Source organism: Brevundimonas sp. GN22 (assembly GCF_054824005.1).
Map to the genome: position 1 here is coordinate 1 of NZ_JSYD01000003.1, position 57,671 is coordinate 57,671.

At 62.6% G+C, this 57,671-nt stretch carries 51 protein-coding genes and 1 pseudogene (1 of these 52 running past the window's edge); 25 read left to right on the forward strand and 27 right to left on the reverse strand.

What is annotated here, in order from left to right; all coding sequences use genetic code 11:
• Window positions 1–276: pseudogene (locus tag OB03_RS00365) on the reverse strand (transcription elongation factor); the annotation flags it as partial.
• Window positions 277–322: 46 nt separating this feature from the next.
• Between OB03_RS00365 and OB03_RS00370 the strand changes: the two are divergent.
• The 3 genes from OB03_RS00370 to OB03_RS00380 all read left to right on the forward strand — a co-directional run bounded on the left by OB03_RS00370 (window position 323) and on the right by OB03_RS00380 (window position 4,427).
• Window positions 323–1,549 carry a TIGR03862 family flavoprotein gene (locus tag OB03_RS00370; protein ID WP_242912598.1) on the forward strand — a complete coding sequence of 409 codons (1,227 nt, stop codon included), beginning with the start codon at window positions 323–325 and terminating at the stop codon, window positions 1,547–1,549.
• A 66-nt stretch (window positions 1,550–1,615) separates the two neighbouring features.
• Entirely contained in the window at window positions 1,616–3,142 is a 1,527-nt protein-coding gene (locus OB03_RS00375) for a M20/M25/M40 family metallo-hydrolase (RefSeq protein ID WP_461342840.1), read from the forward strand.
• 142 nt (window positions 3,143–3,284) lie between these two features.
• Complete coding sequence (locus tag OB03_RS00380) at window positions 3,285–4,427, forward strand: serine hydrolase domain-containing protein (protein ID WP_461342841.1); 1,143 nt, start codon at window positions 3,285–3,287, stop codon at window positions 4,425–4,427.
• A 6-nt stretch (window positions 4,428–4,433) separates the two neighbouring features.
• Here the strand turns inward: OB03_RS00380 and OB03_RS00385 are convergent, their stop codons facing one another.
• The 3 genes from OB03_RS00385 to OB03_RS00395 all read right to left on the reverse strand — a co-directional run bounded on the left by OB03_RS00385 (window position 4,434) and on the right by OB03_RS00395 (window position 7,119).
• Complete coding sequence (locus OB03_RS00385) at window positions 4,434–4,979, reverse strand: YybH family protein (protein ID WP_242912601.1); 546 nt, start codon at window positions 4,977–4,979, stop codon at window positions 4,434–4,436.
• Window positions 4,980–5,027: 48 nt separating this feature from the next.
• Window positions 5,028–5,993, reverse strand: coding sequence for an EamA family transporter RarD (gene rarD / locus OB03_RS00390; protein WP_461342842.1), 966 nt, complete (start codon window positions 5,991–5,993; stop codon window positions 5,028–5,030).
• A gap of 79 nt (window positions 5,994–6,072) precedes the next feature.
• Window positions 6,073–7,119: an aspartate-semialdehyde dehydrogenase gene (locus tag OB03_RS00395; RefSeq protein ID WP_242912603.1), complete on the reverse strand. Its 1,047-nt coding sequence runs from the start codon at window positions 7,117–7,119 to the stop codon at window positions 6,073–6,075.
• 150 nt (window positions 7,120–7,269) lie between these two features.
• On the opposite strand from OB03_RS00395, the gene zapE reads away from it, so the two are divergent.
• On the forward strand, window positions 7,270–8,385 hold the full coding sequence (zapE, locus tag OB03_RS00400; RefSeq protein WP_461342843.1) for a cell division protein ZapE: 1,116 nt from the start codon (window positions 7,270–7,272) through the stop codon (window positions 8,383–8,385).
• 133 nt (window positions 8,386–8,518) lie between these two features.
• Here the strand turns inward: zapE and mdh are convergent, their stop codons facing one another.
• Entirely contained in the window at window positions 8,519–9,481 is a 963-nt protein-coding gene (gene mdh / locus OB03_RS00405) for a malate dehydrogenase (protein ID WP_242912605.1), read from the reverse strand.
• Between the two features lie 142 nt (window positions 9,482–9,623).
• On the opposite strand from mdh, the gene OB03_RS00410 reads away from it, so the two are divergent.
• From OB03_RS00410 to OB03_RS00450, 9 genes are all read left to right on the forward strand, one after another.
• Window positions 9,624–10,355 carry an EcsC family protein gene (locus tag OB03_RS00410; RefSeq protein ID WP_242912606.1) on the forward strand — a complete coding sequence of 244 codons (732 nt, stop codon included), beginning with the start codon at window positions 9,624–9,626 and terminating at the stop codon, window positions 10,353–10,355.
• Between the two features lie 3 nt (window positions 10,356–10,358).
• Complete coding sequence (locus tag OB03_RS00415; RefSeq protein ID WP_461342844.1) at window positions 10,359–10,796, forward strand: HIT domain-containing protein; 438 nt, start codon at window positions 10,359–10,361, stop codon at window positions 10,794–10,796.
• Window positions 10,797–10,996: 200 nt separating this feature from the next.
• Window positions 10,997–11,374, forward strand: coding sequence for a succinate dehydrogenase, cytochrome b556 subunit (gene sdhC / locus OB03_RS00420; protein ID WP_427846564.1), 378 nt, complete (start codon window positions 10,997–10,999; stop codon window positions 11,372–11,374).
• Window positions 11,371–11,760 (forward strand): succinate dehydrogenase/fumarate reductase transmembrane subunit, encoded by a 390-nt coding sequence (locus tag OB03_RS00425; RefSeq protein WP_242912609.1) that lies wholly within the window; start codon window positions 11,371–11,373, stop codon window positions 11,758–11,760. Before sdhC ends, OB03_RS00425 begins: the two co-directional genes overlap by 4 nt.
• Before the next feature lie 6 nt (window positions 11,761–11,766).
• Complete coding sequence (gene sdhA, locus OB03_RS00430; RefSeq protein ID WP_242912610.1) at window positions 11,767–13,551, forward strand: succinate dehydrogenase flavoprotein subunit; 1,785 nt, start codon at window positions 11,767–11,769, stop codon at window positions 13,549–13,551.
• A gap of 14 nt (window positions 13,552–13,565) precedes the next feature.
• Window positions 13,566–14,369: a succinate dehydrogenase iron-sulfur subunit gene (locus OB03_RS00435; RefSeq protein ID WP_242912611.1), complete on the forward strand. Its 804-nt coding sequence runs from the start codon at window positions 13,566–13,568 to the stop codon at window positions 14,367–14,369.
• Window positions 14,370–14,389: 20 nt separating this feature from the next.
• Window positions 14,390–14,710 carry a 2Fe-2S iron-sulfur cluster-binding protein gene (locus OB03_RS00440; RefSeq protein WP_242912612.1) on the forward strand — a complete coding sequence of 107 codons (321 nt, stop codon included), beginning with the start codon at window positions 14,390–14,392 and terminating at the stop codon, window positions 14,708–14,710.
• Window positions 14,682–15,515: a kinase gene (locus OB03_RS00445; protein WP_461342845.1), complete on the forward strand. Its 834-nt coding sequence runs from the start codon at window positions 14,682–14,684 to the stop codon at window positions 15,513–15,515. The genes OB03_RS00440 and OB03_RS00445 overlap by 29 nt, the downstream gene beginning before the upstream one ends.
• 123 nt (window positions 15,516–15,638) lie before the next feature.
• Window positions 15,639–15,893 carry a hypothetical protein gene (locus OB03_RS00450; RefSeq protein WP_242912614.1) on the forward strand — a complete coding sequence of 85 codons (255 nt, stop codon included), beginning with the start codon at window positions 15,639–15,641 and terminating at the stop codon, window positions 15,891–15,893.
• Window positions 15,894–15,899: 6 nt separating this feature from the next.
• Here the strand turns inward: OB03_RS00450 and OB03_RS00455 are convergent, their stop codons facing one another.
• The gene (locus OB03_RS00455) at window positions 15,900–16,748 is read right to left on the reverse strand and encodes a haloacid dehalogenase-like hydrolase (protein ID WP_242912615.1); all 849 of its coding nucleotides are present in this window, start codon (window positions 16,746–16,748) and stop codon (window positions 15,900–15,902) included.
• A gap of 46 nt (window positions 16,749–16,794) precedes the next feature.
• On the reverse strand, window positions 16,795–19,146 hold the full coding sequence (locus OB03_RS00460; protein WP_461342846.1) for a sensor histidine kinase: 2,352 nt from the start codon (window positions 19,144–19,146) through the stop codon (window positions 16,795–16,797).
• Window positions 19,147–19,260: 114 nt separating this feature from the next.
• On the opposite strand from OB03_RS00460, the gene OB03_RS00465 reads away from it, so the two are divergent.
• A complete protein-coding gene (locus OB03_RS00465; protein ID WP_242912617.1) occupies window positions 19,261–19,671 on the forward strand; it encodes a metallopeptidase family protein in 411 nt (136 codons plus the stop codon).
• A gap of 51 nt (window positions 19,672–19,722) precedes the next feature.
• Here OB03_RS00465 and OB03_RS00470 read toward each other — a convergent pair whose 3' ends face one another.
• From OB03_RS00470 to OB03_RS00495, 6 genes are all read right to left on the reverse strand, one after another.
• Entirely contained in the window at window positions 19,723–21,141 is a 1,419-nt protein-coding gene (locus OB03_RS00470; protein WP_461342847.1) for an RsmB/NOP family class I SAM-dependent RNA methyltransferase, read from the reverse strand.
• The gene (locus OB03_RS00475; RefSeq protein WP_242912618.1) at window positions 21,138–23,096 is read right to left on the reverse strand and encodes a potassium transporter Kup; all 1,959 of its coding nucleotides are present in this window, start codon (window positions 23,094–23,096) and stop codon (window positions 21,138–21,140) included. The genes OB03_RS00470 and OB03_RS00475 overlap by 4 nt, the downstream gene beginning before the upstream one ends.
• A 73-nt stretch (window positions 23,097–23,169) precedes the next feature.
• Complete coding sequence (locus OB03_RS00480) at window positions 23,170–23,904, reverse strand: DUF1223 domain-containing protein (protein WP_461342848.1); 735 nt, start codon at window positions 23,902–23,904, stop codon at window positions 23,170–23,172.
• A gap of 133 nt (window positions 23,905–24,037) precedes the next feature.
• The gene (locus tag OB03_RS00485) at window positions 24,038–26,254 is read right to left on the reverse strand and encodes a prolyl oligopeptidase family serine peptidase (RefSeq protein ID WP_461342849.1); all 2,217 of its coding nucleotides are present in this window, start codon (window positions 26,252–26,254) and stop codon (window positions 24,038–24,040) included.
• Window positions 26,255–26,265: 11 nt separating this feature from the next.
• Complete coding sequence (locus OB03_RS00490) at window positions 26,266–28,461, reverse strand: prolyl oligopeptidase family serine peptidase (protein WP_461342850.1); 2,196 nt, start codon at window positions 28,459–28,461, stop codon at window positions 26,266–26,268.
• A 104-nt stretch (window positions 28,462–28,565) separates the two neighbouring features.
• Window positions 28,566–29,378 carry a potassium channel family protein gene (locus OB03_RS00495; protein WP_242912622.1) on the reverse strand — a complete coding sequence of 271 codons (813 nt, stop codon included), beginning with the start codon at window positions 29,376–29,378 and terminating at the stop codon, window positions 28,566–28,568.
• 41 nt (window positions 29,379–29,419) lie between these two features.
• On the opposite strand from OB03_RS00495, the gene dapF reads away from it, so the two are divergent.
• Both dapF and OB03_RS00505 read left to right on the forward strand, forming a co-directional pair.
• Window positions 29,420–30,283, forward strand: a complete 864-nt coding sequence (gene dapF, locus OB03_RS00500) for a diaminopimelate epimerase (protein ID WP_242913095.1) — start codon at window positions 29,420–29,422, stop codon at window positions 30,281–30,283.
• 87 nt (window positions 30,284–30,370) lie between these two features.
• Window positions 30,371–32,647, forward strand: coding sequence for an NADP-dependent malic enzyme (locus tag OB03_RS00505; protein ID WP_242912623.1), 2,277 nt, complete (start codon window positions 30,371–30,373; stop codon window positions 32,645–32,647).
• A 60-nt stretch (window positions 32,648–32,707) separates the two neighbouring features.
• Here OB03_RS00505 and OB03_RS00510 read toward each other — a convergent pair whose 3' ends face one another.
• From OB03_RS00510 to OB03_RS00555, 10 genes are all read right to left on the reverse strand, one after another.
• Window positions 32,708–34,450 carry an AmpG family muropeptide MFS transporter gene (locus OB03_RS00510; protein ID WP_242912624.1) on the reverse strand — a complete coding sequence of 581 codons (1,743 nt, stop codon included), beginning with the start codon at window positions 34,448–34,450 and terminating at the stop codon, window positions 32,708–32,710.
• Window positions 34,451–34,484: 34 nt separating this feature from the next.
• Window positions 34,485–36,032 (reverse strand): response regulator, encoded by a 1,548-nt coding sequence (locus tag OB03_RS00515; RefSeq protein ID WP_461342851.1) that lies wholly within the window; start codon window positions 36,030–36,032, stop codon window positions 34,485–34,487.
• Window positions 36,033–36,087: 55 nt separating this feature from the next.
• A complete protein-coding gene (locus OB03_RS00520) occupies window positions 36,088–37,638 on the reverse strand; it encodes a YifB family Mg chelatase-like AAA ATPase (protein WP_461342852.1) in 1,551 nt (516 codons plus the stop codon).
• 85 nt (window positions 37,639–37,723) lie between these two features.
• The gene (gene gshB / locus OB03_RS00525) at window positions 37,724–38,668 is read right to left on the reverse strand and encodes a glutathione synthase (protein WP_461342853.1); all 945 of its coding nucleotides are present in this window, start codon (window positions 38,666–38,668) and stop codon (window positions 37,724–37,726) included.
• Between the two features lie 85 nt (window positions 38,669–38,753).
• Window positions 38,754–39,569 (reverse strand): transglutaminase family protein, encoded by an 816-nt coding sequence (locus OB03_RS00530; protein ID WP_242912628.1) that lies wholly within the window; start codon window positions 39,567–39,569, stop codon window positions 38,754–38,756.
• The gene (locus OB03_RS00535) at window positions 39,566–39,961 is read right to left on the reverse strand and encodes a YraN family protein (protein WP_242912629.1); all 396 of its coding nucleotides are present in this window, start codon (window positions 39,959–39,961) and stop codon (window positions 39,566–39,568) included. Before OB03_RS00535 ends, OB03_RS00530 begins: the two co-directional genes overlap by 4 nt.
• A gap of 9 nt (window positions 39,962–39,970) precedes the next feature.
• Window positions 39,971–40,843, reverse strand: coding sequence for a 16S rRNA (cytidine(1402)-2'-O)-methyltransferase (gene rsmI / locus OB03_RS00540; protein ID WP_461342854.1), 873 nt, complete (start codon window positions 40,841–40,843; stop codon window positions 39,971–39,973).
• Between the two features lie 115 nt (window positions 40,844–40,958).
• Entirely contained in the window at window positions 40,959–41,135 is a 177-nt protein-coding gene (locus OB03_RS00545; protein ID WP_242912631.1) for a DUF1328 domain-containing protein, read from the reverse strand.
• A 181-nt stretch (window positions 41,136–41,316) separates the two neighbouring features.
• On the reverse strand, window positions 41,317–41,754 hold the full coding sequence (locus tag OB03_RS00550) for a hypothetical protein (protein WP_242912632.1): 438 nt from the start codon (window positions 41,752–41,754) through the stop codon (window positions 41,317–41,319).
• Window positions 41,754–42,119, reverse strand: a complete 366-nt coding sequence (locus tag OB03_RS00555; protein ID WP_242912633.1) for an ElaB/YgaM/YqjD family protein — start codon at window positions 42,117–42,119, stop codon at window positions 41,754–41,756. The genes OB03_RS00550 and OB03_RS00555 overlap by 1 nt, the downstream gene beginning before the upstream one ends.
• A gap of 182 nt (window positions 42,120–42,301) precedes the next feature.
• Between OB03_RS00555 and OB03_RS00560 the strand changes: the two genes are divergently transcribed.
• The 6 genes from OB03_RS00560 (at window position 42,302) to murJ (ending at window position 51,719) form a co-directional block, all read left to right on the forward strand.
• On the forward strand, window positions 42,302–42,955 hold the full coding sequence (locus OB03_RS00560; RefSeq protein WP_461342855.1) for a fumarylacetoacetate hydrolase family protein: 654 nt from the start codon (window positions 42,302–42,304) through the stop codon (window positions 42,953–42,955).
• Window positions 42,952–43,584: a maleylacetoacetate isomerase gene (maiA, locus tag OB03_RS00565; protein ID WP_461342856.1), complete on the forward strand. Its 633-nt coding sequence runs from the start codon at window positions 42,952–42,954 to the stop codon at window positions 43,582–43,584. Before OB03_RS00560 ends, maiA begins: the two co-directional genes overlap by 4 nt.
• Window positions 43,585–43,668: 84 nt before the next feature.
• On the forward strand, window positions 43,669–44,562 hold the full coding sequence (locus OB03_RS00570; RefSeq protein ID WP_242912636.1) for an aldo/keto reductase: 894 nt from the start codon (window positions 43,669–43,671) through the stop codon (window positions 44,560–44,562).
• Between the two features lie 84 nt (window positions 44,563–44,646).
• Window positions 44,647–47,346 (forward strand): DNA mismatch repair protein MutS, encoded by a 2,700-nt coding sequence (gene mutS, locus OB03_RS00575; RefSeq protein WP_461342857.1) that lies wholly within the window; start codon window positions 44,647–44,649, stop codon window positions 47,344–47,346.
• On the forward strand, window positions 47,343–50,009 hold the full coding sequence (gene glnD, locus OB03_RS00580) for a [protein-PII] uridylyltransferase (protein ID WP_461342858.1): 2,667 nt from the start codon (window positions 47,343–47,345) through the stop codon (window positions 50,007–50,009). Before mutS ends, glnD begins: the two co-directional genes overlap by 4 nt.
• Before the next feature lie 48 nt (window positions 50,010–50,057).
• Complete coding sequence (gene murJ / locus OB03_RS00585) at window positions 50,058–51,719, forward strand: murein biosynthesis integral membrane protein MurJ (RefSeq protein WP_461342866.1); 1,662 nt, start codon at window positions 50,058–50,060, stop codon at window positions 51,717–51,719.
• Here murJ and OB03_RS00590 read toward each other — a convergent pair.
• Window positions 51,702–52,223, reverse strand: coding sequence for a hypothetical protein (locus OB03_RS00590; RefSeq protein ID WP_461342859.1), 522 nt, complete (start codon window positions 52,221–52,223; stop codon window positions 51,702–51,704). The genes murJ and OB03_RS00590 overlap by 18 nt on opposite strands.
• A gap of 283 nt (window positions 52,224–52,506) precedes the next feature.
• Between OB03_RS00590 and trpS the strand changes: the two genes are divergently transcribed.
• Both trpS and OB03_RS00600 read left to right on the forward strand, forming a co-directional pair.
• Window positions 52,507–53,544 carry a tryptophan--tRNA ligase gene (trpS, locus tag OB03_RS00595; RefSeq protein ID WP_461342860.1) on the forward strand — a complete coding sequence of 346 codons (1,038 nt, stop codon included), beginning with the start codon at window positions 52,507–52,509 and terminating at the stop codon, window positions 53,542–53,544.
• 18 nt (window positions 53,545–53,562) lie between these two features.
• The gene (locus tag OB03_RS00600; protein ID WP_461342861.1) at window positions 53,563–54,243 is read left to right on the forward strand and encodes a GNAT family N-acetyltransferase; all 681 of its coding nucleotides are present in this window, start codon (window positions 53,563–53,565) and stop codon (window positions 54,241–54,243) included.
• Here the strand turns inward: OB03_RS00600 and OB03_RS00605 are convergent.
• The gene (locus OB03_RS00605; RefSeq protein WP_461342862.1) at window positions 54,240–54,980 is read right to left on the reverse strand and encodes a dienelactone hydrolase family protein; all 741 of its coding nucleotides are present in this window, start codon (window positions 54,978–54,980) and stop codon (window positions 54,240–54,242) included. The two genes, OB03_RS00600 and OB03_RS00605, sit on opposite strands and share 4 nt — an antisense overlap.
• Window positions 54,981–55,157: 177 nt before the next feature.
• On the opposite strand from OB03_RS00605, the gene OB03_RS00610 reads away from it, so the two are divergent.
• A complete protein-coding gene (locus OB03_RS00610; protein ID WP_461342863.1) occupies window positions 55,158–55,673 on the forward strand; it encodes a PadR family transcriptional regulator in 516 nt (171 codons plus the stop codon).
• 146 nt (window positions 55,674–55,819) lie between these two features.
• Here the strand turns inward: OB03_RS00610 and purH are convergent, their stop codons facing one another.
• Entirely contained in the window at window positions 55,820–57,424 is a 1,605-nt protein-coding gene (gene purH / locus OB03_RS00615) for a bifunctional phosphoribosylaminoimidazolecarboxamide formyltransferase/IMP cyclohydrolase (protein ID WP_461342864.1), read from the reverse strand.
• Between the two features lie 244 nt (window positions 57,425–57,668).
• Window positions 57,669–57,671, reverse strand: part of the annotated coding region (locus tag OB03_RS00620) for a heparinase II/III domain-containing protein (RefSeq protein WP_461342865.1) (this coding region is incomplete at its 5' end). 727 nt of the annotated region lie beyond the right edge of the window; 3 of its 730 annotated nt are in view.

Here is a 57,671-nt window from a genome sequence, read left to right on the forward strand (position 1 = left end):
CTTGCCTTCGGGCGCGATCTCTAGAAGCTGGGCGGTGCTGCGCCGTGCCGACCAGTAGCGAAGGTCACGCGTGGCGCGGGCCATGGCCGTGCGGTCAGCCTCGATAGAGCCGTTCACCTGCGCTGCGGCATAGGCTGCGCGCGCCTCTGCCAAGGCGGCGTTGATTTGGGCCAAGCCTTCGGCGGTCACCCAGTTGGGGTGCGTCGAAACGGGGCGGTCGACCAGATCGGCGGCGGTCGCTTCCAGATCTTCTTCGCGGGTAAAGGCAACGCTCATGCACAGGACTATGCCGTTTCCATTCAATCCGGTCTAGGAAGAGCGCATGAACGCCACTCCTCCCCCATCATCTCGCGTGGTCATTATCGGTGCCGGACCGGCTGGTCTGATGGCGGCCGAGCAACTGGCCGATCAGGGCCATGACGTGACCGTGCACGACCAGATGCCGTCGGTGGCGCGCAAATTCCTGATGGCGGGGCGTGGGGGGCTGAACCTCACCCACAGCGAACCGCGCGAGCGGTTTGACCGGCGCTACGGCGAAGCGCAGCCCCAGGTCGCCGACTGGCTGGACGATTTCGATGCCCAGGCTCTGCGTACATGGGCGGACGGCTTGGGTGCCGAGACCTTTATCGGAACCTCGGGCCGGGTCTTTCCCAAGGCGATGAAGGCCTCGCCACTTCTGCGCGCTTGGCTGGCGCGTCTGGCCCGGAAGGGCGTCACCATCAAAACGCGTAGTCGCTGGACAGGTTGGCACGGCGATGCGCTGGCCTTCGACGAGCTGGACGGTTCCAGCGAGGTTGTGGCTGATGCGGTCATACTGGCGCTGGGCGGAGCCTCGTGGGTCAAGCTGGGCTCGGATGCGGCTTGGGTCCCGTGGCTGAACGCCAAAGGTGTGGATGTCCGCCCGTTCCAGCCCGCGAACGTGGGCTTCGAGGTCGATTGGTCGCCCTTGTTGGTTGAACGGTTTGCCGGACACCCCCTGAAGAATATCGGCATCACCTTCAGTGGCCATACGGCACGCGGCGAGGCCATACTATCGGGCTACGGTTTGGAGGGCGGCGCGGTCTATGCGTTATCCGCGGTGGTTCGCGAAGCCATCGCGAGGCAAGGCGAAGTCATGGTCCACATCGACCTGCGTCCCGATCAGACGCTCTCGCAATTGGCAAACAGACTGGACAAGCCGCGCGGCAAGAACAGCCTGTCCAATCACCTTCGCAAGTCGCTGCACCTCGATCCGGCCTTCATCGGGCTGATGCGCGAAGCAGGCCCCTTGCCCGAAGAGGCGATGGCGCTTGCACAGTTGATCAAGGCTGTGCCCGTGCGATTGAAAGCACCGCGAGGTCTTGAGCGGGCCATATCGTCGGCAGGCGGGATCGGGCGTGACCAGTACAACCGCGAACTGATGCTCAATGCCCTGCCCGGCGTATTTGTCTGCGGCGAGATGCTGGACTGGGAAGCGCCCACAGGGGGCTATCTGCTTCAGGCCTGTTTTGCGTCCGCTGTGCGCGCGTCACGAGGCGTGCAACGCTATCTTGTGAACGCGCAGTCCTGATCAAAGCTCGACATTTATGACCGGACTGGGGCAGCGTATGGCTCTCATACCCTCAGGAGATGGTTGATGTCGCTTCGTCCCGCTGCCTTGGCTCTGGCTACCGTCCTTATGACTTCGACCGCCGTGTCGGCGCAGGTGCAGGTTGATCCGGAGCGGCTCAATGCTTTGACGCGCGAACTGGCTTCGGATCGCTTCGAGGGACGGGCACCGGGCACCCCGGGCGAGACGCTGACGGTCGAATGGATTGCGGAGCAGTTCAAGGCACTGGGACTTGAGCCGGGCGGTCCGGATGGATCATGGTTCCAGACGGCCGAAGTCTCGCGCACGGGGCCCGATGGCCCTGCCGTTTTGACCGCCCGTGCCGGTGACCACACCGTCAGCTTCGCGCGCGCAGACGAGATCATTGTGGGTTCGGACCGTCCCGTCAGCCGCATCACCCTGACCGATACTCCGGTCGTGTTTGCCGGCTATGGCGTCAGTGCTCCCGAGCGGGGGTGGGACGATTTCAAAGACGTCGATGTGCGCGGCAAGCTCTTGCTGGTCATCGTCAATGATCCAGACTTCGGGGCACCCGAGGGCCATCCGGTCGCCAACACCTTTGATGGGCAGGCCATGACCTTCTATGGCCGCTGGCCCTACAAGTTCCAGGAAGCCGCCGCACAGGGTGCTGCCGGAGTTCTTGTGATCCACGACACGGCAGGGGCCGGCTATCCGTGGTCGACGCTGGCAGGGTCTTCCACAGCCCCGGACCTCGATATCGTCCGTGCCGATCCGGACAAGGAACGCGTCGCCGCTCAGGGCTGGATTTCTAGCGAAGCGACGCAGAAGCTGCTGCAGCTGGCAGGGCTCGATCTGGACACCTTGCGGGTGGCTGCCCGCAGTCGCGACTTCCGGCCCGTCGAACTGGACGGCGTGACGATGAATATCGACTTCGGCCAGAAGGCTGACCGGATCCAGACCCGCAACGTCATCGCCCGTATCACCGGAACCGAGCGTCCGGACGAAACCGTTATGTTTGGTGCCCACTGGGACGCCTATGGCCGAGGGACACCCAAGGACGGCGACGATATCTATAACGGTGCCGTGGACAATGCGACGGGCGTTGCGGGAGTGCTCGAGATCGCCCGCCTGTTTGCGCAGGGTGAAAAGCCGACACGCTCGGTCGTGTTTATTTCGTGGGCCGCCGAAGAAACCGGCCTTCTGGGCGCAGAGTACTACGCGGCCAATCCCGTCTATCCGCTGGAAAAGACTGTTGCGAACATCAACATGGACAGCCTACTACCGGGTGACGATATCGATCCGAACATCGTGGTAATCGGTGCGGGCAAGTCCGATCTGGACGCGCGCCTGTTGCCCTATGCGACGCGCGAGGGGCGCCGTCTGATCCCCGATCCGGCACCGCAGGCCGGTGCCTTCTACCGCTCGGACCACTTCCCTCTGGCGCGTGCAGGGGTCCCTGCGCTCTTCGCGGCTGCGGGCTTTACCGGTCACAACGAGGCCAGCCGACAGTATGTCTCGGGGGCTTACCATACCCCCAAGGACGAATGGATGCCGGACTGGACGATGAAGCCGCGGCAGCGGACGTGCAGCTGATCTACGAGGTTGGCCGCGAGTTGGCCGACAGTTCCGACTGGCCACAATGGAGCGCGGGCAGCGAGTTCGAAGGCGTGCGAAAGCAAAGCGAAGATCAGCGTCGCCCGTGACCTGGGTGACCAGCCGGAGTACACACACTTCCATGACGACACCTCAAATTCACGGCACCTGCCCAGACCGTTTTGTTGCGGTCAAAGACGCCTTTGCTGCCAACTTCACCGATGCCTCAGAAGGGCTGAACGAAGTGGGCGCTCGCTTCTCGGTTACGATTGAAGGCGAGACGGTCATCGACCTGTGGGGCGGTTCGGCCGACACCGCCGGCGAGAAACCGTTCACCCAGACGACGCTGGTCCCCATCTTCTCCAGCGGCAAGGCAGTGATGGCCTTGATGATCGCCCGCCTCGTCGAGCAGGGAAAACTGTCCTACGACGACAAGGTGATCGATCACTGGCCCGAGTTCGGCCAGAACGGCAAGGACCACCTGACCATCGGGCAGTTGATGAGCCACCAGTCGGGCCTGCCGGGCTTTGACGAGCCCGTCGATCCGGCCATCTGGTATGACCCGCCTGCGGTTGTGGCACGTCTGGCGGCGCAAAAGCCGATGTGGGAGCCGGGAACTGCCTCCGGCTATCACCCTATTTCGATTGGCCTGATGGCGGGTGAAATCTTCCGTCGTCTGGACGGTCGCACCATGGGTACGGCTTTGCGCGAAGACTTCTGCGAGCCGTTCGGGCTGGACCTCTGGATCGGCACGCCTGCCAGCGAGCATGATCGCGCCGCCGAGATGAAACGCCCCAGCAGCCTGCCCAATCTCGGCAAGCTGGACGAGCTGAAGATGGCTGCCTTCGTGAACAAGGGCGCGGCCCCCGGCGGTCGTGGCTCTGCCGAGTGGCGGGGGGCTGAAATCCCGTCGGCCAATATGCACGCCTCGGGTGCCGATCTGGCGCGCATCCTGTCCATCATTGCTAATGATGGCCGCCTGAAAGGCGAAACCTTCCTGTCGGCGGAAACCTTAGGTGCCCTGTCGCAGGAACGCATTCACGGACCGGATAAAATCCTGCCGTTCACACTGAGCTGGGCTGCGGGTCTGATGCGCAATGAAGGGATCGACATCTTCGGCCCCAACCCCGACGCGCTCGGCCACTGTGGCTGGGGCGGGTCACTGGTCTGGGCTGACGACAAGGCCAAGGTGTCGGGTGCCTATGTCATGAACCGCCAGTCGCCGCACCTTCTGGGTGATCCCCGCGCGGTGCGTCTGGTCAACGCCCTTTATCAGGCGTTCTGACGCGGCTCAGGCTTCGGGTGGCAGCGCGATTTGATCGTGCAGGATCTGCCACCCGTCGACCGAGCGTCGAAGCAGGCGGGTGAACAGTGCGCGGTGATGCTGGCCATTGATCGTCACGATCATCCGTCCCGAGGCGACGGCGGTGTAGTCGTCCAGTTGCAGCGTCTCGAACCACTCGTAGTTCATTGTGCCAAGGCCGCCAGCGCGGGCCTTGCGCGCCTCCAGCCATGCACGGACAGGCTCAGGGCCCTTCAGGGGCTCGTCGCCATAGAGGACCAGCAGCGGCTGATCGACCGTGTAGTGGCCCATGATCGCGTCGATATCGCCCGAAGACCACGACGCCGCTGCGGCATCCAGCGTATCGCTCACCTGATCGAACAACTGGGCCGAAGTGACCGAGGGCTTGAGGCTGTGCTGTTCGCGGGCCTCAAGCGACGGCTGCTCGGTCCGGGCCGTGCGGATAACCTCGTCCTGTGCGGTTGCGCAGGCAGGCGCGCCTACCAGCAGGATGGATGACAAGGCGAGGACGGGCAGGACGCGAGGGCTGATCATAGGTCTGTCTTAGTCCGGAATGCCGACGGAACTCAACGCAGGTTGCACTTAACGAGGAGCGACGTCGTCCGCCTCTTCGACCAGACCCGGTTCGAACTCGGTGGCCACCGGCGCATCGTTACGACGGCGGGCCGAAGTCACCGCCCCATAGATGAACACCAGCACTGCCGCCCAGATAAAGACGAAGGATGCAATCCGTAGTCCGCTCAGGGGTTCACCCTGGGACATACCGATGAAGAAGACGATGGTCGGTGCAAGGAACTGCAAAAAGCCCATGCTGGACAACGGGATACGGCGCGCGGCCCACGAGAACAGCATCAACGGTATGACCGTGACCGGTCCGGCCAAAAGCAGCCAGGTAGTCGACAGGGGCGAAGTGAAGAAATGGCCCTGCCCTGATGTCTCCAGCCAGAACATGTAAATAAGACCCGGCAGGGTAAGGATCAGACATTCGATGAACAATCCGGTCTGTGCGTCGGCCTGAACGCGTTTGCGGATGATCCCGTAGGCGGCGAACGTCACGGCCAGACCGATCGAAATCCACGGGGCGTGGCCCAGAGCGGCGGTCTGGATCGCAACGCCCACCGCAGCCAGTCCCATGGCGATCTTGCCTGCGCCGCTAATGCGCTCGCGGAAAATCAGGGCACCTGCGGCCATGTTCAGCAGCGGGTTGAGGTAATAGCCGAGCGAGGCGTCAAGAGTACGCCCGCTATTCACCGCCAGAATATAGGTGATCCAGTTCGCGGCGATGATCGTGGCGGACAACGTCAACCAACCCATGACCTTGGGCTGGCGCAGGACATTGAGGATCTGCCTGCCCTGCTTGGCCAGAAGCACCAGCAGCAAGGCCCAGACCACACCCCACACCGCACGGTGGGCCATGATTTCCCACGAGGTCGCACCGGCATGGGCCATCTGCTGGAAGGCCAGCGGAATGAAGCCCCAGAAGAGGTAGCAAAGCACACCGGCGGCAAAGGCGGTGCGGGTCTCATTAGAGGCTGGGGTGGGGGTCACAAATCACCTAGGGCGGGGAGACCGAAGACTATCAGGAAGAAGGAAAACGCCCCGTGGCGAACCACGGGGCGTTGTCGGATCAGACGATCATGGTCCGCACGCCGGACTTCGGCGTGATCGTTCCGGTTTCGTCCAGAAGCTGTGCAATCTGCACCGCATTGAGGGCCGCGCCCTTGCGCAGATTGTCCGAGACAACCCAGAAGGTCAGGCCATTCTCGACCGTGTGGTCCTTGCGGATACGCGAGACGAACACGGCGTGTTCGCCAGCAGCGTCCACGGGGGTGATGTAGCCGTCGTGTTCCAGCTTATCGACGACCAGAACACCCGGTGCCTCACGCAGGATGTCGCGGGCTTCGTCCGGCTCGATCGGGCGATCGAACTCGACGGTGACAGCTTCGGAGTGACCCACGAACACCGGAACGCGCACGCAGGTGACGGTCAGCTTGATGTTCGGATCGAGCATCTTGTGGGTCTCGTCCCACATCTTCGCTTCTTCGTCGGTGTAACCGTCGTCGCGGAACGAGCCGATGTAAGGCAGGACGTTAAAGGCGATCTGCTTGGGGAACTTCTTGGGGGTGGCGTCGCCGAGGCCGTAGATGGCCTTGGTCTGGTTCCACAGTTCGTCCATGCCTTCTTTGCCTGCGCCCGAAACCGACTGATAGGTCGAGACGACAGCGCGCTTGATCTTGGCGGCGTCGTGCAGCGGCTTCAAAGCCACCACCAGCTGTGCGGTGGAGCAGTTCGGGTTGGCGACGATGTTCTTCTTCTTGACCAGCTTGACCGCGTCCGGGTTCACTTCCGGCACGATCAGCGGCACGTCGGGGTCCTTGCGGAAGGCCGACGAGTTATCGATGACCACCGGACCCAGCTTGCCGATCTTTTCCGACCATGCGCGCGAGACGTCGCCGCCTGCCGACATCAGCACGATGTCGACGGTCGAGAAGTCGAATTGTTCGATGTCTTGACACAGGATGGTCTTGTCGCCCCAAGCGACTTCCATGCCTTTCGATTTTCGTGAGGCAATCGCGTGCATTTTCTCGACGGGGAAGTTCAGCTCCTCGAGAATGGCCAGCATTTCCCGACCGACATTGCCGGTGGCGCCTACGATGGCGACGCGATAGCCCATGGTGAAATCAACCTTCTATATGGGTGTGTGAAAGAATGAGCTTTTGCATGTGGTGCTTTCGCACCTGCGAAGCAACCAAAAATATCTAAGACCTCTGTTTAGGCCCGCTGGTGCTTCCCTGAACGCGTCGGTCGGACTATCCCGTCTGGCATGACCTCCCGCATCCGTAATGCCTATGACATCCGCGTCGAAGAAGGCGTCATCAACCCCGATCCGGCGCAGCTCGGCCTGATCGCGGAACTGGAGCGACTGGAAGACGATCTGTCCCAGCGCGGCCTGTTCGGCAAGGTGCCCGCTGTGCGCGGCATCTACATCTGGGGCCCGCCCGGACGCGGTAAATCCATGCTGATGGACCTGTTCTATTCGGCCATTCCGGAGCAGCGCAAAGTCCGCGCCCACTTCCACGCCTTCATGGCCCGCGTCCACGATCTGGTGCGGCAATGGCGCGAGGGCGACAAGATCCAGCGCAAGGCCGTGTTCGGCGTACACAAGGGCGATGACCCCATTCCGCCCGTCGCTGCGCTGATCGCCTCGGAGGCGCGCCTGCTTTGCTTCGACGAGCTACAGGTCACCGATATTGCCGACGCCATGATCCTTGGTCGTTTGTTCGACGCCCTGTTTGAAAAGAAGGTCGTTCTGGCCATCACGTCGAACCGTGCGCCCGAAGACCTCTATAAGAACGGCATCAATCGCCAGCTCTTCCTGCCATTCATCGACATGCTGCGCGAAAAAACGGTCGTCGTCGAAACGGCAGGCGCGCGCGATTTTCGACTTGATCGTCTGGCGGGTGATAAGGTCTGGTTCTCCACGGGGGCCGAGGGAGCCGTTGCGGCCTTCGAGTTGCTGTGGTCCGATCTGAAAGGCGGCGAGCCGGAAGAGCCGACCTCGCTGACAGTATTGGGCCGTGAAGTGACGGTGGACCGCACGGTCGGCGGAATGGCCCGCGCCAAGTTTGATGATCTGTGCGGTAAGCCACTGGGGCCGCAGGATTATCTGGCCATCGCCAAGCGTTTCCACACGCTCTTCCTCGAGAACGTGCCCACGCTTGGTCCGAACAACAGACAAGAGGCCCGCCGCCTCGTGACGCTGATCGACGCCCTTTACGAAGCCAAGACCCGTCTGGTGGTTCTGGCGGACGCCGAGCCCGAGGTCCTCTACCCCGAGGGCGACGGCGCCTTCGAGTTCGAACGTACCGTCTCGCGCCTCAACGAAATGCGCAGCCAAAGCTGGCTGGAGAACGAGCCCGAGGCTCTCAAAGCGCACTAAACCAACAAAGAAAAAGGGCCGCCCCATCAATGGATCGGCCCTTAAACTTATGCAGCGCGAGATCGCTCAAGCAGTGAGCGACCGCGTCGCGAGCGGTGGCGATCTCTCGCTTCGCCCGCGCAGCGGGCCAGTACTAAGCCAGCGAAGGATCGGCAGCCTTACAGGCTTCGATCAGGCCGTTCACCGAAGCGACCGAGGTAGCCAGCATGGCCTTCTCTTCTTCGTTGGTGGTGAACTCGACGATCTTCTCGACGCCGTTGGCACCGATCATGGCCGGAACGCCGACGTACAGGTCCTTCAGACCGTATTCGCCGTTGACGTAGACAGCCGACGGCAGAACGCGCTTTTGGTCCAGCAGGTACGAACGGGCCATGGCGATGGCCGATTCAGCCGGAGCGTAGAAGGCCGAGCCGGTCTTCAGCAGGGCAACGATCTCGCCGCCGCCCTTGCGGGTGCGCTCGACGATAGCGTCCAGATCAGCTTGCGACAGGAAGCCAGCAGCCACAGCGTCCGGCAGCGGCAGACCGCCAACGGTCGAGTGACGCACCATCGGGACCATGTCGTCGCCGTGACCGCCCAGGGTCCAGGCGTGGATGTCCTGGATCGAAACGCCGGTCTTTTCAGCCAGGAAGTAGGCGAAACGGGCCGAGTCCAGAACGCCAGCCATGCCGACGACTTTCTCTTTCGGCAGGCCCGAGAATTTCTGCAGAGCCCAGACCATGGCGTCCAGCGGGTTGGTGATGCAGATCACGAAGGCATTCGGAGCGTATTGCTTGATGCCTTCACCCACGGCCTTCATGACCTTGAGGTTGATGCCGATCAGGTCGTCGCGGCTCATGCCCGGCTTACGCGGAACACCGGCGGTGACGATGCAGACGTCTGCGCCAGCGATGTCGGCGTAGTCGTTTGCGCCCTTCAGGGCGACGTCTTGACCGAAGACGGCCGAAGCTTCGGCGATGTCCAGACCTTTACCTTGCGGGGTGCCTTCAGCGATGTCGAACAGAACGACGTCGCCCAGAGCTTCGCGAGCTGCGATGTGGGCAAGGGTGCCGCCGATCATACCGGCGCCGATAAGGGCAATCTTTGCGCGAGCCATTTAAGGTCTCTCCAGTCGATGTTGCGTGTGCGAAACACTATTCGATGGCGGGCGGTCTAGACCCGTGTGGGAGCGGGAGCAAGTCTCCCGCGTTTGGGCTTTGGTCTTCAACACTTAGTCCAGCCATCAGGTAGCTTTGCTTATGAACCCCCAGTCCGAACCGACCGCATATGAAAACAAGGCTTTAACTCAGGCCTTGGCATGGCGAACCCGCCAACATCGCCGTCCGGGGGTGTGGGATCGTTCTACGCGTGCCACGCAGGATAAGATCAACAACATCATTCCAGAGCCTGTCCATAAGGCGGTCACGGCGGTGATGAAGCAGATGACCAAGGCCATAATGACCGGATCGGGCTGGATTGCCGGTGGGCCACGTACCGCGGGCACTCTCGAAGAGCGCGAAAAGGCCATCTACCAGTTAATGAAGGTCTATCGCAGCACCGCCAGCGTAGAAGGTGCCGTGGCTGGTGCAGGTGGATTTGTGCTGGCGGCTGCCGATTTGCCCGCGCTGATGGCGATCAAGATCAAGATGCTGTTCGAGATCTGCGCGGCCTATGGATTCGACAGTCGTAATCCGGCCGAGCGTCTGTTTATCCTGCGCATCTTCCATCTGGCGTTTTCAAGCGCGCGGCAGCGCCCCGCAGCGCTGGCCGCGCTGGAGGCCAGCGCGCCCGAAATGGAAGGCGAAGCTATCGAGATCGACTGGCGGAAGTTCCAGCTTGAGTACCGTGACTACCTCGATCTGGCCAAGCTACTGCAACTGATGCCTGTCATCGGAGCCCCGGTCGGAGCGGTCGCGAACTGGCGTCTCACGACGCATGTGGCCAAAACGGCCGTTCAGGCCTATCGGCTAAGGTGGTTTAACGAGGTCTGATCCATGATCCCTGCCGAGGCTTTTCGCGCTGATCCAGCTTTCGAGGCGGCGTCGATCCACGTCACCGACTGGCCCTTGTGTCAGGTGCGTCTCCAGAATGACGGACGTTTCTGCTGGCTGATCCTTCTTCCGCGCGTGGAAGGGGCAGTGGAGCTGTCCGATCTGGATGCCGTGCAACGGGCCTGGCTGATGGAAGAAGCCGTGCAGGCTGGCGACCTGATCGCGGAGATGGCTGCCGCGGAGGGAGCGCGGGTCGACAAGATCAACACCGCCGCTCTCGGAAATGTGACCGCGCAACTACACGTCCACGTTGTGGGACGGTATCGTCACGATCCGCTTTGGCCCGATCCCGTCTGGGGCCGACCCGGCACCGTCGCCTGCGAACCGCCAGTCCTCGAAAAGCGTATCGAGACGGTCAAATCGCACCAACTTACCGCCTGACGGACTTAATAACCCGACTAAGGGCGTGGGTTCGTTGACATCGCCTGCTGCACGGCACAAAAGCCTTTGCAACAGTCTGACCCTGAATTTCCACAGGTTTTTTGAGAATCATTCGCATGTCGAACCATCAGGCAGCGGGTGGCACCCCCGGCGACCGTACCGGCCGCTACGTCCGCCACCCCAACGGGCACGTAACGCCCATGTCGCCCTTCACCTCGATCTGGCGCTGGCACATCACCATGGTGGCCTCGATCCTGTTCCGCGTCACGATCGGCGCGGCCACGGTCGGTGCTATCCTGCTGCTGGGCTGGGCCGCCGTCGCCTCGAACGGTGCGGAGGCTTACAATAAGCTTGCCGCGTGCCTCGCCTCGCCGCTGGGCCTGATCGTCGGCTTCGGTCTGACGCTGGTGTTGTTCTCGTTCCTGCTGAACGGCGCGCGCCACCTGATCAACGACTTCGGCCATGGCCTGACCGTCAAGTCGGCCAACCTGCTGTCGCGCATTGCCGTCTGGGGTCCGCTGGTTCTGGCCGTCCTGTTCTGGGTCGCCCTGTTCGCTACGGAGAAGGTTTCGCTGTGAGCGCTGCACCTAAGTTCAAAAACAATGTGAAGATCTCCGAGCGTCACGGCGCCGGTGAGTGGAAGCTCGAAAAAGCGCTTCTGCTACTTCTTATGCCGCTGTCGGTCTGGCTTGCCTCGACGGGCTTCACCCTTGCCGGTGCCGATGCTGCCGCTGTGGGTGCATGGTTCGCCAATAAGCTGAATGTCGGCCTTGCCATCGTCACCGCGCTGGCCTTCTTCGGCTTTGCCTATCTCGCCTGGAAGGTGATCATCGAGGACTACGTACCTGCGCCGTCGTCGCGCAAGTCGCTGAGCCTCGTTGCCCTGATCGTCTTCGTTGTGCTGGCTGCTGCCAGCGTGTTCTTCATCGTGCGTGCCGCCGCAGCGCTGGCCGCAGGAGCTTAATCGACCATGGCTGCTTACGAGCTTATCGATCACGAATACGACGTCGTTGTCGTCGGCGCGGGTGGCTCGGGCCTGCGCGCTGCACTCGGCGCCGCCCAGCAGGGCCTGAAGGTCGCCTGCGTCACCAAGGTCTTCCCAACCCGCTCGCACACCGTGGCTGCCCAAGGCGGCATCTCGGCTTCGCTTGGCAACATGGGCGAAGACTCCTGGCAATGGCACATGTACGACACCGTCAAGGGTTCGGACTGGCTGGGTGACCAGGACGCCATCGAATACCTCGTTCGTAACGCGCCCAAGGCCGTTTACGAGCTGGAACACTGGGGTGTGCCTTTCTCGCGTACCGACGAAGGCAAGATCTACCAGCGCGCCTTCGGCGGTATGACCCGTAACTTCGGTGAAGGTCCGGTTCAGCGCACCTGCGCCGCCGCCGACCGCACCGGCCACGCCATCCTGCACACCCTGTACGGCCAGTCGGTCCGTCGCGAGGTCGAGTTCTTCGTCGAGTACTTCGCTCTCGACCTGATCATGCAAGACGGCACCTGCACCGGCGTCACCGCCCTGCAGCTCGACAACGGCCAGATGCACCAGTTCCGCGCCAAGATGGTCGTTCTGGCCACCGGCGGTTACGGTCGTGCCTACTTCTCGGCAACCTCGGCCCACACCTGCACGGGCGACGGTAACGCAATGGTGCTGCGCGCCGGCCTGCCGCTGCAGGACATGGAATTCGTCCAGTTCCACCCGACCGGCATCTACGGTGCCGGCTGCCTGATCACCGAAGGTGCTCGTGGCGAAGGTGGTTACCTGACCAACTCGGAAGGCGAGCGCTTCATGGAGCGCTATGCGCCGACCGTGAAGGACCTTGCTCCGCGTGACATGGTCTCGCGCTCGATGACCATCGAGATCCGCGAAGGTCGTGGTGTTGGCCCGAACAAGGACCACATCTACCTGCACCTCGATCACCTCGATCCGGCCATCCTGCATCAGCGCCTGCCGGGTATCTCGGAAAGCGCCAAGATCTTTGCTGGCGTGGACGTGACCAAGGAGCCGATCCCGGTTCTGCCGACCGTTCACTACAACATGGGCGGTATCCCGACCAACTATCACGGCGAAGTGCTGACCCTGCGCGACGGCAATCCGGACAGCGTTGTCCCGGGCCTGATGGCAGTGGGCGAAGCGGCTTGCGTCTCGGTTCACGGTGCAAACCGTCTGGGTTCGAACTCGCTGACCGACCTCGTGGTATTCGGCCGCGCTGTTGGCCTGCGTTGCGGCGAAGTCGTCGACAAGGCAGCGCCGGTTCAAGCCGCTCCGAAGTCGCAGATCGACGCCCACATGGCTCGCTTCGACCGCTTCCGTTACGCTTCGGGTTCGACCCCGACGTCGGAACTGCGTCTGTCGATGCAGCGCGCCATGCAGTCGGACGCCGCCGTGTTCCGTACCGGCAAGACGCTGGAAGAGGGCGTTCAGAAGCTGCGCGCCATCGACGCAGCGGGTTCGGACATCAAGACCACGGACCGTGGCCTGATCTGGAACACCGACCTGATGGAAACCCTCGAGTACGACAACCTGATTTCTCAGGCTATGGTCACCATCGAGGGCGCTGCCAACCGTACCGAGTCCCGCGGCGCTCACGCCCGTGAAGACTTCCCGGATCGCGACGACACCAACTGGATGAAGCACACCCTGGCGTGGAAGCGTCCGGGCGAAGGCGTCCAGATCGATTACCGTCCGGTTCACAACTACACCATGTCGGACGAGGTCTCGTACATCGAGCCCAAGGCACGCGTGTACTAAGGAGGATTTGAAACATGGTTCAACTCAACCTCCCGCGCGGCTCCAAGCCGACCACCGGCAAGGTCCACAAGGCTCCGGCTGGCGCGAAGAACGTCAAGTCGTACAAGGTCTATCGTTACGATCCCGAAGTGGACGCCGATCCGCGTTGGGACACCTATGAAGTGTCTTCGGACGACCACGGCCCGATGCTGCTGGACGCCCTGATCCACATCAAGAACACGATCGACCCGACCCTGTCGTTCCGCCGTTCGTGCCGTGAAGGCATCTGCGGTTCGTGCTCGATGAACATCGACGGCTCGAACACCCTCGCCTGCACCAAGGGCTGGGACGAGTGCAAGTCGCACAACATCACCATTGCTCCGCTGCCGCACCAGCCGGTCGTGAAGGATCTGGTGACCGACCTGTCGCTGTTCTACGCCCAGTACGACTCTATCCAGCCGTACCTGCAGTCGGACGTTCCGGATCCGGAAAAAGAACGCCTGCAGACGCCGGAAGAGCGCGAAAAGCTCGACGGTCTGTACGAGTGCATCCTGTGCGCCTGCTGCTCGACCTCGTGCCCGAGCTACTGGTGGAACCAGGAAGAGTACATCGGTCCGGCAGCCCTTCTGGGTGCCTACCGCTGGATCTCGGACAGCCGCGACGACGCCACCCAGAAGCGCCTCGACGATCTGGAAGACCCGTTCAAGCTGTACCGCTGCCACACCATCATGAACTGCGCTCAGGTGTGCCCGAAGGGTCTGAACCCTGCCAAGGCTATTGCCGAGACCAAGAAGCTGATGGTCGCTCCGTCGCGTAAAAAGGAAAAAGCGTCCGCGTAAGCGGGCGCTAAGCCTTCCCCGTGGCAAAGATCAAATACATCGAGTTCGATGGCCGCGAGCATGAGATCGAGGTCAAGAACGGCCTTTCTGTCATGGAAGGCGCTGTCCGGAACAACATTCCGGGTATCGACGCCGACTGCGGTGGGGCCTGCGCTTGCGCAACTTGCCACTGCTATGTCGACGAAGAGTTTCTGGATGTGACGGGCCGCCCGTCGGCGATGGAAGAGTCGATGCTAGACTTCGCCGAGAACGTGCAGCCTAACAGCCGCCTTTCCTGCCAGATCCGCGTTAGTGATGATCTGGACGGCTTGATTGTCCGGCTTCCGGAAAATCAGCACTAAGATGATAGACCCCCGATTGCCTGAGGCCGTCGGGGGTTTTCTTTTATCCCGCCTAAGGCCCGACCATCCCGTTATATTCGGGATCGCCGGCAGTCAGGGATCGGGCAAATCCACCCTCGCGGCGCATCTGGCCAAAACGTATGGGGGTGTCAGTCTTTCGCTCGACGACGCCTATCTGATGCGTGAGGAGCGGGTCGAGTTGGCCCGCAGGGTCCACCCCCTGTTTCACACGCGAGGTGTGCCGGGTACGCACGATCTGGAACTTTTGGGTCGTGTATTGGACGCTTTGCTCGATGCCTCGGAGAACAGCGAGACCCCCCTGCCCGCGTTTGACAAGCTGGCCGACGAGCGCCTCCCCATTGACCAATGGCCGGTGTTCAAGGGGCGTCCGCGCTTTGTCATTCTGGAAGGATGGTGCCTTGGAGTCCTGCCCGAGCCAGAGGCACGGCTGGCTGATCCGGTGAACACACTCGAAGCGGAGGCAGACGTTCTGCTCCACTGGCGCGAGACTGTGAATCAAGAGTTATCAACCGCTTATGCCGCGCTGCATCAAAGGTTGGAGGCTTTGGTGTATTTGAGAGCGCCCGACTTCGACACGGTGCTGGACTGGCGCTGTGAACAGGAGGCCGGGCTTTTGGGCGTGGAATATATTCCGGCCGGACGGCGCGGGGCGCTGGCTCGCTTTGTGGCCCACTTCCAGCGATTGACCCTATGGATGATGCAGGGGGGCATCAGGGCCGATATGACGGTTGATCTTGATACCCGACGCCGTGTTGTTGCCATCGCGATGAACCATACCACCTGATAGGATGAGCTCCAGTAATCGCCTGCCTCTGCGGGCTGTGTCAGGTTTGTTGTTGTGTTCGGTTTGTTCAAACGCGGCGAAAGCGCATCGTCTCTAAAGCCTATTTCCGGCCGCGGTACCGTGATGACGGGGCAAATGGACCTGCCTTGCAGGCTGAAGGCGGCGTCGGACAAGCGGCTTGAGGTGGCGCTGGAGCGCGGGACGGGCGTATCGGGCGCGATGATCGTGGTCGATCACGCGCGCGGACTGGCGATGGACGTAAAGGTAGCGCAGGCCAAGGGAGCCGAGGTCAGCTTCGAGATCGTGCGCAGCCACGATTTACGTGGACTTGTCCCGGCGCGACTGAGCCGCGCGCGGGACGTCTATAACCGCCGCTAGGGCGCGTCAGATACCGGCGGGCATGGTGCCCGAGTTGATCGCGATGCGGCCCACCAGGCCCTTGACGATCAGGTCCAGAGCCGAGCCCTCGCTATAGTCGGCGGCGGCCACAAAGTTCACGCGGTCTTCCGAAATGAGCGAATAGACCTTCTTCTGGTCCTTCTCGTTCGAGCGCGGGTCATAGACGGCGATCGAGAAACCACCCTTGGTGTGCATCATCTTCATGGTCGGCACATCGGTGTCACCATCACCGAGGAAGATCATACGGTCGAACGGGATCGGGCGATCCTCGTCAGGAATGAAGTGGTTTACCCGCTCGTGTTCCCAATGGTTGTTCACGCCCTTGTTGATGCGGAACAGGTACTGGGTCTTGGTGGTATAGTTCACACCTACCGCCGGCCACGCGGCCTCGCCTTTGTCGTCATAGACATAGTGGCTGGCGAAGACGTGCTTGAGAGCGGGACGGATCGGCGTGCCGTCGATCATTTCCTCGAGGCCTGCCGAGATGATGTAGTGCTCGATCTCGAGGTTGTACTTGGCACCGAAGGCGTTGATGCGGTCAAACCAGGACAGATCGCGAAGCCCCTCGAACAGGGCGACGTCCTTGCCGTGATCGCTCAGCATCTCGCGGGTGATGGAAATGCCCTTGGCGCGGGCGTGCTGCAGCATAAGCTGCATATACATCAGGATACCGTCGGCATCGGCCGACTTGGTCAGGGCCTCGGCCTCTCCCCAGAACGCGCCAATGTCCATGCCCACGGACGGGATGAAGCTGACCTCCTGCATGTTTCCACGGGCAAGGGTGCCATCGAAATCATAGATCAGGGCAGTTTTCAGCGGGGCGTTTTCGGCCATGGGGGCAGAGGTTCCTAATGTCTTGGACCGGCCCTGTAGCACGAAGTCAGTCTAAAATCAGTTCCGGTATGGCTGCCGAACTTTGGGCCTTGGTCGGAAGGCGCAGGATGAAGGTCGCGCCCTTCCCGGGTGCCGACTCCACTTCGGCAGTTCCGCCGTGCAACTCCACCAGCGCCTTGACCAGCGCCAATGCCACGCCCGGCCCGCCGCGCTCGCGCCGTACGAACCGGTCGAATACGTGGGCCTGTAGGTGGAAGGGAATGCCGCGCCCGGTGTCGCTGACACGAATTTGCACCTCTTGCGGTGATGCCACTACAGCCAGTTCGACCACGCCGCCGTCCGACACAGCACGACAAGCATTTTCCAGCAGGTGATCAACCGCCTGCCCCACGCGATGCTCGTCCGCTCGCAGGATGGGCAGCTCGTCAGGCAGGGTCAGTTCCAGTCGGGCACCGCGACCTTCGATCTTGGGACGGATCGTCTGGCAGAGTTGCGAAAGCAGGTCTCCGAGGCGCACATCGCCGAGCACCAGTTCCATTTCACCGGCGTCGATCTGGGCCATGTCGAGAACATCGTCGATAGAGCGCGCCAGATGGCTGGCCGCAACGCGGATTGCTCCAGCGTGCTGGCGGCTGCGCTCCGGCATATCGCCCATGGCCTCGAGCAGTTCGGAATAACCGACGATAGTCGTCAGCGGTGTTCGTAGTTCATACGAAACGCTACCGACGAACTCACGCTTAAGAGCCTGACTTTCGGCCAGCGCGGCCTCCTTCTCGGCCAGAGCCTGCTCCAGTCCACGGCGTGCCGTCTCGTCGCCGAATGCCACCAGGGTAGCACCGTCAGGCAAAGGCCGGGTCTTCCACACCACGAACCTGCCGTCTTGCGTACGGCCCTCGCCCGAGACGGGGATACGGCTCTCCGGGTCGGGATCGGCCACGCGCGCCTTTAGCCCCATCCACAGCGCATTGTCCGGTAGGAGGGCGCGGCACAGTTGTGCCACGTCGTCAAAGTCCTGCGCATTGTCCAGCTTTTCCTTAGACAGGTTCCAGAACGCCTCGAAGGCATCGTTACGCAGACGAAGGCGACTGTCGGAGCCGAACACCGCCACGGCGTCCGACAGCTTGTCCAGCGTCGCCATCTGGACCTGAATTTGCGCATTGTAGCGGCTGCGCAGGTTCAACTCGTCGGTGATGTCCGAGAAGATCAGCAGGATGCCGCCCAGCGGGTGCGGCTGGCGGACGACGCGCAGGGTCCGACCGTCGGGCAGGCGCCACGTATCGTCGGGCGAGGCCTGGGCTGCGCCATAGAATTCCAGCTCGTGAGCTTTCCACTGGGCGTAATCGACCACTTCGGGCAACAGGCGGCGCTGGCGCAGGCGATCCAGAAGCTCGCCATGCGTCGGGCGTTCGTCCAGCCATGCAGCATCGATATTGAACAACTGCTGGAAGGCGGTGTTGTGGAAGGCCAGACGCTTGGCCGGACCGAAGATGGCCACGGCATCGGCAAGGTGGTTCAGCGTCTCGTCATGGGCTTCAACGTGACGGCGCAGGGTGTCGCGCGTCTCTTCGGCCTCGGTCATGTCGATGGCGAAGGCGATAACCGCCCCTCGCCCGCCGATCAGCGGCTCTGCCGTGATCTTCCATGCGCGGCGTCGGCCATCGGACGAAATCCAGCGGAAGCCTTCCTGACGGCTGTTCAGGCGTACGGCCTCCGCGACGATGGCGTCGGCGCCGCGATCAAAGCTGATGCCGTTGTCGCGCGCGCCTTGCAGACTGTCGCAGCGGGTTTCGTGCAGCCACGCACCGTTCGCCCAGACCAGCTTGCCCGAGCCGTCCACCACCCATGTAGGCGATGGCGACTGCTCGGCCAGAACGCCCGGACCGGCCTCCATGCCGATGGCGTGGGTGACCTTGGACAGGCGCACCCATGCCCCGCCCCCCAGAGCGCGTCCTTCGACAGCCCAGGAGCCTTCACCGGACTCGATCACGGTTTCGAAACCCTCGCCCTCATGCAGAAGGGCGATCATGCGGTTGGGATGCAGGCGTTTTAGGCGGGCGGTAAGCTGGTCCGCAGCGGTCCGAACGGCCTCCTCGCTCGGTTGCCCCCCGTTCGGGAGGGGCTGCTCCACCAGATGGAACAGTGGCTCCCGGGGGCCATAGATCGCTCGCACAGACCCTTCTGGCGACAGGGCAAGTCGCAGATCATCAAAGGCGTTCAGTGCGCCCGCACAGGCGGCGGACTGGATCAAGGCGTGGGTGGCCTGTTCTTCAACAGCCTGTTCGCGGCGTTTGATACTGCGATGCAGGCGGGCGGCCCATGCACTGACCGCGAGCGCCAGACCCGCGGCACCAGCCGTGGCCACATAGGCGATGTCGGCGGCGATGTCGGCCTCGGCCATACCCACTCCAGCGCGCAAAAGGTTGATTCGCGTTTACCATAACCTGATTGGGGGCTTTTCGGCGACGCTTGATGCCGTATTGCGCCATCGGATTTGAAGGGCGATATCGCGAGTATGGAACAGCCATGGCACGACCAGACCGCCCCTTCGCTCGACGACTTCGACCGTATGGCCAGGCAGGCCTTTGACGCCCTGCCCGACCTGTTCCGGCAGGCTGCGGCGGATGTCATTATTCGGATTGATGATTTCCCCGATGACGAGATCCTTCGCGATCTGGAAATCGAAGACGGTTTCGAACTGACCGGCCTCTATGTCGGGGCACATGTGGGGGAACGGGACGGGCTTGGGCCTGCGCCGGAACCGTCGCGGGTATTTCTCTATCGACGGCCTATTCTGGACGAGTGGTGCGAGCGGGGCGACGTGGGCCTGTTTGAACTGGTGTCCCATGTCCTGATCCACGAACTGGGCCATCATATGGGTCTGGACGATGACCAGATCGATGCCATCGAAGACGCTGCAGACTGATCGCAGGCATTAAAAAAGGGCAGGTACCTCGCGGCCCCTGCCCTTGTTTGTTTAGTAGCGCTGGAGATGCGCGATGAAGAAGCCGTCGAGACTGCCCTTGTCCGCCCACTGACCTGGCAGAATGCGCAGCCAGCCCTCTTTGGTCAGAGCCTCCTGGGGCGCACCGACGTCCTCAGGATTGATCGGAGCCGTTTTGAAGGCGCTGTTGCGGCGAAGGAAGGCCAGAATCTGGGTTTCGCCCTCCTCGCGCTCCAGCGAGCAGACGCAATAGACCATTCGGCCGCCAGGCTTCACCTTGTTGGCGGCGACGTCCAGCAGACGGTGCTGGACATCGGCCAGCTTGGCGATATCGGTCGGGCGCACGGCGCGCAGCGCCTCTGGGTTACGGCGGAAGGTGCCGGTCGCCGTGCAGGGGGCATCCAGCAACACAGCGTCGAACTGGCGACTGTCTTCCCAGTCCTCGGCCGGAATGGCGATGACTTCGGCTTCCAGCTTGGTGCGGGCGAAGTTCTGGCGCAGGCGCTTCAGACGGCTTTCCGAGCGGTCCAGCGCCACCACCGAGGCACCCGCAGAGGCGATCTGAAGGGTCTTGCCACCGGGGGCCGCGCAAAGGTCCAGAATCGTCTCGCCAGCCTTGGCATTCAGGATGCGGGCCGGAATGGCAGCGGCGGCGTCCTGTACCCACCAGTCACCATTGTCAAAGCCCGGCCACTGGGCCACATCGCCGCGACGTTCGGTACGCAGGGTGCCGCCCGGCAGGCGGGTGGCCTCCAGCGGCTCGCCGACGGTGGCGGGATCGATATCCGGCTTGATCGAGATATCGGTCGGTGGCTCGAAACGGGTAGCCTCGGCCAGCCCTTTCAGAGCCTCGTCACCGAAATTGGCCTGCCAGCGTGCTGCGAGCCAGTCGGGCAAGTTGGCGACCGGCGAGGTCACGCCATAGCCGTCGCGGTCGATACCGCGCAGGACGGCATTGATAAGGTTCTTGTACGGTCGGGTCTTGTTATCGCGCTCGGCCAGTTTGACGGCGGTCGATACTGCCGCGAACGCAGGCGTCTCCAGTACCAGCATCTGCGCCAGTGCAATGCGCAGGATGGTCAGGGTCGGCAGGCCGGGCATAGTCTTCAAACGACGGCCCATGATCTGGTCGATTTCGCCCAGACGGCGCAGGGCACCCATTGCCGTGGCGCGCGCAAACGCGCGGTCGGCGGGCGACAGGTCCTTGGCCGGGCTCCTGGCCAGTTCCTCGTCCAGACCCGTGCGTTTTTCCAGCCCCGCGTTAAGCAGTACACCTGCCACCATACGCGCCTGAACACCCACTTCCGGGAACCGGTCCTCGCCCTTCGGACGGGGCCCCTTGGCACCGCCCGAATGGGGGCGGTTGTTCGGGCGGTTAGCGGGCTTGCCCCGCTTGGCCGGACGGGCATGGCCATCTTTGTTGATGACGGTCTTTTCGGGCGGGCGGCTCATACGGATACCTGCGTTCCAAGCTCGACCACGCGGCCTGGGGGAATACGGAAGAAGTCGGTCGGGTTGGCGGCGTTACGCATCAGGAAGATGAAAAGCTTGTCCTGCCACATGGGCATGCCCTGACGGGCGGTGGGAATAACGGAGCGACGGCCGAGGAAGAAGCTGGTCGACATGATGTCAAACTTCAGACCTTGGCGACGGCACTGGGCCAGTGCCTTGGGCACGTTAGGCGTCTCCATATAGCCGAACGTGAGAGTGATGCGCTTGAAATCGTCGGAAATGACTTCGATGGCTATCCGCTCGTCCGCCCGAACGCGTGGGCGATGCGAGGTGTGGACCGTCATGATGATGTTTTTCTCATGCAAGACTTTGTTATGCTTGAGGTTATGCATCATCGCCACGGGCGCGACCGTCGGGTCTGACGTCAGGAAGATAGCCGTGCCCTGAGCCCGATGGGGCGGACGGGCGCTGAGCATATCGATAAGATCGGTCAGCGGCAGGCTGTCACGGCGGGTCTTCTCGCCAAGGATTTGCGTGCCGCGCACCCACGTCCACATCAGCAGCACGATCAGCGAGCCAATCAGCAGCGGCATCCATGCGCCGTCAGGCAGCTTGAGCAGGTTGGAGCTGAGGAAGATCAGGTCGACAAAGCCCATGGGGATCAGCACGGCCAGCACACCCCACAGCGGCCAGTTCCACTTGTGACGTGCCACGGTGAAGGCCATCAGCGTATTGACGAACATCACGCCGGTAACGGCAACGCCATAGGCCGCCGTCAGATTGTGGGTGTTCTGGAAGGTCACCAGCAGGAACAGGACACCCACCATCAGCAGGCCGTTGATGGCCGGCACGTAAATCTGACCGGCCTGGGTCTCGGAGGTGTTGCGAATATCCAGTCGCGGTAGAAGTCCCAGCTGCACTGCCTGTTGGGTGACCGAGAAGGCACCGGTGATAACGGCCTGCGACGCAATCACGGTGGCGGCTGTCGCCAGCAGCAACAGCGGCCAGTAGATCAGCTGCGGCACCATGTTCCAGAACGGGTTGTCCAGCGCCGTGGGGTGCGACAGCAGGAAGGCCCCCTGACCCAGATAGTTCAAGGTCAGGCAGGGCAGAACCACATAGAGCCAGCCCTTGCGAATGGGCGACTTTCCGAAATGGCCCATGTCGGCATAGAGCGCCTCGGCACCGGTCACGGCGAGGAAGACGCTGCCCAGAATGACAAAGCCCAGTACCGGGTTCTTGGCCAGCAGGGTCAGGGCGTAGTGGGGCGAAAGCGCTTGTAGGACCGACAGGTCGTCGAACAGGTGGAACAGACCCAGTGCGCCAAGGCTGAGGAACCAGGCCAACGTGATGGGGCCAAAGAACTTCGCCAATCCGGCGGTCCCGTGCGACTGCACCGCAAACACGCCGATGAGAATGATGCCGGCGATCGGCACGATGAAGGGATTGATGGCGCTGCCCACGCCGGGCGCACCGCGAATACCCTCAATGGCCGACAAGACCGAGATGGCGGGGGTGATGACGCCATCGGCATAGAACAGGGCGGCACCACAGACGCCCAGAACAAACAGATAGGCACTGCGACGGCCAAGAGCGTTCTGTGCCAGCGCCATTAGCGACAGCGCACCGCCTTCGCCGCGGTTGTCCGCACGCATCAGGAAGGCGACGTATTTGAACGTCACCACGATCATCAACGCCCAAAAGGCCAGCGACACCACGCCCATGATGGCCAGACGCGGGTCACCTAGGGCTTGAGCATGGCCCACGGCTTCGCGCAGGGCGTAGATCGGACTGGTGCCGATATCGCCAAACACCACACCAATCGCGCCAATCAGCAAGGCGCGCTGGGCAGCCTTGGACTGGGGGGCAGGGACTTCCCCGCCTTGGTGAGGTTGAGACGGTTGATGAGAAGCGCCGACCGCATTTTGATCGTCGCGCGGGTGATCCCCGACCATGCAAATCCTCCGGGTCGCGCGGGAGACGCGCCCATCAAGAGCGGCGGGCCTTTAGACCCTTTCCATCAGCGGTTCAATCGTGACGAAGTTCCGGTAGCGCCGCAGCCGAGATTATACGCCGATCCACTTTGGATTGCAGCATGACCAACAAAGCTTCGCCGCGACGGGCGGCCTGGGTGGCTTCCTCGGGGAGGGTGTACAGCGCAGGGCGGCCGCTCCAGTCGCCTAAGCTATAGATTTCACGAACAACATTGATGTGGCTGACGCTCTGTCCGCGATTGTCTCCGGCGCGCACAACGACCGTCTGCACCCCCGGAAGATAGCGGACCGCCACCACTTCAGCACCCCCTTGAGGGGCGGGACCGGACCCGACGCCTACGCGATCGCCGGTTTCACGAAATTCAATTTCCGGCGGCCAAGTGTCCTGTTTTGAATGATCGGCGACGGCGGCCATCAAGTCTGACGGACGGGTCTGGGTGACGGATTTTTGACCCGAGATGACCACCTGCGGGGTAGCGAGACTGCGAAGGCCCAGTGCCTGACGATAGGCGCGCTGGCGTTGCGAAAACTCGGGGCGGGCAAAGGTGTCTGACCAGCCCAGATAGTCCCAGTAGTCGACGCCATAGGTGAGAACCACCACCTTGGGGTCCTGTGCAGCCATGCGCACGACGCTCTGGTTCGCCGCGGGGCAGCCGGTGCAGCCTTGAGCTGTAAACAGTTCAACGACCACAGGCGTCTCCGCCCCCAGCGCATGTCCGGCAGCCAGAAGCGTTCCACACAGGACGGGCAGTGCAATCGATCTGCGCACGCACTACCCCCAAAGCCATTCAAGGTGGCGGGAGTGTAACGACAGTCTGGCGCGGCGCAGGTCATAAATGCGTGAGGGGCGACAGACTGTCGCCTGTCGCCCCTCGAGAAACCTTCGACGGGAACGTCGCGGGTTACTTGTCGTCCATCAGCTGTTGGCTGAGATAGACATAGTGGCGTGCCCAGCGACGGGCGTTGGCCACGGGGTCGGCGTCGTTCGAGTGACCGCCGACTGTGTCCTCGTAATAGAGGTGATCGTGGCCCTGATCGCCCAGACGCGCCGCGAATTTGCGGGCATGACCGGGGTGGACGCGGTCATCCAGCGTGTTGGTGGTGATGTAGACACGCGGATATTCAACGTCCGGACGCAGCAGTTGATAGGCCGAGTATTTGGAAATGAACGCGGCATCACCCGGAATGCGCGGGTCGCCATACTCGCCGATCCACGAGGCACCGGCAGGCAGTTCCTGATAGCGCATCATGTCGATCAGCGGGCTCTCAATGACCGCTGCGTTGAACAGGTCGGGGTTCTGGGTGATCGACACGGAAGTCAGAACGCCACCGTTCGAGCGACCATAGATGCCGAGGTGGTCGGACGAGGTAATGCCGCGTGCGATCAGGTCGCGCCCCACCGAGGCGAAGTCGTCAAACGCGCGCTGGCGGTTCTCGCGCAGGGCGGCTTGGTGCCATGCGGGGCCGAACTCGCCACCACCACGGATGTTGGCCTGCACGAAGACGCCGCCGTTTTCCAGCCAAAGCTTGCCCATCTCCGGCTTGTAGGCGGGCGGGAAGCTGGCTTGGAAGCCGCCGTAACCGAACATGATGGCCGGAGCCTTGCCGTCCATCTTCATCTCGCGCGGACGCACGATAAAGTAGGGGATCTTGGTCCCGTCGGTCGAGGTGGCCTCGAACTGTTCGACCACGTGGGTCGAGGCATCGAACTTGGCCGCAGCCGCCTTCATCGGAGCCACAGCGCCGGTGTTGAAGTTGGCGAGGCTGAGGGTCGGCGGGGTCAGGAAGCCTTGGGTCGAGACAAAGACACGGCCCGTCGAGCGCGAAGCCGAGCCGAGGTTCACGGCCACGTTCTCCGGCACGGCGATGGCATTCTGTTCCCAGCCGTCAGTGCCGAGGGTGAAGCGGGTCAGCTTGCCCACCACATTGTCGGCGATGACAGCCATGATGCCGTCTTTCATCACCGAAACGTCCTGAAGCGACTGGCGCGCGTTCGGCGAGAAGACGAGCGCGGCTTGCTTGGGATAGGCAATGCGCGGACGCTGCACGTTCAGCAGGTTAAGCGGCACCGACAGCAGGTCGCCGCCCTTGTAGCCGTGACCGTCAAATGTCCAGTCCTGATCCAGCGAGAAGATCAGATTGCCGTCCAGCATGCCCTGAATGCTGACACGCTCGGGCAGTTGCAGTTGCCACGGCTTGCCGTTTTCGTCGTAGGCCCAGATTTGCGAGCGGAAGGTGTCAAGCGGGCGGCTGAAGAGCACGGCCTCGACCGAGCCATCAACCTTGCGCATGACGATCGGCGAGACGCCATAGCCGCCGTCCGACTGTTCGCCGCGATAGACTTCGGTCGCCTTGTCCAGCGTCTCGCCGCGGTTCAGGACTTTGACCATGAAGGGATAGCCGCTCTCGGTGAGCGAGCCTTCGCCAAAGTCGGTGGCGACCAGCAGGGCGTTGCTGTGAAGCCAGCTGATGCGGTGCTTGCCTTCGGGGATAACGAACCCGCCATCGACGAATGATTTCGTCGCGACATCGAACTCGCGCACGACGACAGCGTCCTTGCCTCCGTCCGAAAGCGAGATCAGGCAAAGGTTCTCGGCGGGCGGCAGGCAGCTGACACCCTTGAACACCCAGTCACGACCCTCGGCCTTGGCCAGAGCGTCGAGGTCCAGCAGGGTTTCCCACTGCGGGTTTGGCGTGGCGTAGCTTTCGACCGAGGTCCGGCGCCACACACCCTTGGGGTTGGTGCCGTCCTGCCAGAAGTTGGCCAGTTGGTCGCCAAGGAAGCGGGGCGAAGCGATCCGGTCGTTCGCGGTCAGGATGACCTCGGCCTGCTGGCGGAAGGTTTCGTAGCGCGGGTCGGTCGTCAGGGCCGCAAGCGCCTTTTCGTTCGACTTGGCGACGAAGGCCATGGCCTCGGCACCCTGCACCTGTTCCAGCGCCAGATGGTCGTCCGCCGCTGCCACGCCTGCGGGCGACAGGTCGCGCGGGAAGTGCGGTGGGAGGTTCGACGCGGTGCTGATACCCCGTTGGCCGTCAAGACCGGCTGCGCCTTGGGTATGCGCAGCACAGGCACCCAGCAGCAGAGCGGGTAGGGCGGCGGTCAGAAGAAGAGATTTCATCATCGTTGGCATCACTTGTCCTGCGCGTTGTCCATCAGGCGACGGGTCAGATAGGTGTATTCCAGCGCTTGGCGGCGAGCCGTTTCGCGCAGGTTGGCACCGGCCGCGTGGCCACCGTCGGTGTTCTCGTAGAACAGAACCTCGTGGCCCAGTTCTTCAAGGCGTGCGGCAGCCTTACGGGCGTGACCCGGGTGGACGCGGTCATCCTTGGTCGAGGTGTGGATGAAGACTTCCGGATACGGCGCATCGGCGCTCAGGCGCTGATAGGGCGAGTACTCGGCAATCCAGGCGCGTTGTTCGGCGATGTCCGGATCACCGTATTCGCCACGCCACGAGGCGCCCGCCAGCAGCTTGTGGAAGCGCAGCATGTCGAACAGCGGCACTTGGATGATGGCCGCATTGATCAGGTCCGGACGCTGGGTCAGCATGGCACCCATGAACAGGCCGCCTTGCGAGCCGCCCATGATGCCAAGGTGTGGCTGGCTGGTGATCTGACGGGTGATCAGGTCTTGGGCCACGGCCTGGAAGTCTTCGTGGGCGCGTTGGCGGTTCTGTTGCAGAGCGGCCTGGTGCCAGCGCGGGCCGAACTCGCCGCCACCACGGGTGTTGGCGATGACATAGATGCCGCCGCGCTCCAGCCAAAGCTTGCCGATGGTGCCGCTATAGGACGGCAGCAGCGACGACTGGAAACCACCATAGCCGTACAGCAGGGTCGGGTTGGAACCGTCCAGCGGAGCATCTTCTTTGCGCACCACGAAGTACGGGATCAGGGTGCCGTCCTTGCTGGTGGCCTGATGCTGTTCGACGATCATGCCGGTGGCATCGAACTTGGCGGGCAGCGACTTGGAAACGGCGGCTTGGCCGGTCGCGGCGTCGGCGAAATACAGGGTCGACGGCGTCAGATAGCCGCTGACCGAGGTGAAGAAGCGGTCGTCCTCGTCCGAGGTCGAGCCGATACCCACGGTCACGTTTTGCGGCAGGTCTAGGCGGGTGCGCGACCAGTCGGCCGGATCATAGACATAGACCGAGCCGCGCACGTTTTCATAAAGGGCGACAACCAGCTTGTTGCGGGTGGCGCGTATGCTTTCGACAGCTTCGCGCTCGTTCGGGCTGATGATCAGTTGAGCCTGAACCGACTTATCGGCCTTCCAGGCTTCGAAGTCATAAGCAAACACGTCGCCGGTCTTGAAGCTTTGGCCCGACGGCGCGGTCCAGTCCTCGTCGGTGGAAACGACCAGCTTGCCTGCGACCAATGCGGTGATGCCGCCCTTCGCCGGCAGCGGAACCGGTACAACCGAGCCGTCGGCCTTCAGCTCGAAGGTTTCGCGGCTGTAGAAGTCCGTGGCGCGGTTGATGAAGGTCGCCTTTGCGTTACCGTCAGCATCACGCAGGACATAGGCCGAGATCGACATGTCGTCGCGCTGGCCTTCATAGACGATAGGGGCCTGTTCGACGGTTTGACCGCGTTTCAGAACGCGCACAACGCGCGAATAGCCCGAGGTCGTCTGGTTGGCGTCGGTGAAGGCGTCCGAGACCAGCAGGGTGTCGCGGTCGATCCAGCTGATGCCGCTCTTGGACTCGGGAAAGCTGAAACCACCCTCAACGAATTTGCGCTCGACGGTGTCGAACTCGCGTTCCACGGTGGCGTCCTTGCCGCCGTCCGATAGCGAGATCAGGCAGTAACGGCCCTCGGGCGGGAGGCAGGTCGAGCCTTTATAAACCCAGTTTGCGCCTTCGGCAGCCGACAGGGCGTCGATGTCCAGAATGGTCTCCCAGACCGGATTTTCCGAGTTGTAGGATTCAATGGTGGTGCGGCGCCAGATGCCGCGGACATGCTCGGCGTCCTGCCAGAAGTTGTCGATCTTTCCGCCGCGCGTCAGGCCTGCCGACGGGATGCGGTCGCGCGACTGGAGGATGTTCAGGGCTTGGTTATAGAGGCCTTCATAGCGGGGATCCGACTGTAGCGTGCCCAGCGACTTGGCATTGTGCTCTGCGACCCATTCGTTGACGCGCGGGCTGTCGATGTCTTCCAGCCAGAGATAGGGGTCGGTGGCGTCGGTCATGGCAAATCCGGACGTTGGGGCAGCGGAAATATTGGTGCTGGCGGCTTGGGCGCTCGCGGCGGCAGGCAAGCCGGCTCCGAGCAGAAGAGCAGCAGTGGCAGCCGCCGTACGATAGGCCGCGGCGCGGCTAAGGATGCGGAACATGGGTCCTCCCCAGACTATGAACTGGGCGTCACATTGACGGTGGTTCCATCCAACGACAAGGCAACAGAACGGCGCACGCTCAATTCCGCAGAAAATCCGCCAGCCTAGTGCCCTTCGTCCGGAATATTCAGCAGAAGGCCGCACGCCTTACAGTGCACCGCATCTTGATCGTGTTTCTGGAGGCCGCACTGGGGGCAGGGGAAGCGCACCTTGCCTGGCCGGATCAGGGTTTGAGCCAGACGGATAAACAGGGTGATCCCCACCAGCATAATGACGATGGAAATAACCCTGCCCCAGTTGCCGGGCAGGGTGATATCGCCGAAGCCGGTGGTCGAAAGGGTGGCGACGGTAAAGTACAGCGCATCCAGATAGCCATGAATGCCCTCGGCCTTGCCCCGGAAATAGGCATAGACGAAGCCGGTGGTGACAAAGATGAAGGTGACCAGCGCGGCACCGGCGCGAGTGACTTCCTCCACCCGGGTGTCATCGAATTTGCGCCCGATCGTGCGCCAGAACAGGTCGCTGTTCAAAAGGCTCCAGAACCGCAACAAGCGCAGGAAGCCGAAGTTCGCCAGCCATGCCGGAAACAGCAGCGTCGCCAGCACCATCAAGTCGACCCAGACTATGGGCTTTTTCAGCCAGTCCTTGATATCCGAATAGGCATAGGCCCGCGCGGCAAGATCCAGCCCGAGGATCAGGGCGATAAAGGCATCGGCGACATAGAAGGCCCAACCCGCCTCCTTCAGGATAGGAGCGGCGATGAAAAACCCGATGATGGCCAGATCGACCACGATCACCATCAGGCGGAATTTCACCGCATTGGGCTGGGTGCCATGGTACAGATAGCGCAAACGCGCCCTCAACCGCAGGCCGTCGGCCTTGGGAGTGTGGGTTTCGGGGTTACCGCTGGTGGTCATGACGCCAGCGATACATGAGTTACGGGGAATTCCCAGAGATGATGCTTGGTCAAAGCCAGACATCGGCCGATTGGCCCTATGTGAGGATGAATGGGGCGGGTAACGCCTTCATCGTCGTGGACGCCACCCAGCGCCCGTTCCAACCATCCGAATACGAAGTGCGCCGCTTGGCCTCTCCGGAAGCCGGCGTGGGCGGGTTCGATCAACTGATCTCCATTGAACGTGCTCATGACGCCGACGCCTTCATGCGGGTTTGGAATGCCGACGGCTCCATGGTCGAAACGTGCGGTAATGCCCTGCGTTGCGTGGGTTGGCTATTGTTGGATGGCAAGGCTCGCGATGCCGTGACAATCGACACCCTTGGCGGCATGGCGCGTGCCAGCCGTGCCGGAGATCTGGCTGTACGGGTGGACATGGGGAAGCCGCGTTTACGCTGGGACCAGATCCCGCTCTCCGAAGAAATGGACACACGCGGCATAGAGCTTCAGGTCGGCCCGATCGACAATCCTGTGGTGCATACGCCGGGGGCCGTCTCCATGGGTAACCCCCACGTGGTGTTCTTCACGGACAGGCAGGATGATGGCTTCGTTCGCGGCACCGGCTCGCTGATCGAACACCACCCTCTGTTTCCCGAGGGCGTCAACGTGGGTTTCGCCAATGTACTGGACCGCGGGACCATCCGCCTGCGCGTCTGGGAGAGGGGCGCAGGACTGACGCTGGCCTGCGGGACGGGCGCTTGCGCGGCCATGGTTGCGGCCAGCCGCAGGGGGCTGATTGACCGCTCGGCGAAGATGATCCTCGACGGTGGTGAACTCTTGGTCGAATGGGACGAAGGTTCGAACCACGTCTTTATGACCGGTCCTGTTGAAATTGAGAGGACTGGAAGCCTGAATTCCGTGCTGTAATGGAGTTTGACCGGCGCGCGTGTTGTTTCATTGCAAACGGCGCTCTAGGAACGACGAGTGGCAGCCCGCCTTTGGTTTGAGAAGTAGATGCCTGATTTGACTGACAAACAGACCTTCACCGACGAAGACGCCCTGGATTTCCACCGGGTGCCTACGCCCGGCAAGATTTCGATGGCACCGACCAAGCCAATGGCGACCCAGCGCGACCTGTCGCTGGCTTATTCGCCAGGCGTGGCTGTTCCGGTCCGCGCGATCGCCGAGGATCCTGACAAGGCCTACGATTACACCTCCAAGGGCAACCTTGTTGCGGTGATCTCGAACGGCACGGCCATTCTGGGTCTGGGCAACCTCGGTCACATGGCGTCCAAGCCGGTGATGGAAGGCAAGTCGGTCCTGTTCAAACGCTTCGCCGACGTCGACAGCTTCGACGTTGAAGTGAAGACGACCGATCCGGACGAGTTCGTCACGGTTGTCAAAAACATCGGCGACACCTGGGGCGGCATCAACCTGGAGGACATCAAGTCTCCGGAATGCTTCGAGATCGAAGCCCAGCTGCAAGACCTGCTCGATATTCCGGTCTTCCACGATGACCAGCACGGCACGGCCATTATCGCCACCGCCGGCCTGATCAACGCCGCTCATATCGCCGGCAAAAAACTGGAAGACCTCAAGGTCGTCCTGTCCGGCGCGGGCGCTGCGGGCCTGTCGACCATCGCCCTGATGAAGGCCGCTGGCGTCAAGGCCGAGAATACCGTCATCTGCGACCGCGACGGCGTCGTCTACAAGGGCCGCCCGTCGGGTATGGACCAGTGGAAGGCCGCACACGCGACCGAAACGCCTCACCGCACCCTGGCCGAGGCTATGGTCGGCGCTGACGTTGTCATCGGCCTGTCGGCCAAGGGCGCGATCAGCAAGGAAATGGTCGCCACGATGGGGCCGCGTCCGATCATTTTCGCCATGGCCAACCCTGATCCGGAAATCACGCCGGAAGAGGTCAAAGAGGTCCGCGACGACGCCATCATCGCCACCGGCCGTTCGGACTATCCGAACCAGGTCAACAACGTGCTGGCCTTCCCGTACCTGTTCCGTGGTGCGCTGGACGTGCGCGCCCGCCGCATCAACCACGAGATGAAGGTCGCCTGCGCCGAAGCGCTGGCCGCGCTGGCTCGCGAAGACGTGCCGGACGAGGTCGCCGCCGCATATCGTGGTCGCAAGCTGAAATTCGGTTCGGAATACATCATCCCGTCGCCGTTCGATCCGCGTCTGGTCTGGTACATCCCGCCGTTCATCGCGCAGGTTGCGATGGATACGGGTGTGGCCCGTACACCGATTGCCGACATGGATGCTTACCGCACCTCGCTGCGTTCGCGCGTCGATCCGTCGGCTGCCCTGATGCAGAAGATCTCGTCGGCCGTCCGCATGGGGCCGAAGCAGCGCGTCGTCTTCGCCGAGGGTGAAGAGCCTTCGGTCATTCGTGCCGCATGGGCCTTCAAGCAAGCTGAACTTGGTGATCCGATCCTGGTCGGTCGCGAGGAACTGATCCGTCAGAATGCGGCGGAAGCCGGTTTCAACTTCGACGAAATGGGCATCAGCATCATGAATGCCCGCGTGTCCGAGCGTAACGCCGAATACGTCGACTGGCTGTACAACCGCCTCCAGCGCCGCGGCTATCTACGCCGTGACGTCCAGCGCATGATCAACCAGGACCGCAACTACTTCGGTGCCGCCATGGTGGCGCGCGGCGAAGCGGACTGCATGGTCACGGGCGTAACCCGTAACTTCAACATGGCCCTGAAAGAAGTCCGTCGCGTTCTGGACGTGACCGACCGCATGATCGGCCTGTCGATCGTTCTGGCCAAGGGACGCACCCTGTTCGTGGCCGATACTTCGATCCACGAACTGCCGAGCGCTGAAGAACTGGCCGAGATCGCCGTGAAGGCAGCGGCCACCGTCCGCAAGCTGGGCCGCACCCCGCGTGTCGCCTTCCTGTCGTACTCGACCTTCGGTGATCCGCCGGGTGATCGTGGCGAGAAGGTCCGCGAGGCCATCCGCATTCTCGATGGTATGGATGTCGACTTCGAATACGAAGGCGAAATGCCGCCGGAACTGGCGCTCAATCCCGATGCCCGCGCCAACTACCCGTTCATGCGCCTGACGGGCGATGCGAACGTGCTGGTGATGCCGGCGATCCATTCGGCAGCTATCTCGACCCGTCTGGTTCAGTCGCTGGGCGGCGCAACCGTGATCGGTCCGCTGCTGGTGGGTCTGGAGAAGTCGGTGCAGATCGTGCCGCTGGGCGCGTCGGTCAGCGAGATCATCAACGCGGCGACCTTCGCGGCCTATGGTGCCGACGAGAAGGGCTGATCGCTTCAGGTCTGATGAAGACAAAAGAAAGGGCGGTGCCAGTGGCACCGCCCTTTTTCGTTAGGCCTCTTGTCCTTGCGCCTTCTTCAGCGCCAGATGTCGGGGCGCGACATAAAAGGCCAAGCCAATGGCAAACAGGCCGATCAACGTGGAGTAGAAGAAGAAGGTCATATAGCCCGCTCCCAAACCGGCGACGGACACACCGCTCTTGGCGGCGCCGTCGACCAGCGAACCCGCAGGCAGGTTACCGAACAGGCCCTTCAGCGGCGCAGTAAACCCACCTGCATCGGCGGATCGCGCCGAGGCCTCGACGATCTTGCCCGACTGCGATGCTACCAGCTTGCCGGGCAGGGCGTAGAGCGAACTAAACAGAGCGTACTGGGTGGCCGTGAAGCCAACCGAAGTCAGGCTCGACATATAGGCAATAAGGGCCGTGCCGGCGATACCGGTAGCCACGTTATCGGCACAGATAGCGATGAACAGGGCCGGCAAATCGTGGCCCTGCGTCGCCAGCCACGCGAAGATCAGGTTGGATACAGGGCTCATGAAGGCACCGATCACCATGGTGCGTATCAGGCCGAAACGCACCACCATCACACCGCCCAGGAACACGCCGATGGAGATGGCGACTACGCCGAAGATCTTACGAACCTCGCCGATCTCGAGCAGGCTGAACCCCAGATCCAGATAGAAGGGGTTCATGATGTTCAATACGAAATCGGAAAGGCGATACAGGCAGATAAGTGCAAGAATGGGCCCTGCCAGTTTGCCGAAGCGGATGAAAAAGTCCTTCACCGGAGCGCCGAACGACGACGCCAGATAGGCCCCCGGACGGGTGCGATAGCCGGGAATGGGCGAGCAACTGGCAAACAGCATACCGAAGCCCATGATGATCCAGACGAACTGGACCAGTACGCCTATGCCGCCACTCAGTTCCAGTCCGGCATTGAGAGCGGTCATGAGGCCTTGCGGCACGGCCCAGCCGATAGCCCACTGGAAGGCAGCAATCTTATCGGTCAGACCCGTGCCGATAAGGATGGCCGACAGGAAGATCATGGCGATACGCACCACCCACTCGATCTTTTCGGCAACGGGGCGCTCCGGAATGTCCGACACGGGAATGGGGCGGATGACGTGGGCCTGCTCACGCGGGGCAAGCAATACGCCCAAAAGGCCGAACACCATCAGGGCGGCCATGACCGCATAGGACAGGTTCCAGCTATAGAACTCGGCCAAGGCCAACGGCACAAAGCCTGCAATGATTTGGGCGACGCGATAACCTAGCTGATAGGCAGCAGCCATGACGCCTTGTCGGCTGTCGTCCACGGCCTCGATGCGCCACGCATCGATGGCGATGTCTTGAGTGGCCCCGAAGAATCCGACCATCACAGCAAAGGCCGCGACCAGCCCCAGATTTTCCTGCGGATTAGTGCCGGAAATCAGCCATAGCCCGAGTATGACAACGCACTGGGTCGCCAGCATCCATGAGCGTCTATGGCCCAACCATTTGGATAAAAACGGAATATTCGTCCGGTCTAGCAACGGTGCCCAGACGAACTTGAGCGCATAGACCAGCGTAGCCAATGCGAAGAAGCCGATCATCTCAAGCGAAACGCCGCTGTCGCGCAGCCACGCCGACAGGGTGTCGTAGATCAACAGGAACGGCAGACCTGCCGAGAAGCCGAGAAGCAACATCGCCAAGGGGCGACGCTCTAGATAGACCGCCAGCCCAGCCAACCGCCCCTTAGGCTTGGTACCGTTGTCGGTGGCCTTGTCGGCTTGCGTCTGATCAGGCTGCGCCATGCTTCACTCCGGCCACTGGCCGGACGGTCCGGCTCTAATTGTTTGCGGTCAACTTGGCGCGGTTGTTACCATTCGTCCAGCGGGCGAGCGACATCCGCAGGGCATCTATTTCCAGCGGCTTGGTCAGATGGTCGTTCATGCCCGCTTCAAGGCAGGCCGCGCGATCCTCGGCATAGGCATTGGCGGTCAGGGCAACGATTGGAGTGGAATGCCCAAGCGCGCGCAGCTGACGGGACGCGGTCACGCCATCCATGCGCGGCATGCGCATGTCCATGAAGATGATGTCGAACAGGTTGGTACGAGCGGCTTCAAGGGCCTCGTGGCCGTCGGCGGCGGTTTGGACCATACAGCCTTCGCGGCGAAGCAGGGTCTTGGCCAGCAACTGGCCGACGGGATTATCTTCGACCAGTAGAACGCGGACGCCTTTGAAACTGCCCACGGCCAGACGGTCGTCCTCAAGGTGACGGATCGACAGGGGTGCCACGACCGCGCGGGGTGCGGCCACCAGAATGCGCTCGGCCAGAGACTCCCGGCGCAGCGGTTTGATGAGGTAGCCATGGAAACCGCCACGCTTATAGCTGGCGATCATATCCCGTTCTGACGGCTTCAGCATGATGATAGCGCGCTCCGACGGAAGCGGGACGCGTGCGCCGTCCCCGGCCAGCGCATGATCGACCAGCACCACTTCGGCCTTGTCCGCGACTAAGCCGCCGCTGGCTTCGACCTGCATGGTTATGCACCGGCGAAGCATCGGGTCGGCGCTCATGATCTGCACCGACTGGCCTGTCAGCGGTCGCGAGCGGGGCGCGGCCCCGGCGATGCCGAACTGGGCTTCGAAGCGGAAACGGGCACCGGCGCCATCGGGACGGTCGGTTACCGTCACCTTACCCTTCATCGCCTGAGCTAATTTGCTGACGACGGCCAACCCCAGACCGGCACCATCATGCCGAGCCGCGTCTGAATGATCTGCGTGACCGAACTCTTCGAAGATACGGGCCCGCGCCTCGACGGGCACGCCGGGGCCGGTATCGTCGATGGTGAAGGCTATGCGCGGTTTCTGTTCCGTCCCGCCGCACCGCTCGACGGCGATGTGCACCCCGCCGCAGTCCGTAAATTTAACCGCATTCCCTGCGAGATTGAACAGAACCTGACGAAGACGGCCTTCATCGGCCATGATGTCGGGCGCGTCACTGGCGACCGACCACATAATTTCAAGGCCGCGGTCATGGGCACGCGGGCTGAGCAGTTCGGCGACGCTCCGGGTCAGGCTTTCCAGATCGACTGGAGCCGGATCGAACTCCAGCGCGCCGGCTTCAAGGCGGGCATAGTCCAGAAGATCATTCACGAGCCCCAGCAGATGTTCAGCCGATTTTTGTGCCGCTTCGGCGTAGGCGCGTTGTGCCCCGTCCATCCGCGTGCGTGACAAAAGGCTGAGCATACCGATCACGCCGTTCAGAGGCGTCCGCATCTCGTGGCTCATCAGGCGCAGGAATTGCTGCTCGGGTGCCGCCTGCGACAGCTTGCTGAGCGAGCTTTTCTTGCTAGGAGCCGATGCTGGCGTCTCGTTGGATCGTTCTGACATGAAGAACAGTCTGTTTTACGAATGTAAAAATCTGACGAACGGCGATCTGTAATCTTCAGGCTGTCATGGCGGTGAATGCCTGCTCGGCGCGATGGGTTGTGCGCCGGTACATCAAGGCTTCGGCAATGTGGCGGCGCGCGATGTTCGGGCAGCCCTCCAGATCTGCGATGGTGCGTGCCAGACGAAGGGTACGCGTCCATCCACGGGCGCTCATTCCGGTGGCCTCCGCGGCCTTGGTCAGCAGGGCCTTGCCGTCGGCGTCGGGGGTCGTGAACTGTTCCAGCGCCTCACCGGAAAGCCGTGCGTTCAACGCTTCCTTGGCGCTGATCCCCAGAGCGTCGCCGCGCGCGATCTGGATGTCCCGAGCCCGGGCTACGCGGGCAGCAACCTGTTCGGTGCCCTCTTGCGGTGGCGGCAGGGCCATATCCGCCGGCGTCACCGGAGGGGTCTCTATCGTCAGGTCGATACGGTCGAACAGCGGGCCGGACACGCGGTTTTGGTAGTCTCGCTGACAGCGCGGGGCTTTTCCGCAAGCGCCTTTGCCGGCACCGCCCATCCCGCACCGGCACGGATTCATGGCGGCGATAAGCTGGAACTGTGCGGGATAGCGGATATGGGCATTGGCCCGCGCGACCATGATCTCGCCTGTTTCGAGAGGCTGGCGAAGAGAGTCGAGTGCTTGCGGTGAATATTCGGGCAGTTCGTCAAGGAACAGGACGCCATTGTGCGCCAACGAAGCTTCGCCCGGTTTGGCGCGGTGCCCCCCGCCGGTGAGTGCAGCCATAGAGGCAGAATGGTGGGGAGAGCGGAATGGGCGCTCTCGCGTCAGGGCCCCGCGCTCAATCAGGCCCGCGACCGACCATACCATTGAGGTTTCGAGCAATTCAGCGGGGGTAAGCGGCGGCAGCAAGCCCGGAAGTCGTTGCGCCAGCATCGACTTTCCCGAACCCGGCTGGCCGATGAAAAGCAGGTTATGTCCGCCCGCGGCGGCGATCTCCAGGGCACGCTTGGCGCCTTCCTGCCCCTTCACGTCGCGAAGGTCCGCTCCCTTTTTTGGCGTCGCAATGTCGCCGGGACGCGGCGCGCTCAGGATCTGTTGGCCTTTGAAATGGTTGATCAACGAAATCAGAGAGCGGGGAGCCAGAAGCCGGACATCGCCGGCCCAGGCGGCTTCGGGGCCGTTAACCTCGGGGCAGATTAGCCCCAGCCCCATAGCCGATGCCGATACCGCAGCAGGGAGTGATCCACCGACACCGGCGATTTGACCATCCAGACCCAGCTCGCCAATCGCCGCCCAGCCATCCAGAGCGTCAGGGCCGATAATCCCCATCGAGGCCAATAAGGCCAGCGCAATGGGCAGGTCAAAATGACTGCCTTCTTTGGGAAGGTCGGCAGGGGCCAGATTGGCTATGACCTTTTTGGGCGGAAGGGAAAGGCCGATACCGGCGAAAGCCCCGCGCACCCGTTCGCGGCTTTCTGCGACCGCCTTGTCGGGGAGCCCGACAATCGAGAAAGCGCCTTGAGGCGTTGCGACAAGCTGGACTTCGACATCGACGCGGCGTGCATCGACGCCGTCAAAGGCCAGAGTAACGACACGCGCGACCATAACTGTTCCCCATCCCACCGGATGAGGAACAAATCACGAACCAGCCAGCTTTACAATACCAATGATATTTGTGCTGCGAGTGCCGTCAGGCGGCGCGCTTCTTCTCGATTACGTCCCACATGGCCGCGGTCGCATCGACGCCCGAAAAGTTCAACATTTGCTGAGCGCCCGTGGGAGAGGTGACATTGATCTCGGTCAGATAGTCGCCGATCACATCGATGCCGACGAAGATCAGGCCGCGCTCTTTCAGGAACGGGCCGATAGCGGCGCAAATTTCTTTGTCGCGGGCCGTCAGTTCGACCGGGGCCGCCGTGCCACCGACGCGCAGGTTGGAGCGCACCTGATCCTTGGCTGGAATGCGGTTGATGGCACCCACCGGCTCGCCGTCCACGAGGATGATGCGTTTGTCGCCCGCCGATACAGCCGGGATGAATTTCTGGATGACCAGCGGATCTCGCGACGCCGAAGCGTGGATTTCGATCAGGGCTTCGAGATTGGGGTCGTCGGCCTTCAGCCGTACCACGCCCGAGCCCGCCGCACCGTGCAATGGCTTGAGCACCACATCGCCGTGACGCTTGTGGAACTCCACCAGAGCGACCGGATCGGAGGTCACCAACGTCGGCGGTTGCAACTGCGGGAACAGGGTGGCGATCAGCTTTTCGGGTGCCGAGCGGACTTCTGCCGGATCATTGACCACCAGCGTCCTGGGATGGATGCGCTCCAGCAAATAGGTGGCGGTGACATAGGCCATGTCGAACGGCGGGTCCTGACGCATCAGGACGACGTCGATGTCGTTTTCCATGTCCAGCTTCACTTCGGGGCCGAACTCAACGTGATGGCCTTGAACCTTCTTCACCGTGACAGGACGGGCGCGGCAGTAGAGGCGGCCTTCGTCCAGAGCGAGGGTGCGGAAGTCATAGACCCACAGCTTGTGGCCGCGCTCCTGACCCGTCAGAGCCATCAGGAAGGTCGTATCGGACTCGACGTTGACGTTCTCGATCGGGTCCATCTGGATGGCGACCTTGAGCATGGCTGTTCCTTTAAGCTGACGCGTGCGCTTCTTGTTTGGCGATGCAGGGCGCCGTTCGCAAGGACCGGCCTTGCGAATAGTCCGATTAGTTCAGTTGCAGCCGGAGTTTATGCAGGCTGTAGGCCGACGCGTCTTCGCTGGGATCGCTGAGTGCGCGGGCCTTGTCGATGGCTTCCATCGCGCCATGAAGAATGCCCTGCCGCTCGCGAGCCGCCGCAACATCCAGCCACGGACGGTGGTCCGACGGGTCGAGCAGGGCGCGGCGGTAGGCCGAACGCTCGGCCAACTCATATTCGCTGGCCTGCATGGCCCGCGCGAAGATGATGTTCTGGAGGCGGATCACTGCCTGACGCTCGCTGATCGGAGCCATCAGAAGGTCAAGACGGTCGGCAACGTGCAGGGTCAGTCCGGCATGAAGCGCGCGGCGGGTGAGTTCGCTGGGCAGGACCAGTCGCCCCTGACTGAAGGGGTCGAGCGCCACAGGGCCTTCGGGTGTTTCTACCCGCAGAAGGACGTGGCCCGGAAAATCGACAGCGGCCGCTTCCAGCCCCGCACGGCGGGCAGCCTCGAGATAGAAGATGACGAGAATTGCCGACAGTCCGCGTCGGGATTCCGTCACTTCGATGATGTCGGTGCCTTCGATCGAACCTTCATTGAGCAGGTCGCCATTCAGACGAAAATCGCCCGCCATGGTTTCGGTCAGTGCTTCGTCGGGGGACTCGTTTTCGACCCGTTCGCGCAGGCGTTTGGCGGCGTCCTGCGTAAGGCGGCGCACAGCCGTTGCGTCTCTGAACGGCGTGTCGTGCAGGGCGCACGCGATCGCAGCCTCCAGCGTGGGAAAGCTATTGTCGTCGGCCTCTCCGGCAGATTGCAGAAGAGCGATAGCTTCTTCACGGGTCAAAACGATAGGCGTCCATCTGTCGTCAGTCCCCGAACGTGGCGCGGAAAACGCCGAGGTGAAAGGGCAATCAAATCCAGTCGGGGCGTCAGTCGGCTAAGCGACGGTCGGCTGCGGCAGAGTTGATAACCCGCTCTCATCAGGCGATCGCGCTGGTCCGCGGACAGTGAAAGCTCGGCTAGATCAATGTTCTGCCGACTTTTGACTTCGATGACAACAAGCGATGACCCTTGTCGTGCCAATAGATCGATCTCAGCCAGTGGGGTCTTTAGGCGAAACCCCAGGATCTGATAGCCCTTGGCCATGAGATAGAGGGCAGCCAGCCATTCGCGGCGATGGCCGTCGCGATGGGCGCGCTGTCCCGTCTTCTGGCGACGTGAAGGTCTGGCGGTCACAGGCGCTACCTATTTGCCCTGCAGGTCCAGAGCGCGCTTGTACAGAACCTTTCGCGGGACATTGAAGGCGCGTGAGACTTCCGACGCGGCTTCACCCGGCGGCAGGCGGGTCATGGCCTCACGCAGGGCAGTGTCGAGGTCGGCTTCACTGGCGACTTCCTGTTCGCCAGGAGCAATCACGATGACGATCTCGCCCTTGGGGCTGTCACAGCGGGGATCGGACGCAAGCTTGGGCAGGGTGCCGCGCACGCATTCTTCATAAAGCTTGGTCAGTTCGCGCGCGACGGCGGCGTCGCGGGGGCCGAGCACCTCGGCCATGTCGGTCAGGCTGTCTTTCAGGCGCGGTCCGCTCTCAAAGAAGACCAGGGTCTGCCGTGCCGTGCGCAGCTCCTCGAGTACAGTACGGCGCGCTGCCGATTTGACCGGCAGGAAACCGGCGAAGGTAAACCGGTCGGACGGCAGGCCCGCGATGCACAGGGCCGCCAACGCGCTGGAGGCACCGGGAATAGGGTGGACCGGAAAGCCCTCGGCGATGGCCGCTCTGGCGACGACAAAGCCGGGGTCCGACACCATGGGCGTACCCGCGTCGGAGACGAGCGCGACAATGGCCCCGTCCTTCAAATGCGAGAGGGCGACTTCGGCGGCGCGGGCCGACGCGTGGTCGTCGCAACGTTCCAGCTTTGCCCTGATCCCGTAGGCCGTCAGCAATTTGGCCGTCACCCGCGTATCTTCGGCGAGCACGAGATCTGCGGCAGCCAGCACGTCCAAGGCCCGCAGCGTCATGTCACGCAGGTTCCCGATAGGCGTCGCCACAAGGTACAGCCCCGATGAAACGGAGCGGGCGGGTGGAGCTGTCGGGGGGAAGAGGACGGGATCGGTCATTTGCGCGGACCCTGCCAGTCCGCGCCGCGCGGCTCAATGGTTCAGTTGTATAATAAGACCAAAGCAAAACGGGCCGCCCCTTTCGGAGCGGCCCGCTTGCCTGACTGGAAGACGTTTAGACCCGTGGGCCACGACCCCTCAGTCCGCCGAATACCAGCGATACAACGAACAGGATCAGCGCGATGATGGCGATGAATTTCGCAATTTCCATCGACGTGCCGGCCACGCCGCCAAAGCCGAGTACTGCCGCGACGATTGCGATGATAAAGAAGATGATGGCCCAACGAAGCATTTGAACTCTCCAGTCTGAGTAGGCGGGAGGACATTGGCCCTAATCGCCATGAGGGAATGGAGGTTTAACGCCGCTTGATCGGACACCGTTCCTTGGCGGGCATGCTTTTGAACATTCTCAAACATAAAAAAGGCACAGCCGGACGACTGTGCCTTTTCATATTTGTCAGTAATGGAAGCGATTAACGCCGGCGACGGCGAGATTTGCTCCGCGAACGAGAGCGATGATCGCGCTTGTCGTGGCCGGAATCGTTGAACGCGGCCAGTGCCATGGCGGCCAGTCCCGGCTTCTTCAACAGGATCGCGCCGGCAGCCAGTGCGGCGACGACACCCACGACCGGTCGCTGTTGCACCATGTGCAGGAGACGGCCCGGAAGGCTCTCCGGCTCGTCGTCCTCATCATCGGCATCGTCCTGGGGATCGGCCTTATTGGCGAAAACCAGATAGGCGATAATGGCGATGGCGGCGAAGACGCCCGCCGTGATTGCGGCGGCCCCCAGAGGCGTCACGACAAGGCACAGCCCGTAGAAGAGGGTCGCACCCAGAGCCACGATGGCGACAAATGCGGCTCCGGCGGCAACTGCGCCAGACACCATGCGGTTGACGAGCTTACGGATCATTAGCTGCGACGGCCCGCCAGCAGGAGGCCGATCACGACGCCGACGCCAAGAGCGATGGCGGTCGACTGGATCGGGCGTTCCTGAACGCGTTCGACGACATAACGCTGAGCGTCGTCGAAGCGGTCTTGCGCCTCGTCGTAATATTCAGCGCCGCGCTCGCGGGCGGTGCCGTAATATTCGCTAGCCTTAGCCTTCAGCTTTTCGGCTTTCTCGCGGGCGATGGCCTTGGCTTCTGCAGCCTTGGCTTTCAGATTGGCGGCTTCCTCGCGGGCACCGATCTTCACATCTTCCTTCAAGGTCACTGCGTCTTCCTTCAGGTTTTTCAGGTCGTCTTTGATAGACTCACGGGCCGTGGACGTCGCCATAGAACTTCGCCTCCGTAAACAAGCTTGGCCATAAAATAGGGGGTCTTGTTATCCAACGCCATACGGATAGCCACAGTTCCCCTCGCAATCGATTAAACGGTTTAGTTAAAAGGCAAACGCGCGTCCCGCGGGGTGGCGTTATCCCACTGGAAGGATGGCGGATTGTCTCCTAGTTTGGGGCCATGACCGATTGGCTTATTGCACCCGCGCCCGCCCCGTCCCTGCCGATTGAAGGCGATAACCGCCGCTTTGCCGTGCGCCGCATCTATTGCGTAGGGCAGAACTATGCCGCGCACGCGCGTGAAATGGGGGCCGACGCGAGCAAGCCCGATCCCTTCTTCTTCTCCAAACCGGCGGACGCGGTGGTCGTGGATGGTCGTGATCCGTCTTACCCTCCTGCGACTGCAAATCTGCATTATGAAGTCGAATTGGTCGTGGCTCTCGGCGAGGGCGGCAAGCCTGTCGGCTGGGGTGTGGGTGTCGATCTGACCCGCCGCGACGTGCAAAGTGCGGCCAAGGCTGCCGGTCGCCCGTGGGATGCGGCCAAGGGCTTTGACCAGTCAGCCCCCTGCGGCGCGCTGAGCCTGACGCCGCCCGCCGCCGATGCCACCATCCGCCTCTCAGTGAACGGGGAGGTGCGCCAAAGCGGTCGCCTCGACGACATGATCTGGGATGTCGAAGGTGTGCTGGGTAAGGCCAACGGACTTTGGAAGCTGGCAGCGGGCGATCTGGTGTTTACCGGCACCCCCGAGGGTGTGGGGCCTCTCCAGATCGGCGACGCCGTCGAAGCTGTCATCGAGGGCCTGCCGCCGCTTCGGTTTGTGGTTCAGCCATGATCCTGCACGGCTATTGGCGCTCCGGCACCAGCTATCGCACCCGTATTGCGCTGAACCTCAAAGGCCTCTCCTACGATCAGGTCGGCGTTGATTTGCGTACTGGAGCGCAACGGTCAGGCGATTATCTGGCGCTGAACCCTCAGGGTCTGGTGCCGGCGCTGGTGACCGATGGCGGAGACGTGTTGAGCCAGAGCCCTGCCATTCTGGAATGGCTGGAAGAAACCTTCCCCCAGCCTGCACTCCTGCCAAGTGACCCTGTCGCTCGGGCACAGGTTCGGGCCATGGCGGCGGTGGTCGGGTGCGACATTCACCCCCTCAACAATCTTCGGGTCCTGAAGGCGATCAAGGCCATCGGCGCGGATGAGGCGGCGACCCAGGGCTGGATCGAGCAGTGGATTGTGTCAGGCTTCGGTGCGCTCGAAGCCATGGTGGCCAATCACGGTCGCGGCTGGTGTTACGCAGATACGCCCACGCTGGCGGATTGCTATCTGATCCCGCAAATCTATTCGGCGCGCCGCTTCAATGTGGACCTATCGGCCTATCCAAACCTGCTGGCTATCGAGGCGCGCGCACAAGCGCATCCGGCCTTTGCAGCGGCCCATCCCGATAGACAGCCCGACGCCGGCTGATTTTTTTGTAGTGAACTGCGTCTTCACCCTCTTTGCAGATCACTGATCAATCTCGCGTAAACCTTCATCGGCGAAACTCGCATTGTGAGATTCGTTGAAGACCATAATCCTGTCGACCGGCTGGCCCTCGCTGTGGCCGTTGAGCCGGATCGTCTGCGTCCCATGCCTCTGCGGCACAGGGAGGATGCTGTGCGCCAGATCCTCCAGACGGCGGCCGACGCGGGGATTTCTATGGTCGCGACCAAGCCCGAGGGCGATGGTGAACGCCTGCTGGGCCAGTCGTGGCCTTTCCCGTCGCCATTCCGCGTTTCTGTCCGCACCGTCAGCCTGTCCGATGGTATCGATCGGGCCGAAGCCCGCGCCCGTCGCTCGCTGGAGCATATGGGTTTGCCGCGTGGCGAGGTCGTGCTTGTCGAGAACGCCTCCGATCTTGCCGGGGCCGAAGGTCGGGCACTGTGGGACCGCCTGCTGGCCATGAAGGATCGTGGCCTGTTCCGGAAGGTCGGCTTCATTGCCAACATCGAAGATAGTCCTGCGACGCTGGCCCGCCGCTTCCGCCCCGATGTGGTGCAGTTGCCGTGCAATGTGCTGGATCAACGCGCGCTGAAGAACGGCACCATCGAGGCGCTGGCCGAGCAGGAGGTAGGCGTCCACCTGTCGTCGGTGTTTGCCAAGGGGCTGTTGTTCTCTACATCCGATCGTCTGCCGGAAGGGTATTCGGTGTTTGCGCCATCGCTGTCGCGCGTCCGTCGTCGTCTGGCCGAAGCGCGTGTCGACCCGATGCAGGCCGCCCTGACCTACGCCCTCAACCTGAAAGGCGTCGAGCGCGTGATCGTCAAGGTCAACTCGGCCCCGCAGCTTCGGGCCATTCTTGCGGCCTCCTATGCGCCGTGCCCGGATGTGGACTGGGGCACGATGGCGCTGGAAGAAAGCTCTGCCGCGCTCAGCGCCCGTCTTCGCGTGGGTCACGCCGCCTGAATGTGGTGATCCCCAAGGCTTTTGGGGATCATCTGCACGCCCGCCCTTGAGACGAAGCACGCGATCCGCCACCCTGTAGGCCGTATGAACGCGCCTCTGTCCCACCCGCCCAAAGTTGATCTGACGCCTGATGCCGGCACCACGCCCGTCATGGCGCAATTCCTGACGGCCAAGGCTGGCCATCCGGACTCCATCCTGTTCTTCCGGATGGGCGATTTCTACGAGTTGTTCTTTGATGACGCGGTAACGGCGGCTGCGGCTCTGGGCATCACCCTGACCAAGCGCGGTAAGCACAAGGGCGAGGATATTCCGATGGCAGGCGTGCCGGTGCACGCCATGGACGGCTATCTGGCGCGTCTGATCCGCCAGGGCTTCAAGGTTGCCGTCTGTGAACAGTTGGAAGACCCCTCCGAAGCCAAGAAGCGCGGCTCCAAGGCGGTGGTTCACCGCGACGTGGTGCGCGTGGTCACCCCCGGCACCCTGACCGAAGACAGCCTGCTGGATGCACGCGGAGCCAACCGGCTCGCGGCTGTGGCTATCCGCAAGGGCCGCGCTGCTGTGGCTGTAGTCGAACTGTCGGCAGGGGCTGTGGATTCCGTGGCGTGCGACATCGCCGATCTGGGCTCGGTCCTGGCGGCGTTCCGCCCGTCAGAAGTTCTGGTGCCGGACCGGCTGTTCAGCGACAGCGATCTGAAGGCTGCCTTGGATGGTTCTGGAGGTGTGGTGCAGGCTATTCCCCAAGCCTTGGGCGAGCCCGCCGGGGCGCGCGATCGCGTGCAACGCCTTTACGGCGTGTCGGCGCTGGATGGATTCGGCGCGTTCGAAGAGGCCGAAGTCTCGGCGCTGGGCCTGATTGCTGCCTATCTGGAAACCACGCAGGCGGGTAAAATCCCTGCGCTTGCCCCGCCGCGCCGCAGTGGCGACGTAGGCCATCTGGCCATCGATCCGTCCACGCGTCTCAGCCTCGAGATCGACCGCACCCAGCGCGGCGAGCGCGATGGCTCGCTGCTCCACGCCATCGACCGGACCGTGACCTCGGGCGGAGCGCGCTCATTGGCCGAACGGGTGGCGCGGCCTTTGTGTGATCCGGCAGCGATCAATCAGGGGCTGGATGCGGTGGAGTGGTTGCTGGAGCAACGTCCCCTGCGCCGCGATTTGCGCGACGCTCTGCGATCCAGTGCCGATGTTGCCCGCGCGACCTCCCGTTTGGCTCTGGGACGTGGAGGGCCGCGTGACCTGTCCGCCATTCGCTCGGGTTTGCTGACGGCCGAACTGCTTAGCGGGATGTTTGCCGCAGCTGTGGCCGATCCGATTGCCGCCCCTCCTGCCCGTATTTTGGCAGCCTTGGCATCGCTGGCTCTGGATGCCGAACTGTCCCAACTACTGGGCGATCTGCGTGACGGGTTGGTGGACGAGCCGTCCCATCTGGCCCGCGATGGTGGCTATGTGAACCCTGGCCACAGACCGGAGTTGGATGCTGCGCGCGCGCTTCGCGACGACAGCCGACGCGTCATCGCCGATCTGGAAGCCCGTGCGGTTGCAGAAAGCGGAGTGGCCTTCAAGGTGCGCCACAACGCGGTGCTGGGGTATTTCCTCGAGGCCTCGGCCAAGGCTGCCGAACCTCTGATGCGGGCTGGGCCCGACAGCCCCTTCATCCACCGTCAGACCCTCGCCAATCAGGTGCGTTTCACCACGGTCGAGCTGTCGGAACTGGACGCCAAGATCAGTCAGGCCGGTCACCGCGCCTTGGCGATCGAAACCGAAACCTTTGAAAATTGGCGTCGCGAAGTCGCTCGTCTGGCTCCGAAGCTTCAGGCCGTCGCCGAGGCTATCGCCGAACTGGATGCCCACGCCGGTCTGGCCGAATGGGCCGAAGAGGTCGGTGCGGTCCGGCCCGTCGTGGATGACAGCCTGTGCTTCTTCGTTGAAGGCGGCCGCCACCCCGTCGTCGAGGCGGCGGTAAAGGCGCAAGGCAACCCCTATACGCCCAATGACTGTTGCCTTTCGGGTGATGGTCAGGGCGGCAGCCGCCTGTCGATTGTCACGGGGCCGAACATGGCCGGTAAGTCGACCTTCCTGCGCCAGAACGCCCTGCTTGTTATTCTGGCTCAGGCCGGAGCTTTCGTACCCGCACGCACCATGCGTCTGGGTGTTGTGGACCGTCTGTTCAGCCGTGTCGGCGCAGGCGATGATCTGGCACGTGGTCGCTCGACCTTCATGATGGAAATGGTCGAGACCGCCGCCATCCTGACGCAGGCCACACCGCGCAGCTTTGTCGTGCTGGACGAAATCGGGCGCGGTACCGCGACCTACGACGGTCTGGCCATCGCATGGGCGACCGCCGAGGCGCTGCATGAAACGAACCGAAGCCGTACCCTTTTCGCGACCCACTATCACGAACTGGCACGGCTCGAAGAGCGACTGGATTTCGTCTCCAACCTCTCGATGGCGGCCAAGGAGTGGAACGGCGATCTGGTCTTCCTGCACGAGGCTGTGAAGGGCGCGGCGGACCGCTCTTATGGTGTGCAGGTCGCGCGTCTGGCCGGCGTTCCGGCCAAGGTCGTCAGCCGCGCCAAGTCTGTGCTGGACAAGCTGGAAAAGGAAAAGACCTCCGGTTCCAGTCTCGAGGAACTGCCGTTGTTTGCAGCGGCCGCACCGGATCCGGAACCCGTTGGCCCGTCGCCCGTCGATGCGGCCTTGGACGAGATCAATCCGGACGATCTGTCGCCGCGCGAAGCGCTGGAGGCTCTGTACCGCCTCAAAGGCCTGTCGAAAAAGCCATGACCCTGGATCCGCGCCTGATCGAGGCGGCAAGCGCCGCAGACGTAAGGGGCGCGGTTGCAGCCTATCTGCGCGAAGGGTTCGAGGCGGGTCGCGAACGGGCACGGCGCCGTCTTGAGAGCGGAGGTGACGGGGCCGAGGTCGCCCGTCTCTACGCTGAAGCAGCCGACAAGCTTTTGACCGAGCTATGGGCCGTTGCGACCGAGGTGCTGTATCCGCATCCCAAAGACCGGCTCTGCCTGTTGGCCGTTGGCGGATACGGGCGCGGGGTGCTGGCACCCTATTCGGATCTGGACCTGCTGTTCTTGCGGCCCTCTACGCCGACCAGCGAGCGCGCCGCTCAGGTGGTCGAGTTTGTGCACTATGTCCTTTGGGATCTGGGCCTGAAGGTCGGCTCGGCGTTTCGCTCCTTCCGTCAGGCGGTGGAGCAGTCGCAATCCGACATGACGATCCGCACCACCATGCTCGAGGCGCGGGTCATCGCGGGCGACGAGCGGTTGGGCAACGATCTACTGAAAAAGGTTCGCGCGTGGATACGCGAGACGGACCCCAAGGCCTTTATCGCCGCCAAGATGGAAGAGCGCGACGTCCGGCTGAAGAAGACCGGTGGCGTTCGTAACCGCGTCGAGCCCAACGTCAAGGACGGCAAGGGCGGGCTGCGGGACTTGAACACCCTGTTTTGGATTGCCCTGTCGATCGACCCCGACAACGAGCGCGGCAAGGGCGCTCTGACGGAACTATTGAGCGCGCGCGAGATGCGAAGTTTCCGCGAGGCGATCGGTTTCCTGTGGCAGGTGCGTATCCATCTGCATCTTGTAGCGGGGCGGGCCGAGGAAAAGCTGACGTTCGACTTCCAGCCTGAAATCGCACGCCGCATGGGCTGGCGCGGTCGGGGAAATGAACTGGCGGTGGAGCGGTTTATGCGCCGCTATTTCCTTGTTGCCGGTCAGGTGGGCGGGCTGACGCGCGCTGTGTCGGCCCAGTTGGAAGCTCGACAGCAGAAGCGGTCGGAAGGTCTGTCACGCGGCCTGTCGCGGTTGTTCAGGCGCGGGCGCGGACAGCTGGCCTTCGAGGGCCTGTCCGTCGAGCAAGGGCGACTGACAGTGAATAACCCCAATGTCTTTGCCCGCGATCCGGTGCGCCTTCTGATGTTGTTCGTCGAGGCGGACAGGCTGGATATCGACCTGCACCCCGATGCCTTCACCGCCGTCATCCGTTCTCTGGGGCTGGTGACGCCAGCGGTGCGGCGCGACCCGCGGGCGTCGGATGCCGTGCTGCATTTGCTGGCACGAAGCCGGCGTCCCTATCGTGTTCTGTCGCTGATGAACGAGACGGGATTGCTCGGTCGGTTCCTGCCGGAATGGGGGCGGATCGTCGGCCAGACCCAGTTCAATATGTACCACGCCTATACGGTCGACGAGCACACGCTTCAGGCCATCGGCATCATCGACGACATCAAGAAGGGCAAGCTGGAAGCAGACCATCCGGCGGCCTCGACTATCATCCACCGCATCGTCGATCCCGAGGCCCTGATGCTGGCCATGCTGTTGCACGATGTGGGCAAGGGCGGGGATCGTGGTCAGTTGGAGGATGGCGCTATCTCCGCACGCCGCGCTTGCGAGCGGCTGGGTATTGATCCACGCCGCATCGAATTGGTGGTCTGGCTCGTCAGCCATCACCTGTTGATGAGCGACTATGCGCAAAAACGCGACGTATCCGATCCCGCCACTGTGCGGGCGTTTGCCGAAGCCGTAGGCGATCTGGAGCGGCTGCGCATGCTGATGGTGCTGACGGTCGCCGATATCCGCGCCGTCGGACCGGGGGTCTGGAACGGATGGAAGGGCCAGCTTATGCGCGCCCTGTTTGACAAGACCGAGGCCCTCTTCAAGGGCGACACCGTGACAGGCGACGATATCGGCGATGACTATGCCGATCTGATCGAGCGGGCGCGCTTCGCCGGTGTGGCGGTCGAGACGGCTCTGCCGCAGGCCGCACTTGAGTCCACATCTCGCATTGCTGTGGCGACCAATGACCGCAAAGGCCTGTTCGCAGACATGGCTGCGACCTTGTCTCTGGCAGGGGCCGATATCGTGGGCGCGCGGCTCGCCACGCGTGAAGACGGGACGGCGCTGGAAATCTTTGAAATCCAGGACGGTGTCGGGGCCGCCTATGGCCTGAACGAGCCGCGGCGTCTGGCATTGTTGGCCCGCGCCCTGGAGCGTGCGGTCCTGAAAGGCGCGCGCACCTCGGCCCAGAAGGCGCATCGCGTTACCGCCCGCCGCGCCATCTTCGACGTCCATCCGGTGGTGCGGATCGACACCAGGATCGTGCCCCATGCTGTGGTGGTCGAGGTGTCCGGTGCAGACCGCCCCGGCCTGCTGTCCGAGTTGGCACGCGCCTTCTCGGCGCATGACCTCTCGGTCCGCTCGGCCCACATCGCCAGCTTTGGCGAGCGGGCAGTGGATGCCTTTTATCTAACGGATATGAAGGGCAACAAACCTTCGGACGCGGGACAGCTGGATCGCCTGCGGCAGGATTTGATTGCCATTCTGGATGCCAAACCACTGGCCCCCGAGGGCCGTACCATCACGCCCGTGCGCGCCAGCCTGCGCGATGTTTCCGATATCGACGCGGTCCCCGTATCCAAGACGCCTCGGTCGCGCTAAGCGACTTTTGACGAGGAGCCGTCTGTGACCGATCAGTTTAATAATCCGATGCCCAAACCCGCGACCGAAGTGTCGCCCGCTGACGCTGGCGAGGCCGTGCTGGAGCAGGCTCCGGTCACGCCCAAGAGCACGGGTGTCGCCAAGTCGTCGGCCATCTTCAGCGGCATGACCCTGCTCAGCCGTCTGGCGGGTTTCGCACGGGACATCGTCATTACGGGTGCGCTTGGGGCCTCTGCCGGGCCGGCGGCCGATGCCTATTATACGGCGCTGAACTTCCCCAACCTGTTCCGTCGCATCTTTGCCGAAGGCGCTTTCGCAGCGGCTTTTGTTCCTGCCTATTCCCGCACGCTGAAAACTGACGGTCCGGAGGCCGCCGACAAGGTCGCTACCGATGCTCTGGCGGTTATCGCCACGGTGACGGTGGTGCTGACGATCATCGCCCAGATCGCCATGCCTTGGCTGATGACGGTGATCAATGTCGGCTTTCTCGATGATCCGGCCCGCTTCAAACTGGCGGTGGTGCTGACGCAGATCACCATGCCCTATCTGCCCTGTATGGCGATTGCGGCCTTGCTGAGCGGGGTGCTCAACGCGCGTGGCAAATTCCTTGTGTCGGGTGCCTATCCGATCCTGTTGAACGTCATCATGTTGGCTGCGGTCCTGCCGGTTACGGGCGGCCCTGTCGCATCGGCAACAGCGGCGAGCTGGTCCGTTCTGGTCGCCGGTATTGCGCAGGCTGGCCTGTGCTGGTGGGCCGTGCGCAAGGCCGGAGCCAATGTGCGCTTTTCTCTGCCGCGCATGACGCCTGCGGTAAAGGCGATCATCATTACGGCCATTCCCGCAGCCATCGGCAACAGCGCGACCCAGATCAACGTCTTCCTCTCGGGCAATCTAGCCAGCTTCGTCGATGGCGGCCGTACATGGCTGGCGACGGCTGATCGTCTTTATCAACTGCCCTTGGGGCTAGTCGGTGTGGCCATCGGTATCGCCCTGTTGCCGCGCCTGTCGGCAGCCGTTGCGGGTGGCGATCATGACGAGCAGCAGCGCTCGATGGACGAGGCCTTGATCTTGTCTATGGCTCTGACGCTTCCGGCGACGACGGCCTTGATGGGTATGCCCTACTTCCTCATCGACGGGCTTTACACCCGCGCCGAGTTCCTGACCTTCGACGCGGTCAATACGGCCAAGGCCCTTTTCCACTTTGCGTGGGGCGTGCCGGCCTTTGTGCTGATCCGGATTCTGGCGCCGGCCTTCTATGCGAGGTCGGACAGCCGCTCGCCGATGCGCTTTGCCCTGATTTCGGTGGTTGTGAATGCGGCTGTCGCGCTTAGCCTGTTCCCGTTCCTGAAGATTTCCGGTCTGGCCGTGGCGGTCAGCGCTTCGGCCTGGGTCAACGCCCTGCTGTTGGCGGCGACCTTGTGGAAGCGCGATCACTATCGCCCCAGCGCCCACGCCGTTCAGCGTCTCATCCGCATTGCTCTGGCCAGCGCGGGTATGGGGGTGTTCGTCGCCCTGTGCAGCTGGGCGCGTCCCTATATCGAGGGTCCGATTGGCCAGTTTATGTCTATGTTGGGCACGACCCATGGCGTTAAAGAATTGGCCATGCTGGTGGTCGTCGGCTTCGGCGGGATGACCTATGTAGTGCTGGCTTTCGCCACCCGCGCCGTGACCGTCTCGGAGATCAAGCGCCTGCTACGCCGTGGGGCCTGATTTCAGCGAAATGAGTGCCACGAGGCCCTGCTGGAAATCCAGCGGTCCTCGTGGGCCATTGAGCACTGTTGTCAGGGCTGTCAGCGGCCCGTCCATGCTTGCGAAGACGCTCAACAAAGCCCGCCGATAGAGGGGCCAGCCGCGACGCACGTCCCGCCCGCGAGAGGGATGTACGGCATTGGCCTCATAGAGGGCGACCTTGATGGCCATCATCTTGAACCGCAGCACCGGCCCCTCCAGTCGAAGGTCTTCCTTCTCGCTTAGAGCGAAATCGATGGCCTGAAGTCGGCGGATCATCTCGCGGGTATCGTCACGCGCTATCTTGAGCGCGGCCACAAACGACTCGTCGAGGTGGTAGGCCAGCACATCCGGACCTTCGGAGAGGATCAGGTCGCGGCGGTATTCCTGCACCTCCTCGAACAGCACCAGCATCAGTCGGAGCATGCGTTCCAGTGCCTGAGTGGGAGAAAACCCTTCAGCGGGGGCGACGTCGAACTCATCCATCTTGGGGGTTCCGGATACAGTTACGGTTGGTTGATGTAACATAGATATCCCAGGAATAGAGTTGGTTCCCGGTTACCGCGGGCTTAACCACGCTTCGGGCGGGCGCGGTTTGAGCGGGTTGCCCTCGTGCCACCGAGAGGATAAGCCACTGCCCATGCTCCGTGGATTGCCCCGACTGACAGGACGATGGCGCGGCTGACCTTATGTCAGCCTGCTTTTACCTGTTGCTGCCTGCTGGCCAGCAGCCACGCTCCCAAGACCGCCTTACTCCCAGAGCTTACCCATGACTCATCAAACTCCGGCCCAATACACTGGCCCTCGCCGCGTCCTGTCCGGCATCCAGGCTTCCGGTGCGCTGCACCTTGGCAACTACCTCGGCGCGCTGAAGCGCTTCGTCGAGATGCAGGATGCGGGCGCCCCCTGCTACCTGTTCGTGGCCGATATGCACGCCATCACCGTCTGGCAGGACCCCGACAAGCTGACCGCCCAGACGCGTGAAATCGCTGCGGCCTATCTGGCGGCGGGTCTGGATCCGGAAAAGTCGGTCATCTTCCCGCAGTCGGCCGTGCCTGCGCACGCTGAACTGGCGTGGATTTTCAACTGCACCGCCCGCCTCGGCTGGTTGGACCGCATGACCCAGTTCAAGGAAAAGTCGGGCAAGCATAAAGAGCGCTCTTCGGTGGGCCTCTACACCTATCCGGTGCTGCAGGCCGCTGACATCCTTCTGTACAAGGCGACCGAAGTGCCGGTCGGCGAGGACCAGAAGCAGCACCTCGAGCTGACCCGCGACATCGCCCAGAAGTTCAACAACGACTTCGGCGTGCCGGACTTCTTCCCGCTGCCTGAGCCGATGATTCAGGGTCCGGCCACGCGTGTGATGTCCCTGCGTGACGGTTCGGCCAAGATGTCCAAGTCCGATCCGTCGGACCTGTCGCGCATCAACCTGACTGACGATGCAGACACCATCGCCAACAAGATCAAGAAGGCCAAGTCGGACATGGACGTGCTGCCGTCCGAAGTCGACGGTCTGGAAGGTCGCCCGGAAGCCAAGAACCTTGTGGCCATCTACGCGGCACTCTCGGGCATGACCCGCGAGGCTGTGCTGGCCGAGTTCGGTGGTCAGGGCTTTGGTGCCTTCAAGCCCAAGCTGTCCGAACTGGCCGTCGAGTCGATGGCACCGGTCACCGAGCGTATGCGTCGCCTCCTGAACGATCCGGCTGAAATCGACCGCGTTCTGTCCAAGGGTGCTGCCCAAGCGCGCGAAGTGGCACAACCGGTGGTCGAAGACGTCAAGAAGATCGTCGGCTTCTGGCAGGGCTAAGCTGACAGCACTTCACCGATGAACGCCCATCCGCTCGATCGTGTGGTGCAAAGCGCCCTTGCATCCTCGCGCCAGTCGCATCTGGTTGTGCGCGATGGCGGGGCCGTGCGCATGGCGTCCGGTTATGGGGTGTTCGTGGCGGTGGATGATCCGGCGGTGACGTCGGACGTCCAGCGCCTGCCGGTGCCCGAAGGCAAGCTGGTCTCGGTTGAGGCGCTGGAACAGTCGGTGCCGCAGGGCTTCCGTATCGAGCGCGAAGCCGTGCTGCTGCAAATGACGCTTGGCACGCTGAAGGCCGGAAAGACACGTCCGGTGCATGTCGAAAAGCTGACGGACGATGATGCCGCCCAGATGCTGGCTCTCGCCACTCTGACCGAGCCCGGCCCCTTTTTCGAGCACACCCACCGTCTCGGCGATTTTTATGGCGTGAAGGAAGAGGGTCGCCTTCTGGCCATGGCCGGAGAGCGGATGAAGCCGGACGGCTTTACCGAGGTCTCAGGTGTCTGCGTCCATCCCGATGCGCAGGGTCGCGGGCTGGCTGCGGCTGTCATGCGCTGTGTGATCGAACCTATACTGGCGCGGGGCGATATCGCCTTCCTGCATTCCTATGATCACAACACGCGTGCCATCGCCCTATATGAGGGGCTGGGCTTTAGTGTGCGTGCGCCAATGAAGATGCGCACGCTGGTGCCGATTTAGGCGAGGCGTTTCAAGAAGCCGCTGAACCGCTCCAGCATCTTTAGGGTGCTCTCGGGGTTGTGCTTCATCGGGCCATTGCTTGTTGGCTCGTCAAAGGCGTGAGTGCCTTCCCCGATCCAGCTTTCCACCGTGCATCCGCGGGCGCGGATGGCGTCATTGACCTTCTCGGCATTGCGCACCGTCGTCAGGTGATCGCGGCTACAGGTCACGGCATAAACATCAGTTGGGGTGTGCCACGGCTTCATGCGGTTGCGTGCAAGGAAGCCCACATAGGCATAGGCCAGCCAGATCCCTGCGGGTGCGGACAAACCATGCTTTGACGCGTCCTTGAGGCCCAGCGCGCCGTCTTCCCACGCATTGACCATCAACTCCATTATGGACCAACCGCCGTGGGACCAACCGCCCAGAACGATTTTTGAGCCATCGACATCGGGCCTTGCTGCCACGCCATGCCAGGCGGCCAGCAGATCGCCTGTGCGGTCCAGACCATTGAACGACATATTGGTGCAAACGGTCAGCAGGGTCCGCAGCCGCGTCCAGCCGCGCGGGCCGTAGCTGTCGACGATAAACGCCCGCCACCCTGCGGCCTTGGCCACCTCGGCATAACGCGGGAGGTGGCTGCGTAATCCGCCGCATCCGTGGAACAAAAGCACAGCGGGGCGCGGCAGATCGTCGTCGGGACCGACAACGATCACATGCGGTTCAAGAGCGGCCCAACGGCTGGCAAGCGTATCCATAGGATTCAAATAGGGGTTTCCGGCGCTTCAAAAAAGAGACTTGCACAAATCCAAATCAGATATATCTATTTGGTCATTGCGATATATCGAAAAGGTAAGCATCGATTGAAAGACCTACACAACGGTTGGAACAAAGAACGAGAAACCCGCTGCGGACGTGGCCACAGGCATCGTCATATGCGCGAGATGAAACATAGCCTCCATGAAGGCGGGCGTATGCGCGGCGGACGGGGCGGCGGTGGCCGACTGTTCGAACACGGGGCCATGCGCTGGCTGCTGCTGTCGCTGATCGGCCAGAAGCCGTCGCACGGCTATGAGTTGATCAAGGCTATCGAGACCCGCATGGCGGGCGTCTATGCGCCCAGCCCCGGCGTCATCTATCCCAGCCTGTCGCTGCTGGAAGACATGGGCGCGGTCAGCATCTCCACCGAAGGCGGCAAAAAGCTTTACGCGATCACCGAGGAAGGCCAGCGCCTTCTGGAAGACAACGCCGAGGTTCTGGCCCGCGTCGAGGCCAGGATGGAGGCGATGAAGGGCAAGGGCGGCAGGCCCGCCGAAATCAGCGAGGCGCTGGAGGCATTCCGCCATACCCTGCGCCAGAAACTGGGCCACGAGCCTGCGCTGGAGGCCGAAGAGGTTGCCCGTATCGCGGCCATCATCCGCGAGGCCACGAACAAGATCGCCGGAGCCTGAACAAGGCAAAAGGAAAGGCGCTGTGATTGCTCACAGCGCCTTTTTTACACCCTCAAGCACCAGATGACCGTGTCATCTGCGACAGGGAAAATAAAAGCCCCTCAAGAAGCGGGGGACCGCGTCCCCCGCGTTAGGGCCCGTCACTTTTAGTGGCGGAACACGCGGGTCCCCGTGAAGACCATGGCGATGCCCTTTTCGTCGGCGGCGGCGATCACTTCGTCGTCGCGGATCGAGCCACCAGGCTGGATGACGCAAGTCGCGCCAGCAGCGATCGCTTCCAGCAGGCCGTCGGCGAACGGGAAGAAGGCTTCCGACGCGCAGGCCGAGCCTTCGGCCAGCGAGACGTCGAGGCCCTTGGCTTCACCGGCTTCCTTGGCGCGGATGGCGGCGATACGGGCGCTGTCGCGACGGTTCATCTGGCCTGCCCCGATGCCGGCGGTCTGGCCGTCCTTGGCATAGACGATGGCGTTGGACTTCACGTGCTTGGCAACGGTGAAGGCGAACAGCATGTCCTCGATTTCCTTCTCGGTCGGCTGACGCTTGGTCACCACCTTGAGGTCCGAAGGCTTGAGGTTCGACTGGTCGCGCGATTGCACGAGGAAGCCACCAGCGACCGAGCGGAAGACGTTACCTTCGGCATGCGGATCCGGCAGGCCGTCGGTGATCAGCAGACGCAGGTTCTTCTTGGCGGCGAACACGGCCTTGGCCGCATCGTCGGCACCCGGTGCGATCACCACTTCGGTGAAGATGCCGGTGATAGCAATGGCGTCGGCTTCGGTCAGCGGACGGTTGACGGCAATCACGCCGCCAAAGGCTGAGACGGCATCGCATTCCAGAGCGCGGGCATAGGCCTCGGCAAGGTCCTTGCCGACAGCCACGCCGCACGGGTTGGCGTGTTTGACGATGACGCAGGCCGGTTCCGAGAACTCGGCGACCAGCTCATAGGCGGCGTCGGCGTCGGCGATGTTGTTATAGCCCAGTTCCTTACCTTGGATCTGTTCGGCATAGGCAACGCCCGGACGCTTCTCGCCGGTGCGATAGAAGCTGCCGGTCTGGTGCGGGTTTTCACCGTAACGCAGTGTCTGGGCCAGTTCGCCAGCAATCGACTTGCGAGCCGGAGCCACATCTTCCAGCTGGCCAGCGAACCACGACGACACAGCGGCGTCATAGGCGGCGGTACGGGCAAAGGCGCGGGCCGCCAGTTTCTTACGCAGGTCCAGCGAGGTCGAACCGTCGGCCTTGAGGGCTTCGACGATCAGTTTGATGCTCTCGGCATCAACGGCGACCGCGACGTGGCCATGGTTCTTGGAGCCCGAACGGATCATGGCCGGGCCGCCAATGTCGATGTTCTCGATGGCCGCTTCAAAGCCACCGCCGCTCTCGACGGTCTTTTCGAACGGGTAGAGATCGATCCAGACGATATCGATGGCACCGATGTTGTGCTCGGTCATGGCCGCCGCGTGGGTCGGGGCGTTGCGTACGCCCAGCAGGCCGCCGTGCACGATGGGGTGCAGGGTCTTGACGCGACCGTCCATCATTTCCGGGAAACCGGTCAGGTCCGCCACGTCCTTCACCGGCAGTCCAAAACCTGCGATGGCGGCCTTGGTGCCACCGGTCGAGACCAGTTCGACACCAAGATCGTGAAGCGTGCGGGCGACCTCTTCCAGTCCGGCCTTGTCGGACAGGGAAATCAGGGCGCGCGCAGGCGCAACCGCGTTAGGGGCGGGTGGAAAATCGGGAGCGGCGGGCATGGCGACGTCCGTAACAGCTAGGAGCAGGAGATGGCGCGCCTCTAGCACCGGTATCCGGCGTCGTCACCCCTTGGGCCCCCTCTAGATGGCGGGGGTGTTCGCCTGTTACAGAACGCTTGATGCCATTACTAGGTAAGATACTGATTATGATGGATTATCCCGCACACCGCATCTCGCAGTGTCATGAAATATTCATCAGGGCACTGAGGGCTGGAGGGCGACGCTCGCGCCGCCCTTGCTCAACCTA

Bases quoted from the DNA above. Each gene is read 5' to 3' on its own strand.
- OB03_RS00370 (WP_242912598.1), top strand. From the start codon at position 323: ATGAACGCCACTCCTCCCCCATCATCTCGCGTGGTCATTATCGGTGCC.
- OB03_RS00375 (WP_461342840.1), top strand. From the start codon at position 1,616: ATGTCGCTTCGTCCCGCTGCCTTGGCTCTGGCTACCGTCCTTATGACT.
- OB03_RS00380 (WP_461342841.1), top strand. From the start codon at position 3,285: ATGACGACACCTCAAATTCACGGCACCTGCCCAGACCGTTTTGTTGCG.
- OB03_RS00385 (WP_242912601.1), bottom strand. From the start codon at position 4,979: ATGATCAGCCCTCGCGTCCTGCCCGTCCTCGCCTTGTCATCCATCCTG.
- OB03_RS00395 (WP_242912603.1), bottom strand. From the start codon at position 7,119: ATGGGCTATCGCGTCGCCATCGTAGGCGCCACCGGCAATGTCGGTCGG.
- zapE (WP_461342843.1), top strand. From the start codon at position 7,270: ATGACCTCCCGCATCCGTAATGCCTATGACATCCGCGTCGAAGAAGGC.
- mdh (WP_242912605.1), bottom strand. From the start codon at position 9,481: ATGGCTCGCGCAAAGATTGCCCTTATCGGCGCCGGTATGATCGGCGGC.
- OB03_RS00410 (WP_242912606.1), top strand. From the start codon at position 9,624: ATGAACCCCCAGTCCGAACCGACCGCATATGAAAACAAGGCTTTAACT.
- OB03_RS00415 (WP_461342844.1), top strand. From the start codon at position 10,359: ATGATCCCTGCCGAGGCTTTTCGCGCTGATCCAGCTTTCGAGGCGGCG.
- sdhC (WP_427846564.1), top strand. From the start codon at position 10,997: ATGTCGCCCTTCACCTCGATCTGGCGCTGGCACATCACCATGGTGGCC.
- sdhA (WP_242912610.1), top strand. From the start codon at position 11,767: ATGGCTGCTTACGAGCTTATCGATCACGAATACGACGTCGTTGTCGTC.
- OB03_RS00435 (WP_242912611.1), top strand. From the start codon at position 13,566: ATGGTTCAACTCAACCTCCCGCGCGGCTCCAAGCCGACCACCGGCAAG.
- OB03_RS00450 (WP_242912614.1), top strand. From the start codon at position 15,639: ATGACGGGGCAAATGGACCTGCCTTGCAGGCTGAAGGCGGCGTCGGAC.
- OB03_RS00455 (WP_242912615.1), bottom strand. From the start codon at position 16,748: ATGGCCGAAAACGCCCCGCTGAAAACTGCCCTGATCTATGATTTCGAT.
- OB03_RS00460 (WP_461342846.1), bottom strand. From the start codon at position 19,146: ATGGCCGAGGCCGACATCGCCGCCGACATCGCCTATGTGGCCACGGCT.
- OB03_RS00465 (WP_242912617.1), top strand. From the start codon at position 19,261: ATGGAACAGCCATGGCACGACCAGACCGCCCCTTCGCTCGACGACTTC.
- OB03_RS00470 (WP_461342847.1), bottom strand. From the start codon at position 21,141: ATGAGCCGCCCGCCCGAAAAGACCGTCATCAACAAAGATGGCCATGCC.
- OB03_RS00475 (WP_242912618.1), bottom strand. From the start codon at position 23,096: ATGGTCGGGGATCACCCGCGCGACGATCAAAATGCGGTCGGCGCTTCT.
- OB03_RS00485 (WP_461342849.1), bottom strand. From the start codon at position 26,254: ATGAAATCTCTTCTTCTGACCGCCGCCCTACCCGCTCTGCTGCTGGGT.
- OB03_RS00490 (WP_461342850.1), bottom strand. From the start codon at position 28,461: ATGTTCCGCATCCTTAGCCGCGCCGCGGCCTATCGTACGGCGGCTGCC.
- OB03_RS00495 (WP_242912622.1), bottom strand. From the start codon at position 29,378: ATGACCACCAGCGGTAACCCCGAAACCCACACTCCCAAGGCCGACGGC.
- dapF (WP_242913095.1), top strand. From the start codon at position 29,420: ATGCTTGGTCAAAGCCAGACATCGGCCGATTGGCCCTATGTGAGGATG.
- OB03_RS00505 (WP_242912623.1), top strand. From the start codon at position 30,371: ATGCCTGATTTGACTGACAAACAGACCTTCACCGACGAAGACGCCCTG.
- OB03_RS00510 (WP_242912624.1), bottom strand. From the start codon at position 34,450: ATGGCGCAGCCTGATCAGACGCAAGCCGACAAGGCCACCGACAACGGT.
- OB03_RS00515 (WP_461342851.1), bottom strand. From the start codon at position 36,032: ATGTCAGAACGATCCAACGAGACGCCAGCATCGGCTCCTAGCAAGAAA.
- OB03_RS00520 (WP_461342852.1), bottom strand. From the start codon at position 37,638: ATGGTCGCGCGTGTCGTTACTCTGGCCTTTGACGGCGTCGATGCACGC.
- gshB (WP_461342853.1), bottom strand. From the start codon at position 38,668: ATGCTCAAGGTCGCCATCCAGATGGACCCGATCGAGAACGTCAACGTC.
- rsmI (WP_461342854.1), bottom strand. From the start codon at position 40,843: ATGACCGATCCCGTCCTCTTCCCCCCGACAGCTCCACCCGCCCGCTCC.
- OB03_RS00545 (WP_242912631.1), bottom strand. From the start codon at position 41,135: ATGCTTCGTTGGGCCATCATCTTCTTTATCATCGCAATCGTCGCGGCA.
- OB03_RS00550 (WP_242912632.1), bottom strand. From the start codon at position 41,754: ATGATCCGTAAGCTCGTCAACCGCATGGTGTCTGGCGCAGTTGCCGCC.
- OB03_RS00555 (WP_242912633.1), bottom strand. From the start codon at position 42,119: ATGGCGACGTCCACGGCCCGTGAGTCTATCAAAGACGACCTGAAAAAC.
- OB03_RS00560 (WP_461342855.1), top strand. From the start codon at position 42,302: ATGACCGATTGGCTTATTGCACCCGCGCCCGCCCCGTCCCTGCCGATT.
- maiA (WP_461342856.1), top strand. From the start codon at position 42,952: ATGATCCTGCACGGCTATTGGCGCTCCGGCACCAGCTATCGCACCCGT.
- mutS (WP_461342857.1), top strand. From the start codon at position 44,647: ATGAACGCGCCTCTGTCCCACCCGCCCAAAGTTGATCTGACGCCTGAT.
- glnD (WP_461342858.1), top strand. From the start codon at position 47,343: ATGACCCTGGATCCGCGCCTGATCGAGGCGGCAAGCGCCGCAGACGTA.
- murJ (WP_461342866.1), top strand. From the start codon at position 50,058: ATGCCCAAACCCGCGACCGAAGTGTCGCCCGCTGACGCTGGCGAGGCC.
- OB03_RS00590 (WP_461342859.1), bottom strand. From the start codon at position 52,223: ATGGATGAGTTCGACGTCGCCCCCGCTGAAGGGTTTTCTCCCACTCAG.
- trpS (WP_461342860.1), top strand. From the start codon at position 52,507: ATGACTCATCAAACTCCGGCCCAATACACTGGCCCTCGCCGCGTCCTG.
- OB03_RS00600 (WP_461342861.1), top strand. From the start codon at position 53,563: ATGAACGCCCATCCGCTCGATCGTGTGGTGCAAAGCGCCCTTGCATCC.
- OB03_RS00605 (WP_461342862.1), bottom strand. From the start codon at position 54,980: ATGGATACGCTTGCCAGCCGTTGGGCCGCTCTTGAACCGCATGTGATC.
- OB03_RS00610 (WP_461342863.1), top strand. From the start codon at position 55,158: ATGCGCGAGATGAAACATAGCCTCCATGAAGGCGGGCGTATGCGCGGC.
- purH (WP_461342864.1), bottom strand. From the start codon at position 57,424: ATGCCCGCCGCTCCCGATTTTCCACCCGCCCCTAACGCGGTTGCGCCT.